This window comes from Streptomyces sp. NRRL F-6676 (assembly GCF_000725625.1).
GTDB lineage: Bacteria > Actinomycetota > Actinomycetes > Streptomycetales > Streptomycetaceae > Streptomyces.
In genome coordinates this window covers 1-56389 of the sequence record NZ_JOHS01000033.1, presented here as the reverse complement: position 1 = coordinate 56389, position 56389 = coordinate 1, and the positions used below count along the sequence as shown (strand labels likewise).

52 protein-coding genes and 3 pseudogenes (1 of these 55 cut by a window edge) are annotated in these 56389 nt (G+C 72.6%); 29 read left to right on the top strand and 26 right to left on the bottom strand.

The window, feature by feature from the left end:
- Window positions 1–275 carry the beginning of a DMT family transporter gene (locus tag IO29_RS20630; RefSeq protein WP_199806920.1) on the bottom strand. The gene continues 691 nt to the left of window position 1, outside the view, so 275 of the gene's 966 nt are visible here — the first part of the coding sequence; the start codon lies at window positions 273–275; its stop codon lies beyond the left edge, outside the window.
- A gap of 74 nt (window positions 276–349) precedes the next feature.
- Here IO29_RS20630 and IO29_RS20625 point away from each other — a divergent pair, with 74 nt between their 5' ends.
- Window positions 350–1276 (top strand): LysR family transcriptional regulator, encoded by a 927-nt coding sequence (locus IO29_RS20625; RefSeq protein WP_030380917.1) that lies wholly within the window; start codon window positions 350–352, stop codon window positions 1274–1276.
- 5 nt (window positions 1277–1281) lie between these two features.
- On the opposite strand, the gene IO29_RS20620 is transcribed toward IO29_RS20625, so the two are convergent.
- Window positions 1282–1749 (bottom strand): pyridoxamine 5'-phosphate oxidase family protein, encoded by a 468-nt coding sequence (locus IO29_RS20620; protein ID WP_030380918.1) that lies wholly within the window; start codon window positions 1747–1749, stop codon window positions 1282–1284.
- A 92-nt stretch (window positions 1750–1841) separates the two neighbouring features.
- Window positions 1842–2339, bottom strand: a complete 498-nt coding sequence (locus tag IO29_RS20615; RefSeq protein ID WP_030380919.1) for a Rieske (2Fe-2S) protein — start codon at window positions 2337–2339, stop codon at window positions 1842–1844.
- 241 nt (window positions 2340–2580) lie between these two features.
- On the opposite strand from IO29_RS20615, the gene IO29_RS20610 reads away from it, so the two are divergent.
- The 6 genes from IO29_RS20610 (at window position 2581) to IO29_RS20585 (ending at window position 6972) form a co-directional block, all read left to right on the top strand.
- Window positions 2581–3360: a HipA family kinase gene (locus tag IO29_RS20610; RefSeq protein WP_030380920.1), complete on the top strand. Its 780-nt coding sequence runs from the start codon at window positions 2581–2583 to the stop codon at window positions 3358–3360.
- Window positions 3357–3740: a DUF3037 domain-containing protein gene (locus tag IO29_RS20605; RefSeq protein ID WP_030380921.1), complete on the top strand. Its 384-nt coding sequence runs from the start codon at window positions 3357–3359 to the stop codon at window positions 3738–3740. Before IO29_RS20610 ends, IO29_RS20605 begins: the two co-directional genes overlap by 4 nt.
- A 176-nt stretch (window positions 3741–3916) precedes the next feature.
- On the top strand, window positions 3917–4678 hold the full coding sequence (gene fabG, locus IO29_RS20600; protein WP_030380922.1) for a 3-oxoacyl-ACP reductase FabG: 762 nt from the start codon (window positions 3917–3919) through the stop codon (window positions 4676–4678).
- A gap of 30 nt (window positions 4679–4708) precedes the next feature.
- Window positions 4709–5467 (top strand): SDR family oxidoreductase, encoded by a 759-nt coding sequence (locus IO29_RS20595; protein WP_030380923.1) that lies wholly within the window; start codon window positions 4709–4711, stop codon window positions 5465–5467.
- 160 nt (window positions 5468–5627) lie between these two features.
- A complete protein-coding gene (locus IO29_RS20590; RefSeq protein WP_030380924.1) occupies window positions 5628–6311 on the top strand; it encodes a uracil-DNA glycosylase in 684 nt (227 codons plus the stop codon).
- Window positions 6312–6501: 190 nt separating this feature from the next.
- Window positions 6502–6972, top strand: coding sequence for a hypothetical protein (locus IO29_RS20585; protein WP_051707948.1), 471 nt, complete (start codon window positions 6502–6504; stop codon window positions 6970–6972).
- 10 nt (window positions 6973–6982) lie between these two features.
- On the opposite strand, the gene IO29_RS20580 is transcribed toward IO29_RS20585, so the two are convergent.
- A complete protein-coding gene (locus IO29_RS20580; RefSeq protein ID WP_030380926.1) occupies window positions 6983–7453 on the bottom strand; it encodes a hypothetical protein in 471 nt (156 codons plus the stop codon).
- Window positions 7454–7573: 120 nt separating this feature from the next.
- Between IO29_RS20580 and IO29_RS20575 the strand changes: the two genes are divergently transcribed.
- Window positions 7574–8485 carry a Gfo/Idh/MocA family protein gene (locus tag IO29_RS20575; RefSeq protein ID WP_030380927.1) on the top strand — a complete coding sequence of 304 codons (912 nt, stop codon included), beginning with the start codon at window positions 7574–7576 and terminating at the stop codon, window positions 8483–8485.
- On the opposite strand, the pseudogene lnt reads toward IO29_RS20575, so the two are convergent.
- Window positions 8403–10032: pseudogene (lnt, locus tag IO29_RS20570) on the bottom strand (apolipoprotein N-acyltransferase). The gene IO29_RS20575 and the pseudogene lnt overlap by 83 nt on opposite strands.
- Window positions 10033–10254: 222 nt before the next feature.
- Window positions 10255–10434 carry a hypothetical protein gene (locus IO29_RS20565; protein ID WP_030380928.1) on the bottom strand — a complete coding sequence of 60 codons (180 nt, stop codon included), beginning with the start codon at window positions 10432–10434 and terminating at the stop codon, window positions 10255–10257.
- Window positions 10435–10492: 58 nt separating this feature from the next.
- On the opposite strand from IO29_RS20565, the gene IO29_RS38585 reads away from it, so the two are divergent.
- A complete protein-coding gene (locus IO29_RS38585; protein ID WP_030380929.1) occupies window positions 10493–10675 on the top strand; it encodes a hypothetical protein in 183 nt (60 codons plus the stop codon).
- Here IO29_RS38585 and IO29_RS20560 read toward each other — a convergent pair.
- From IO29_RS20560 to IO29_RS20540, 5 genes and pseudogenes are all read right to left on the bottom strand, one after another.
- Entirely contained in the window at window positions 10641–11492 is an 852-nt protein-coding gene (locus IO29_RS20560) for a hypothetical protein (protein ID WP_051707942.1), read from the bottom strand. The two genes, IO29_RS38585 and IO29_RS20560, sit on opposite strands and share 35 nt — an antisense overlap.
- 147 nt (window positions 11493–11639) lie before the next feature.
- Window positions 11640–11765, bottom strand: a pseudogene (locus IO29_RS36765) (RidA family protein); the annotation flags it as partial.
- Between the two features lie 604 nt (window positions 11766–12369).
- Window positions 12370–13410: an MBL fold metallo-hydrolase gene (locus IO29_RS20550; protein WP_106969906.1), complete on the bottom strand. Its 1041-nt coding sequence runs from the start codon at window positions 13408–13410 to the stop codon at window positions 12370–12372.
- 815 nt (window positions 13411–14225) lie between these two features.
- On the bottom strand, window positions 14226–15812 hold the full coding sequence (locus IO29_RS20545; RefSeq protein WP_030380933.1) for an N-acyl-D-amino-acid deacylase family protein: 1587 nt from the start codon (window positions 15810–15812) through the stop codon (window positions 14226–14228).
- Window positions 15813–15853: 41 nt separating this feature from the next.
- Complete coding sequence (locus IO29_RS20540) at window positions 15854–17188, bottom strand: MFS transporter (RefSeq protein ID WP_051707943.1); 1335 nt, start codon at window positions 17186–17188, stop codon at window positions 15854–15856.
- A 158-nt stretch (window positions 17189–17346) separates the two neighbouring features.
- Here IO29_RS20540 and IO29_RS20535 point away from each other — a divergent pair, with 158 nt between their 5' ends.
- A complete protein-coding gene (locus IO29_RS20535) occupies window positions 17347–18384 on the top strand; it encodes an Lrp/AsnC family transcriptional regulator (RefSeq protein WP_030380935.1) in 1038 nt (345 codons plus the stop codon).
- 43 nt (window positions 18385–18427) lie between these two features.
- Here IO29_RS20535 and IO29_RS20530 read toward each other — a convergent pair whose 3' ends face one another.
- Window positions 18428–19876: an NAD(P)/FAD-dependent oxidoreductase gene (locus IO29_RS20530; RefSeq protein ID WP_234307574.1), complete on the bottom strand. Its 1449-nt coding sequence runs from the start codon at window positions 19874–19876 to the stop codon at window positions 18428–18430.
- On the opposite strand from IO29_RS20530, the gene IO29_RS20525 reads away from it, so the two are divergent.
- From IO29_RS20525 to IO29_RS20510, 4 genes are all read left to right on the top strand, one after another.
- Window positions 19863–21431 (top strand): PucR family transcriptional regulator, encoded by a 1569-nt coding sequence (locus tag IO29_RS20525; protein WP_030380937.1) that lies wholly within the window; start codon window positions 19863–19865, stop codon window positions 21429–21431. The genes IO29_RS20530 and IO29_RS20525 overlap by 14 nt on opposite strands.
- A 424-nt stretch (window positions 21432–21855) precedes the next feature.
- A complete protein-coding gene (locus IO29_RS20520; RefSeq protein ID WP_324608209.1) occupies window positions 21856–23046 on the top strand; it encodes a CaiB/BaiF CoA transferase family protein in 1191 nt (396 codons plus the stop codon).
- Window positions 23036–23833 (top strand): enoyl-CoA hydratase/isomerase family protein, encoded by a 798-nt coding sequence (locus IO29_RS20515; protein ID WP_030380939.1) that lies wholly within the window; start codon window positions 23036–23038, stop codon window positions 23831–23833. The genes IO29_RS20520 and IO29_RS20515 overlap by 11 nt, the downstream gene beginning before the upstream one ends.
- A gap of 64 nt (window positions 23834–23897) precedes the next feature.
- Window positions 23898–24914 (top strand): LacI family DNA-binding transcriptional regulator, encoded by a 1017-nt coding sequence (locus tag IO29_RS20510; RefSeq protein ID WP_030380940.1) that lies wholly within the window; start codon window positions 23898–23900, stop codon window positions 24912–24914.
- Window positions 24915–25163: 249 nt separating this feature from the next.
- Here the strand turns inward: IO29_RS20510 and IO29_RS20505 are convergent, their stop codons facing one another.
- Together IO29_RS20505 and IO29_RS20500 are read right to left on the bottom strand one after the other, a co-directional pair.
- On the bottom strand, window positions 25164–26039 hold the full coding sequence (locus IO29_RS20505) for an undecaprenyl-diphosphate phosphatase (RefSeq protein WP_030380941.1): 876 nt from the start codon (window positions 26037–26039) through the stop codon (window positions 25164–25166).
- A 307-nt stretch (window positions 26040–26346) separates the two neighbouring features.
- Window positions 26347–27159, bottom strand: a complete 813-nt coding sequence (locus IO29_RS20500) for a TVP38/TMEM64 family protein (RefSeq protein ID WP_030380942.1) — start codon at window positions 27157–27159, stop codon at window positions 26347–26349.
- A 492-nt stretch (window positions 27160–27651) separates the two neighbouring features.
- Between IO29_RS20500 and tuf the strand changes: the two genes are divergently transcribed.
- Together tuf and IO29_RS20490 are read left to right on the top strand one after the other, a co-directional pair.
- Window positions 27652–28833, top strand: a complete 1182-nt coding sequence (gene tuf / locus IO29_RS20495; RefSeq protein ID WP_030380943.1) for an elongation factor Tu — start codon at window positions 27652–27654, stop codon at window positions 28831–28833.
- A 49-nt stretch (window positions 28834–28882) separates the two neighbouring features.
- Window positions 28883–29728 (top strand): spermidine synthase, encoded by an 846-nt coding sequence (locus IO29_RS20490; protein ID WP_030380944.1) that lies wholly within the window; start codon window positions 28883–28885, stop codon window positions 29726–29728.
- A gap of 268 nt (window positions 29729–29996) precedes the next feature.
- On the opposite strand, the gene IO29_RS20485 is transcribed toward IO29_RS20490, so the two are convergent.
- Complete coding sequence (locus IO29_RS20485) at window positions 29997–31355, bottom strand: MFS transporter (RefSeq protein ID WP_051707944.1); 1359 nt, start codon at window positions 31353–31355, stop codon at window positions 29997–29999.
- 134 nt (window positions 31356–31489) lie between these two features.
- A complete protein-coding gene (locus tag IO29_RS20480; protein ID WP_030380946.1) occupies window positions 31490–32572 on the bottom strand; it encodes a DUF8017 domain-containing protein in 1083 nt (360 codons plus the stop codon).
- A gap of 157 nt (window positions 32573–32729) precedes the next feature.
- Here IO29_RS20480 and IO29_RS20475 point away from each other — a divergent pair, with 157 nt between their 5' ends.
- On the top strand, window positions 32730–33167 hold the full coding sequence (locus tag IO29_RS20475) for a DUF4442 domain-containing protein (RefSeq protein ID WP_030380947.1): 438 nt from the start codon (window positions 32730–32732) through the stop codon (window positions 33165–33167).
- 29 nt (window positions 33168–33196) lie between these two features.
- Here the strand turns inward: IO29_RS20475 and IO29_RS20470 are convergent, their stop codons facing one another.
- Window positions 33197–33763, bottom strand: a complete 567-nt coding sequence (locus tag IO29_RS20470; protein WP_030380948.1) for a CHAP domain-containing protein — start codon at window positions 33761–33763, stop codon at window positions 33197–33199.
- Between the two features lie 402 nt (window positions 33764–34165).
- Between IO29_RS20470 and IO29_RS20465 the strand changes: the two genes are divergently transcribed.
- Window positions 34166–34822 (top strand): DedA family protein, encoded by a 657-nt coding sequence (locus IO29_RS20465; protein WP_030380949.1) that lies wholly within the window; start codon window positions 34166–34168, stop codon window positions 34820–34822.
- A 39-nt stretch (window positions 34823–34861) separates the two neighbouring features.
- Here the strand turns inward: IO29_RS20465 and IO29_RS20460 are convergent, their stop codons facing one another.
- On the bottom strand, window positions 34862–35386 hold the full coding sequence (locus IO29_RS20460) for a gamma carbonic anhydrase family protein (protein WP_030380950.1): 525 nt from the start codon (window positions 35384–35386) through the stop codon (window positions 34862–34864).
- A gap of 148 nt (window positions 35387–35534) precedes the next feature.
- On the opposite strand from IO29_RS20460, the gene IO29_RS20455 reads away from it, so the two are divergent.
- The 3 genes from IO29_RS20455 (at window position 35535) to IO29_RS20445 (ending at window position 37604) form a co-directional block, all read left to right on the top strand.
- Window positions 35535–36266 (top strand): acyltransferase, encoded by a 732-nt coding sequence (locus IO29_RS20455; RefSeq protein ID WP_030380951.1) that lies wholly within the window; start codon window positions 35535–35537, stop codon window positions 36264–36266.
- Window positions 36267–36432: 166 nt separating this feature from the next.
- Window positions 36433–37005, top strand: coding sequence for a helix-turn-helix domain-containing protein (locus IO29_RS20450; RefSeq protein WP_030380952.1), 573 nt, complete (start codon window positions 36433–36435; stop codon window positions 37003–37005).
- Between the two features lie 35 nt (window positions 37006–37040).
- Window positions 37041–37604, top strand: coding sequence for a YbaK/EbsC family protein (locus IO29_RS20445; protein WP_030380953.1), 564 nt, complete (start codon window positions 37041–37043; stop codon window positions 37602–37604).
- A gap of 99 nt (window positions 37605–37703) precedes the next feature.
- Here the strand turns inward: IO29_RS20445 and IO29_RS20440 are convergent, their stop codons facing one another.
- Entirely contained in the window at window positions 37704–38264 is a 561-nt protein-coding gene (locus tag IO29_RS20440) for an NADPH-dependent FMN reductase (protein ID WP_030380954.1), read from the bottom strand.
- Window positions 38265–38429: 165 nt separating this feature from the next.
- Here IO29_RS20440 and IO29_RS20435 point away from each other — a divergent pair, with 165 nt between their 5' ends.
- Window positions 38430–39083: a TetR/AcrR family transcriptional regulator gene (locus IO29_RS20435; RefSeq protein WP_030380955.1), complete on the top strand. Its 654-nt coding sequence runs from the start codon at window positions 38430–38432 to the stop codon at window positions 39081–39083.
- Window positions 39084–39342: 259 nt separating this feature from the next.
- The gene (locus IO29_RS20430; RefSeq protein ID WP_051707945.1) at window positions 39343–40455 is read left to right on the top strand and encodes a cation diffusion facilitator family transporter; all 1113 of its coding nucleotides are present in this window, start codon (window positions 39343–39345) and stop codon (window positions 40453–40455) included.
- A 69-nt stretch (window positions 40456–40524) separates the two neighbouring features.
- On the opposite strand, the gene IO29_RS20425 is transcribed toward IO29_RS20430, so the two are convergent.
- Complete coding sequence (locus IO29_RS20425; protein WP_030380957.1) at window positions 40525–40932, bottom strand: CoA-binding protein; 408 nt, start codon at window positions 40930–40932, stop codon at window positions 40525–40527.
- A 191-nt stretch (window positions 40933–41123) separates the two neighbouring features.
- Here IO29_RS20425 and IO29_RS20420 point away from each other — a divergent pair, with 191 nt between their 5' ends.
- The 4 genes from IO29_RS20420 to IO29_RS20405 all read left to right on the top strand — a co-directional run bounded on the left by IO29_RS20420 (window position 41124) and on the right by IO29_RS20405 (window position 46829).
- Entirely contained in the window at window positions 41124–41807 is a 684-nt protein-coding gene (locus IO29_RS20420) for a hypothetical protein (protein WP_030993993.1), read from the top strand.
- Between the two features lie 43 nt (window positions 41808–41850).
- Window positions 41851–42477 (top strand): YigZ family protein, encoded by a 627-nt coding sequence (locus IO29_RS20415; protein ID WP_030380959.1) that lies wholly within the window; start codon window positions 41851–41853, stop codon window positions 42475–42477.
- A gap of 130 nt (window positions 42478–42607) precedes the next feature.
- Window positions 42608–43771 carry an exonuclease SbcCD subunit D gene (locus IO29_RS20410; protein ID WP_030380960.1) on the top strand — a complete coding sequence of 388 codons (1164 nt, stop codon included), beginning with the start codon at window positions 42608–42610 and terminating at the stop codon, window positions 43769–43771.
- 64 nt (window positions 43772–43835) lie between these two features.
- Complete coding sequence (locus tag IO29_RS20405; RefSeq protein ID WP_030380961.1) at window positions 43836–46829, top strand: AAA family ATPase; 2994 nt, start codon at window positions 43836–43838, stop codon at window positions 46827–46829.
- A 173-nt stretch (window positions 46830–47002) separates the two neighbouring features.
- Here IO29_RS20405 and IO29_RS20400 read toward each other — a convergent pair whose 3' ends face one another.
- Both IO29_RS20400 and IO29_RS20395 read right to left on the bottom strand, forming a co-directional pair.
- A complete protein-coding gene (locus IO29_RS20400; RefSeq protein ID WP_030380962.1) occupies window positions 47003–48691 on the bottom strand; it encodes a DUF885 domain-containing protein in 1689 nt (562 codons plus the stop codon).
- A 75-nt stretch (window positions 48692–48766) separates the two neighbouring features.
- The gene (locus tag IO29_RS20395) at window positions 48767–49273 is read right to left on the bottom strand and encodes an Lrp/AsnC family transcriptional regulator (RefSeq protein WP_030380967.1); all 507 of its coding nucleotides are present in this window, start codon (window positions 49271–49273) and stop codon (window positions 48767–48769) included.
- Between the two features lie 60 nt (window positions 49274–49333).
- On the opposite strand from IO29_RS20395, the gene IO29_RS20390 reads away from it, so the two are divergent.
- On the top strand, window positions 49334–50569 hold the full coding sequence (locus IO29_RS20390; protein WP_078618370.1) for a trans-sulfuration enzyme family protein: 1236 nt from the start codon (window positions 49334–49336) through the stop codon (window positions 50567–50569).
- A gap of 357 nt (window positions 50570–50926) precedes the next feature.
- Here the strand turns inward: IO29_RS20390 and IO29_RS20385 are convergent, their stop codons facing one another.
- From IO29_RS20385 to IO29_RS40245, 4 genes and pseudogenes are all read right to left on the bottom strand, one after another.
- The gene (locus IO29_RS20385; protein WP_030380964.1) at window positions 50927–52366 is read right to left on the bottom strand and encodes a GNAT family N-acetyltransferase; all 1440 of its coding nucleotides are present in this window, start codon (window positions 52364–52366) and stop codon (window positions 50927–50929) included.
- Between the two features lie 188 nt (window positions 52367–52554).
- Window positions 52555–54141, bottom strand: a complete 1587-nt coding sequence (locus IO29_RS20380; RefSeq protein ID WP_030380965.1) for an alkaline phosphatase D family protein — start codon at window positions 54139–54141, stop codon at window positions 52555–52557.
- Window positions 54142–54344: 203 nt separating this feature from the next.
- Window positions 54345–55046: an alpha/beta fold hydrolase gene (locus tag IO29_RS20375; protein ID WP_234307577.1), complete on the bottom strand. Its 702-nt coding sequence runs from the start codon at window positions 55044–55046 to the stop codon at window positions 54345–54347.
- A pseudogene (locus IO29_RS40245) lies at window positions 55013–55171 on the bottom strand (alpha/beta fold hydrolase); the annotation flags it as partial. The gene IO29_RS20375 and the pseudogene IO29_RS40245, both read right to left, overlap by 34 nt.
- A 416-nt stretch (window positions 55172–55587) precedes the next feature.
- Here IO29_RS40245 and IO29_RS20370 point away from each other — a divergent pair.
- Window positions 55588–56349: a GntR family transcriptional regulator gene (locus IO29_RS20370; RefSeq protein ID WP_030993991.1), complete on the top strand. Its 762-nt coding sequence runs from the start codon at window positions 55588–55590 to the stop codon at window positions 56347–56349.
- Window positions 56350–56389: the final 40 nt, after the last annotated feature.

The following is a 56389-nucleotide window of genomic DNA, read 5'->3' as shown; positions in this document are numbered from 1 at the left end:
GCCCCGCGCGGCAGCCGCTGCCGCTTCACCGCCATCGCGGCCACCAGCACCGCCGTGCCGAACAGCAGCCTGCCGAACGTCACCTGGAACGGGGCGTAGGCGTGCGTGCCCACCTTGATGAGCAGGAAGCTGAAGCCCCAGATCAGCGACAGCGCGCCGAAGCGCAGCCGCCAGTCGATCGCGGGACGGCCCGCCGGGGCGGGGGCGGGAGCGGAGGCGGCGGGAGGGGCGGACGGAACCGAATCCGGGGTGGGGGACGAGGCGACGGTGCTCATGGCGGCCAGCCTCGCGCAGTCGACCTCGTAGCACAATCGAGAATTGACGCCCGATATCTCGTAGCATCGCTTACATGTTGAACCTGGAGCGCCTGCGCACCCTCGACGCCCTCGCCCGGCACGGCTCCGTCAGCGCCGCCGCCGAAGGGCTGCACGTGACGACCTCGGCCGTCTCGCAGCAGCTCGCCAAGCTGGAGCGCGAGGTCGGCCAGCGGTTGCTCGCCAAGAACGGGCGGGGCGTACGGCTGACCGACGCCGGGCGGCTGCTCGCCGAGCACGCCGCGCGCATCCTCTCCCAGGTCGAGCTGGCCCGCTCCGATCTGGAGGCCCAGCGGGGGCGCGTGGTCGGGGAGTTGCGTCTGGCGGCGTTCCCCACGGCGGCGCGCGGGCTGTTCCCGGCGGCGCTCGCCGGGCTGCGCGTCCGGCACCCCTCGCTCCGGCTGCGCTCCTGCGAGCTGGAACCGGAGGCCGGCGTCGCCGGGGTGGTCCGCGGGGATCTCGACCTCGCGGTCGTCCTGGACTGGTACAACAAGCCGATGCCGCTGCCGGACGGGCTGGTCAAGGCCGCGCTCCTGGACGACCCGGCCGATGTGGCCATGCCGGCCGGGCACCGGCTGGCCGGCCGTGGGGAGGTGGATCTCGCGGAGTTCGCCGACGACGAGTGGATCACCTGGAACGAGGGCGAGTTCTGCCACGAGTGGCTGATGTTCACCCTGCGCTCCAAGGGCGTCGAGCCGATCATCGGCCACCGGGCCGCCGAGACGCACACACAGCTCGGGATGGTCGCCGCCGGGCTCGGCGTGTGCGTCGCCCCGCTGCTCGGCCGGGACCCGATGCCGGAGGGCGTGGTCACCGTGCCGGTGCGGCAGCGGGTGCGGCGCCATGTCTACGTGGTGTGGCGGGCGGACGCCGACCGCCGCCCGTCGATCCGGGCGGCGGTCGCGGCACTGCGGGAGGCGGCGGAGACGGTGGGGGTGTCCCGCGACGGGGAGGGCGCGTGAGGCCGCTACCGCCGGCCCAGTTTGCGGAAGTCCCAGGACACCGTCTTCTCCGGGGTGAGCCGGAGCCAGGCGTGCCGGCCGTCGTGCGGCATCTCCTCCAGACCGAAGTTCTTCCGGGCGAACAGGGTCTCCGGCACGTCCAGTTCGGCGCGCAGTTCGCCGGTGCGCGGGATCTCGCCCACGAACTCCACGGTCCCGGACAGCTCCACACCCCGCAGTTCGTCGTACTCCTCGCCGGTGTCGACGACGACGGCGACCCGCGGGTCCCGGCGCAGCTCCGCCCAGCGCTTGCTGCGCACCACGGAGTACAGCCACATCGAGGCGCCGTCCCACACGAACCAGAGGGTGCTCACGTGCGGGGCGCCGTTCGCGGAGACCGTGGCCACCCGGCAGTTGCGCTGGGTGGTGAGGAACCCGTCCAGCTCCGCCGGCGTCATCATGATCCTGCGCCCCCGGCGCTGGGTGACGGACATGCGTTCCCCTTCCCCGTTCCTCTTCCCCGTACCTCCGGCTCCGTTCCTCCCGGGTACCCGCCCGCTGCCGCCGGGTACCCGCCGCGCACCGGTCAGGCGAGCTTGATCGACTCGCCGTCCACGGTGATCTTCGCGGCGGCCAGCGGCTGGGTCGCCGGGCCCTTCTTCACGCTGCCGTCGCTGGCGGAGAACTGGCTGTTGTGGCACGGGCAGACGATCACGCCGTCGCTGATGCTGCTCACCGCGCAGCCCTGGTGCGTGCACTTGGACGAGAAGGCCTTGAACTCCCCCGCGCTCGGCTGCGTCACGACCACGCCCTGGTCGCCGAAGACCTTGCCGCCGCCCTCGGGGATGTCGGAGGTCTTCGCCAGTTCGGCGCCGCCGGAGCCCGAGCCCGAACCCGACCCGGAGTCCTGCGAGGCGCTGTCGTTGCCGCCCGTGCCGCCGCCGGTGCTCGCACTGGCGGAGGAGGAGTCGTCGTCCCCGCCGCCGCACGCGGTCAGCGCCACGGCGAGTCCCGCCGCGCCGACCGCCGCCACGACCGTACGACGGGCCGGAGCCGGAGCGGGGTGGAGCGATTCGCTGGTCATGCCGACGTTCCCTTCGAAGGTTGCCGCCACTGGTCACCGGCGTCCCCCGCCCGTGCCCACCGGCATGCGTGTCCTGCCGCCGGCTCGCCGCCGGTGACTGCTGGTGCTTCGACCATGGTTACGGCGGACGGGCGCCGCCTGTTCAGGACGCGCCCGATCGACAGGAGATCGACAGCAGGCCGCCGGTATCCGGCCACCGGGGTCGGGAACCGGTCCCGCCCCGCCCCGATAACCTGGGGCGATGCTCAAGGAAGTCACCGCGACCCGCTACATCACGCCCCTGCGGGAGGGCGGTTCGCTGCCCGGACTGATCGAGGCGGACGACCTCGGCACCTACGTGCTGAAGTTCAGCGGCGCCGGGCAGGGCCGCAAGACGCTCGTCGCGGAGGTGGTGTGCGGCACGCTCGCGCGCCGGCTCGGACTGCGCGCGCCCCCGCTGGTCACCGTCGCCCTCGACCCCGTGCTGGGCCTCGGGGAACCCGACGAGCAGGTGCAGGGGCTGCTGCGGGGGAGCGGCGGGCTCAACCTCGGGATGGACTTCCTCAGCGGCGCCCTCGGCTTCGACGCCCTCGCCTTCCCGGTGGACCCCGCGGAGGCCGGGCGGATCGTCTGGTTCGACGCGCTGGTCAACAACGTCGACCGCTCCTGGCGCAACCCCAACCTGCTGATGCGGCGGGGCGAGCTGTGGCTCATCGACCACGGGGCCACCATGATCTGGCAGCACAACTGGCCCACCGCCGAGACCTCCGCCGCGCGGCCCTACGACGCCTCGGACCACGCCCTCGCCCCCTTCGCGCCGGACGTCGCCGCGGCCGCCGCCGAACTGGCCCCGCGGGTGACGGCGGAGCTGCTGGCCGAGGTGACCGCCGAGATCCCCGACGCCTGGCTGACGGACGAACCCGGCTTCGGCACCCCGGACGACGTGCGCCGGGCCTACGCGGCCCCGCTGCTGGCCCGGGCCTCCGACATCCACACCCGCGTCACCGGCCTCGACACCACCGCCCCGCAGGAGAAAAAGTGAACGACCGGGACGTCTACGAGTACGCGCTGCTGCGGGTCGTACCGCGCGTCGAACGCGGTGAGTGCCTCAACGCGGGGGTGCTCGTCTACTGCCGGGCCCGGTCCTTCGTGGCCGCACGCACCCATCTGGACGAGGCTCGGCTGCGCGCACTGGACCCGACGGCGGACGTGCCCGGCGTGCGCGCCGCGCTGCGCGCCGTCGAGGGTGTGTGCGCGGGCGGCGGCGCGGCGGGCCCGGCGGCCGGGGACGACGCCGGGCGGCGCTTCCGCTGGCTGGTCGCGCCCCGGTCGACGATCGTGCGCCCCGGCCCGGTGCACACGGGTCTGACCGCCGATCCGGCGGCCGAGGCGGAGCGATTGCTCGGGCTGCTGGTGAGGTAATGGATCACACGGACCCGGTGTGCCGTTGACACCGGGTGCCAGGGCTTCTAGCGTCACGTCTGTCGAAGGTACTAAGCGGTCGCTCACCGGGCGTGCCGCAGGAGCCGCCACCTTCCGGAAGCCTCCGGGACCCCGGAGGCCGCCCGGTGACTTCCCCAGGACGAGGAGAAGCAGCAATGTCCACCACTGAAGCGCGGGTAGCCGTCGTCACCGGCGCGGCGCGCGGCATCGGCGCCGCCACCGCCGTACGACTGGCCGCCGAGGGCCGGGCCGTCGCGGTGCTCGACCTCGACGAGGCCGCCTGCAAGGACACGGTCGAGAAGATCACCGCCGCCGGCGGGCGGGCGCTCGCGGTCGGCTGCGACGTCTCCGACGAGGCGCAGGTCGCGGCGGCCGTCGAACGTGTCGTCCAGGAACTGGGCGCGCCGACGATCCTCGTCAACAACGCGGGTGTGCTCCGCGACAACCTGCTGTTCAAGATGAGCGTCTCCGACTGGGACACCGTCATGGGCGTGCATCTGCGCGGCGCCTTCCTGATGTCCCGCGCCTGCCAGAAGCACATGGTCGACGCGCACTTCGGGCGGATCGTCAACCTCTCCTCGTCCTCCGCGCTCGGCAACCGCGGCCAGGTCAACTACTCCGCCGCCAAGGCGGGCTTGCAGGGCTTCACCAAGACCCTCGCCAAGGAGCTCGGCAAGTTCGGCGTCACCGCCAACGCCGTCGCCCCCGGTTTCATCGCCACCGAGATGACCAAGGCCACCGCCGACCGCGTCGGCATGGGCTTCGACGACTTCAAGGCCGCCGCCGCCACCCAGATCCCGGTCGCCCGTGTCGGCGAGCCCGAGGACATCGCCAACGCCATCGCGTTCTTCACGGGCGAGGCCGCGGGATTCGTCTCCGGCCAGGTGCTGTACGTGGCCGGCGGGCCGCTCGACTAGGGCGACCGAGGAACCAGGGAAACAGGGAACATGACATCGGTGGAACTCTCCGGCAAGGTCGCCCTCGTCACCGGCGCCAGCCGCGGCATCGGCTACGGCGTCGCCGAGGCGTTCGTCGCCCGCGGCGACCGCGTCTGCATCACCGGCCGCAACGAGGACGCCCTCGCGGAGGCCGTGACGGCGCTCGGCGCCGACCGCGTCATCGGCGTGGCCGGCAAGGCGCACGACGAGGAGCACCAGGCCGTCGCCGTCGCGCGCACCATGGAGGCGTTCGGCCGCGTCGACTACCTCGTCAACAACGCCGGCACCAACCCGGTGTTCGGCGCGATCGCGGACGTCGACCTGAACGTGGTGCGCAAGGTCTTCGAGACCAACGTGCTCTCCGCGCTCGGCTTCGCCCAGCGGATCTGGCACGCCTGGCAGAAGGAGAACGGCGGGGCGATCGTCAACATCGCCTCCGTGGCCGGGCTGTCGGCCTCGCCGTTCATCGGGGCGTACGGCGTCAGCAAGGCCGCGATGATCAACCTGACGCAGCAGCTCGCGCACGAGTTCGCGCCGACGGTGCGGGTCAACGCGATCGCGCCCGCCGTGGTCAAGACGAAGTTCGCGCAGGCCCTGTACGAGGGCCGGGAGGCGGAGGCCGCCGCCTCCTACCCGCTCGGCCGGCTCGGCGTCCCCTCCGACGTCGGCGGGGCCGCGGCGTTCCTCACCTCCGGCCAGTCGGACTGGATCACCGGGCAGACGCTCGTCGTGGACGGCGGCATCTTCCTCAACGCGGGCGTCGGCTGACGGCGGCCGGGCTCCTGGGCGCGGGCGGTTCCGCCTTCCGGCGGGGCCGCCCGCACCCGTGCATACCGGCCCTCGACGGCCGGGGGCGGAGGCCCGTTGTCAGTGGTCGCCGGTAGGTTCTTCAGAACTGGAAGTGACCGTACGACGAAGGACGTTGAACGTGACCGACATCGCCATGCTGCCCGAGTCCTGGCAGGGCGTTCTGGGGGACGAGCTCCAGCAGCCCTACTTCAAGGAGCTGACCGAGTTCGTCGAGGAGGAGCGGGAGAAAGGTCCCGTGTATCCGCCCCGCGAGGAGGTCTTCGCGGCGCTCGACGCCACGCCGTACGAGAAGGTGAAGGTACTGGTCCTGGGCCAGGACCCCTATCACGGCGAGGGCCAGGGCCACGGACTGTGCTTCTCGGTCCGCCCCGGCGTGCGGACGCCGCCGTCGCTGCGGAACATCTACAAGGAGATGCAGGCCGAGCTGGGCACGCCGATCCCCGACAACGGCTATCTGATGCCGTGGGCCGAGCAGGGCGTGCTGCTGCTCAACGCGGTGCTCACGGTCCGCGGGGGCGAGGCGAACTCGCACAAGGGGCGTGGCTGGGAGAAGTTCACGGACGCGGTGATCAAGGCGGTGGCCGGCCGGCCCGACCCGGCGGTCTTCGTGCTCTGGGGGAACTACGCGCAGAAGAAACTGCCGCTGATCGACGAGTCCCGGCACGTGGTGGTCAAGGGCGCGCACCCCTCGCCGCTGTCGGCGAAGAAGTTCTTCGGCTCCCGTCCGTTCACGCAGATCAACGAGGCGGTGGCGGCGCAGGGCCACGAGCCGATCGACTGGACGATCCCGAACCTGGGCTGAGCGCAGGCGGGCCGGGTGCGTGCGGCTGCAAGACGGGGGAGGACAACGGGGCAGATGTGCGCACCGGACCCCGTGTCTGCGAGCTGATCCGGACGACAGGCCCTAGCGTCGGAAAGGTCGGTTTCGGCGGGACCGGAAGGACGTGACGGTGGAGCCACAGGAACGCGCGGAGGCGGCGGCCGACGCCGTGATGGGCCGTATCGGGCAGGCCGTCATGCTGCACCACGGCGGTGACCGGGAGGAGGCGCGCGGGCGGTTCCTGGAGTTGTGGGCGGAGATCGGGGAGGACGGGGACCCGCTCCACCGCTGCACGCTGGCGCACTACATGGCGGACACGCAGGACGAGCCCGCCGACGAACTGGCCTGGGACCTGCGGGCGTTGTCGGCCGCCGAGGAACTCACCGACAGCCGGCCCGCCACGGACGACGGCCGGCACGTGGTGCGAGGCTTCCTCCCCTCCCTGCACCTCAACCTCGCGGCGGACTACGCGAGGCTGGGCCGTCGCGAGGACGCCCGCGGGCATCTCCACCGCGCCCGCGGCACGGCGGACGCGCTCGGGGACGATGCGTACGGGGAGGGGGTACGGGCGGCGATGGACCGGCTGGAGCGGGAGCTGTCGACGGGGGGCCGGCCACCGGTGGGGCCGCCGAGGCGGCCCTGAGACCGGGTGGTCAGTGGCCGTACGTGTTGTCGCAGATCTTGGACTGGGGGCTGTCGGCGGGCCAGCCGCCGTAGCTGCGGCCCAGGTCGCAGATGCCCGCGTTGTCGGGGGGAGGGTTCGGGGCGGCGGGTGGTGGGGCGGCCCGGTGTTCGGTGCGGGGTTGTCGGGGGTGCGGGGCGGCCGGCGGTCGCCGGGGTGCGGGGGCCCGGGCCGCCGGCGGGGCCGGGGGGTGCGACGGGCGTACGGGGGCGTCCGGGTCGTCGGCCGACGGTGCGCGGGGGCCGGTGCGTTCCAGGGCCTCGTCCGCCGGGGCCTGGACGGGCCGGGGCCCGGCGCTGCCGTCCGGGCGCGGTGCGGTCGTACGGGACGGTGACGGCGAGGGCGGCGGCCCCGGAGCGACGGGCCGCTGGACCGTCGTACAGCCGGCGAGGGCGGACGCGGTCACCGTGACCAGGAGCGCTGCGGTGGTGGTTCGATGCACCCGGGCAACTCTGGCGGTCCGGGCGGGGTCGGCGACAGCGGACGGGGGCGAAATGCCCCGCACGGGTGATCGCCGTATGCTTCCCCGGAACCCGCGTCGAACACTTTGAGGAGACCACCGGTGAAGGTCGGCTGCATCGGACTCGGCGACATCGCGCAGAAGGCCTACCTACCGGTGCTCGCCACGCTGCCCGGTGTCGAACCGCACCTGCACACGCGCACGCCCGCCACGCTCACCCGCGTCGCCGACGCCCTGCACCTCCCCGCCGGACAGCGCCACACCGAACTGCGGACCCTGCTGGACCAGGGGCTCGACGCGGCGTTCGTGCACGCGTCCACCGCCGCCCACCCCGAACTCGTCGCACGGCTCCTGGAGGCGGGTGTGCCGACGTACGTCGACAAGCCCCTCGCCTACGAACTGGCCGACTCCGAGCGGCTGGTGACGCTCGCGGAGGAACGGAACACCGGCCTCGTGGTCGGGTTCAACCGGCGGTACGCGCCCGGGTACGTCCAGTGCGCCGACCACCCCCGCGAGCTGATCCTGATGCAGAAGAACCGCGTCGGACTGCCCGAGGACCCGCGCACGATGATCCTCGACGACTTCATCCATGTCGTCGACACCCTGCGGTTCCTGGTGCCCGGTCAGGTGGACGACGTCACCGTGCGGGCGCGCACCGAGGGCGGGCTGCTGCACCATGTCGTGCTCCAGCTCGCCGGGGAGGGTTTCACGGCGCTCGGCGTGATGAACAGGCTGAGCGGTTCGGCCGAGGAGATCCTCGAGGTGTCCGGGCAGGACAGCAAGCGGCAGGTGGTCAACCTCGCCGAGACGATCGACCACAAGGGCCAGCCCACCGTGCGCCGACGCGGCGACTGGGTGCCGGTGGCCCGGCAGCGCGGCATCGAGCAGGCGGTGCTGGCCTTCCTCGACGCCGTGCGCGCCGGGAAGGTGCTCAGCGCCCGGGACGCGCTGGCCACTCACGAACTGTGCGAACGGGTGGTGACCGCGGTGCGGGAGCGGTCCGCCACGTCCTGAACGCCGGCGTGCGCCCGGTAGGCGCGCACCCCCTCCGTGACGCACAGCGCGGCCAGGACCAGCAGCGCCGCGTGGACCGGCCAGTCACCGTGGCGCACGTACGGGGTCGTGCCGTGCGCGAGCGGCACCTCGTACACCGCCGAGGCGCCGGCGTCGTCCGTGCCGAGCCGGGAGCCGAGGCGCTCGCCGCCGGGGCCGTAGACCGCGGAGACGCCGGTCAGCGTGGCGTGCACCATCGGACGGCCGGTCTCGGCGGCGCGCAGCGCGGCCAGCGAGGCGTGCTGCGCGGGCGCCCAGCTGTGCTGGAAGCTCGACGTCGAGGACTGGGCGAGCAGCAGGTCGGCGCCGTCGGCCGCGAGGTGCCGGCTCATGTCCGGGAAGGCCGTCTCGAAGCAGACCAGCGGGCCGACGCGCAGCCCGTGCCCGACGTCCATCACCACCTGCTCGTCACCGCGCCTGCGGTCCTCCCCGGCCGCCTTGCCGACGGAGGTGGCCCAGCCCAGCAGGGAACGCGCCGGTATGTACTCCCCGAACGGCACCAGGCGCATCTTGTCGTACCGGTCGCCGGTGGGGCCGTCGGGGCCGACGAGGAGGGCGCTCTTGTAGATGCCGGGGCGGTCGGCGCGGCGGGCGTCGACGTTGACGAGGACGTCGGCGTCCAGGCGGCGGGACAGGGCGGCGATCCGGTGCGCGAGGTCGGGGCGGTCGTCGAGGTCGACGCCGACGCTGCTCTCGCCCCAGACGACCAGGTCCACGTCCTGGCCGGCCAGCCGGCGGGTGAGCGACTCCTCGCGGTCGAAGCGGCGCTCCGGGCTGTCGTCGCCGGAGACGATCCCCGACTGGACGACGGCGACGCGGACGTGCCCGTCGACGGCGGGGCGGGGCGCCCACACCCAGGCGGCCGAGGTCGCGAGCGCGACGGCGCCCAGGCCGGCGACGGGCACGACGACGGCGCCGACCGGGCGTCGCCATGTGCGCGTGGCGAGCAGTGAGGTCACCGCCACGTTGACGGCCACCACCAGGAGGCTGAGCAGCCAGACTCCGCCGACGGAGGCGAGCCGCAGCGCCGGCCCGACCTGCCACTGGGTGGCGCCGAGCAGCCCCCACGGGCCGCCCAACCCCTGCCAGGAGCGGACGAGTTCGGGCAGCAGCCAGCCGGAGGGGACGACGAGCAGGGCGGCGGCGAGGCGGAGCGCGGGCGGCGGGCCGCCCGGTTCTCCCGCACGGGGGGCGAGGAAGCGGTGGACCAGCCAGCCCCACGGGGCCCACAGGGCGCCCAGCAGGGCGGCCAGGACGAACAGGAAGACGTTCAGGCTCGGCAGCAACCAGTGGTGGACGGCGACCATGAAGCCGAAGCCGCCGGCCCAGCCGTCGTACGCCGCCCGGCGCGCGGTCGGCGCGGAGCGGATCAGCACCATCCAGGGGACGAGGGCGACGTACGCGAACCACCAGAGGGAGGGGGCGGGAAAGGCGAACATCGGCAGCGCGCCGGTGAGCGCGGCGGCGAGGCCCCGCCGCGCGGTACGCCGTTCGGGCAGCAACCTCACGTGATCCCCTCCCCGGCGTGCGTCCGCGTGTGCTTTCAGTGTGCGCGGTGGGGGAGATCTCAAACGGGGCGGATGGGCAGGCGGCGCCCGGAAGGGGTGCTGTTCGGGGGCGCGGGGAACCGCGCGAAACGGGGCGAAGCCCCGTGCCGGGGACGAAGGGGCGGGAGCCCCTGGGGGAGGGGAAGGGCAGGGGCGGCGGGGGCGAGGAAACCCCAGGGGGCCCTACGCCGCCTCGATCACGTCCTGGCGGATCGCCGACGCCCACTGGATCACCAGCGCCTCGTACTCCGCGCGCTCCTGGGCCGTCAGAGACCCGCCCGCACGCATCCACAGCGCACGGATCCGCTCGTTTAAGTCGGCGGCGGACCGTACGGAACCAGGGGGCACGGATTCGGGGGACATGTGGACAAGCGTAGGGGCAAGGTCTGACAGCCCGCTACCGCTCGGCTACGCACCCGCTATGGAATGGGTCACGGCGGGCGCCGAACACTCCTCGTTCCGCCCTCCTCAGCCCGCCGACCCCGCCGCGTGCGGACTCAGCACCCCCGTCGCCACCAGCCCGATGCTCGCCGCACCCCACGCGATCCGGTACCAGACGGACGGCATGCTCACAGGTCGCAACGGCCGGCTGCCATGGCGGTGATCGCACACTCGGCCGCGTGGCGAGCCGCGAACGGGGTGGGAAAGGTCCCGCAGCCGTGTGTGACGCGCTCGGACGTCCCCGGCCGCAGCTGCCACCTCCAGGTGAACTGAACGGGGGCGACGTCGGGATGGCTCCAGATCGGCATCTCCCGGGGCGGCAGAGCCTCCGCCCGGTCGACCAGGAGGTGGCGCTCCACTCCGCCGACGCAAACCTCTGCCGATTCCCGCCCCTGTTCTGCGCCGCTCCTCCACCGCAGCGGGGTGGGTGTGGACTCGGAGGCGTCGATCAGGGCGTCGGCCAGGTCCGCCAGGCAGAGGTACAGGGCAGCGCGGACCGCCTGCGTGTGGAGGCGGCCCCAGTGCTGTGGGGGGCGTTCGGCGATGTCGTCGACGAGGGACTGGGCGCCGAGTTCGCACAGCGTTTCCTCGAGGTCCGGACCAGTGAAGCCGAGCACAGTGGCGGCGCCCTTGGCTGCCTCCTCCCAGGTGAGCGCGGCGAGCTGGGCGAGCTGGGCGAGATCACCGATGCCGAGGTCGTCCACCAGTTGCTCCATGTACTGTGCCGCGACCTCTGACGGGCCCGGCACTTCGACGTCGAGGACGCCGGAGCGCACGTTGGCGGCAGCGCTGATGTCGCCCGGTTGCAGTGCCCCCGGCGCTGTCGTGGCGACCACTTCGAGGACTCGCAGGTAGAGAGCCCGTACAGGGTGCGCTCCCCGGGGAGGCGCCGGCCGGCCCGAGAGCTCGCACACCGCGTCCACGAGGTCGGCCCCGGTGACACGGAGCGCGCGGCACGCCTGCGGCAACCGATCAGTCATGCCTTTCCGTTCTCCGAAGACGTCCGTCGAGTGCCACCGGGTCAGCGACGGCGCTCGCGGGCGGCGTATGTCATGACGCGGCCGATCGGCTGCGGCAACCCGGGACGGGCTGTCGCAGCCGATCGGCCGCGCTGCGACGGGCCCTGGTCAGCCATCGATGGCGGCCAGAGCGTCGATCTCCACCAGCATGCCGGGCGGAAGCGCCATGTAGACGGTGGTACGGGCCGGGAACGGCTCGCTCACCGCCTCGGCGTATGCCTGGTTCATCTCGGCCGCCTCCCGGCGAGTACGACCGCTCCGTGAGCGACCCCCCACCACGATGCTGCGGTACCGGGCACGGGCCGCGGTATACGTCACGTGACTGCACCTGGCCACGACGGACCGTCGGCCGCTGGACGGAGTCGCACCTCATCGATGACCCGTGCCCACCGGCCCATGCCCCGGCCCGTGCCGTCCGGGAGAGAAGTGGCGGCCGACAAGGCTTCGGGGCCGCTCGATCCGGCGGGCAACACGGTCGGTCGCCGTCTGCGCGCGGTGGGCACAGGGGACGGCCGCAGCCGCGGACGTCCCGTGAAGTGGTGTGGCCGGTCGTGGCCCGGTGCTGTGCGGACGACGGCCCGGGGCGTGGCCGGGTTCCCGGGCGAGCGGGTCCAAGGCTCGTGCGAGTACGGTCGAGGTCGCGTCGAGGTGATCGATGTGCAGCAGCAGACGCTGCTCCGGGCGACGCACAGCTCTCCGTCATCCTTCCGCCTGTGGACGGTCGTGCCCGCGGTTGACGGCGCGTATCCCGGGAGACTTCGCAGGTGACGGCCTGGTTCCGCGGCGCGACACGGAGGGTGCGCCGGGCTCGCGATGCCGGACGGTCCTTCCGGCCGGTTCAGCTGCGGCTGAAGCCCGCCCACTCCTTGATCTTGAAGTAGCTGCCGTTGCGCTCCACCTCGGCGGCGCCGTGGCCGGGAAGGTGGGCGGGCAGGACGAGGGCCTTGTTGTCGGCGGCCCACTCCAGTTCGCGGCGCCGGGTGGCGAGCGCCTTCTTCTCGTCCTCCTCGAAGCAGCTGTTGAATTCGGGGTGTTCGAGCTGGAGCGGGGTGTGCAGCAGGTCGCCGGTGAACAGCGCCTTTTCCTTACCCGATTCCAGCCGGAGGACGGAGGAGCCGGGAGTGTGCCCGGGGGCGAGGTGCAGCTTCAAGCTGCCGTCCAGGGTGTGCGAGTCCTCCCACAGCTTCACCAGGCCGGCGTTGTGGACCGGAAGTACGCTGTCCTCCCAGACGTTCTGATTGCCCTGCCAGTACTTCGGCCGCACCGGGCTCTGGGGGTTCCAGAAGTCGAAGTCGACCTTGGGGATCACGTACGTGGCGTTGGGGAAGGTCGGCACCCAGTCGCGGTCCTCGCGCCGGGTGTTCCAGCCGACGTGGTCGTTGTGGAGGTGAGTGTTCACGACGACGTCGACGTCCTCGGGGCGCACCCCGGCGCGGGCGAGGCGGCGCAGGAAGTCGGTGTCCATGTACTGCCACTGCTTGGCGTAGGGGCGGAATTTGTCGTTTCCGGCGCCCGTGTCGATCAGGATCGTCTTGCCCTCACTACGCAAGACCCATGTTTGCAGGGCGGAGCCGACCATGTCGGTGCTGGGGTTCCAGAAGTCCGGGCTCAGCCAGTTCTCGTTCTCCTGCCACAGCTCCGGCGCGCTGTCCGGGAAGAACTGGCGCGACGTCAGGCCCACCGGACCGCTGAACTCGACGACACGGGTGATGGTGACCCTGCCCAGTTCGATCGTCTGGACCCGCGTCCGGCGTTCGGCGGCTGACGCGGGGAGCCGGCTGCCGAACAGGCTGCCGGCACCGACGGCCGCGCCGATGCCCGCGGTCATTCCGACGAAGCCGCGCCGGCTCAGGGAACGTGAACGATTTTCGCTGTCCATTTTTCGCACTCCGATGAAGTACACACAAGATGTCCTGGCGCGCCGGCCATTGGAGGCGGCCAGGACTGTGACAAGGCCGCATTCACGTCATCACGGCCGGTTTGACCATGGTGCTTCAAGGAGCAGTCAACGGGTATCAGTCACGTGACTGAGATGGGAAACACCCGTATCAGTCACATGACTGCATCGGTGCCGTTCGCCCACAGGCGGAGAGCGCGTGCGCCTGCCGGTTCTGCCCCGCGGCGACCTCGACGCCCGGCCGGGAGCCCGTAGGGCATGGGCAGGGCGCGGTACTGTGGCGAACCGGCGGGCGACGGGCGGAATATGTCGGGCGATGCGTGTGTCGTCGCCGGCTCAACACGACCCAAGCCCGGTGACGCCGGACCTGCGGGCACTGTCACGGTCGGGCGCGCTATTGTCTGGGAATTCTCGATTCCCTGGAAAATGCGGGAAGGGCTCGCGGGGACCGCTCGCCGCAGAATTCTGGAGCGAGTCCGAGACGCACCTTGTCGACGACGCACAGTGGATCGATCGCGGAACACTGGAGATTCTCTCCTTCGTGGCGCGACGCATGGACAGCGAACCCGTCACCCCGTTGGTGGGAGTCCGCACCGCGGCCGCGCTGCCCGGGTTCGACAAGGGATACGAGCGCCTCGAAGTCGGCCCACTGGCGACGAGGCGGCGAACCGGCTGCTCGACCAGCAGCTGCCGCAGGCCACCGCACGTAGGGCAGCAGCTCCTCCGACGGGAGGTATGGCCGGTCCCCACAGCTCCCAGAGGTCTCATGCGCGGACCGGCCAGGGCGGTCCGGTGGCTCATGCCGGGGTGAGACGCCTTCCCGCTCGCTCCCCGCTGAATTCGCCGTCCTCCACCACGATCCGCCCGTTGACCATGACGGTGCGTATGCCCCCCGCCCGCCGATCCGGTGCTTCATAGGTCGCGTGGTCCTTGACCGTCCCGGCGTCGAAGAGGACGAGATCGGCCGCACAGCCCTCCGCGATGCGTCCTCGGTCGGGGATGCCGAAGGCGGTGGCGGGCAAGTACGTCATCTTCCGGATCGCTTCGGGCAGCGACAGCAGACCGGTGTCACGGACGTATGTGGCCAGGATCTTCGGGAACGTGCCGAACATCCGGGGGTGGGGCTTGCCACCGTTTCCCGGTGGCATGCCGTCGGACCCGATCATCGAGCTGGGATGGGCGATCGCCGCGGCGATGTCCTTCTCGTCCATGGCGAACACCGTCATGGAGACCTGGAGCTCCTCTTGCAGCAGCACGCCGACCAGGGCGTCGAACGAGGCGATTCCCTTCTGCGCGGCGATGTGCGCGAGGGTCATGCCGTCGTACTGATGGGTTGCGGAGGAGGCCACGACGATGCGGTCCCACCCCGCCGCGGCCACCCAGTTCTCCCAACTGCCGTCATGCCGCTCCAGCTCGGCCCTGGCGCGAGTCAGAGCGTCCTCGGAACGGAGCCGGGCGAGGAAGGCCTGGTTGCCGCCGTCCTGGAACCACGGGGGGAGGCAGGCGGTGAGCATCGTGCCGGCGGCTTCGTAGGGATACACGTCCTGATGCGCGACGAGGCCGCGTGCCCGGGCCGCGTCGAGAGCCTTGAGCGCGTCGCTCACGGTTCCCCAGGCCTGCTTTCCCGTCGCCTTGAGATGGGAGACCTGTAGGCGGCACCCGGCGCGTTCGGCGATGTGCACCGCCTCGGCGACACTCCGCAACAACTGCGGTCCCTCGCCCCGCATGTGAGTGGCGTAGACACGGCCGGGCGGCAGCACCTCGGCGAGTGCGACGAGTTCCTCGACCTCGGAGAACACTCCGGGCGGGTAGATGAGTCCCGTGGAGAGCCCGAACACTCCGGCCTCCAGGGCCCGGCGCAGCTGCGACCGCATCGCCTCCAGCTCCTGGGGGCGGGGTGCGCGGGCCTCCAGTCCCATGGCAGCGATGCGCAGGGCGTTGTGGCCGATGAGATGGGCGACATTGACGACGTGGCCGGCCTCGTCAGCCCGGGAGAAGAACTCCTCGATGGACGACCAGTCGAACGGCAGTGGGGGGAAGATGCGGCGGGTGAAGGAGCGAAAGGCGTCCCGATGGGCATCGTGCACCGGAGCCAGGCTGAATCCGCAGTTGCCGACGACCTCTGTGGTGACCCCCTGGGTCACCTTGGACACATCGGCAGTATGCAGGAACGGGGCGTTGTCGGCGTGTGAGTGGACGTCGATGAACCCCGGGCTCAGGACGAGTCCCTCGGCGTCGATGACACGGTCCGCCGTCCCCGCCCCGGGACGTGGATCGCTCACGCGGGTGATCCGGGAGTCGGCGACATGGACGTCGGCGGTGTAGGCCGGGGCACCGGAACCGTCGACGACGGTGGCCTTGCGGAAGAGCGTGGAAGCAGGCATGGGAATCACTCCGATACGGCTGGTGGGGAAGGAGGACGCGATCACGTGCCGGCAGGCACCTCGCGTTCGATGTCCGTCTCCACGCGCGCGGGGGTCGGTTTGGTCGCGAGCAGCAGCGCTGTGCCAGCGGCGACAAGCGCGCTCATCGTCAGCAGCCCCCACTCGGTACTCCCGGTGCGTTCTTTCACGAATCCCATGATCATGGGGCTGAAGAAGCCGCCGAGGAGCCCGATCGAGTTGATGAACGCGATACCTCCGGCTGCGGCCGTCCCCTTGAGGAACGAGGGCGGGATCGACCAGAAGACGGTGTACGCCACCCAGAGGCAGACGATTGCCACGCTGATCGACAGGAAGGACACCACGAAGTGGCTCGCGGTCACAGCGGCACATGCCAGTGCGAAGACGGCGATCCCGGCCGGGATCGCGCTGTGCAGCCGGCGCTCGCCGGTGCGGTCGGAACGGCGGCCGACGATCAGCATGAACACGATGGCGAACAGGTACGGGACCGCGGAGAGGGCACCGACACGGGAAAGGCCGTGGACACCGTTCTCCGTGAGGATGGTCGGAAGCCAGAAGCTCACGGCATAGATGCCGCTGATGAGGCAGAAGTAGCTGAGGGCCAGGCTGTAGGTCCGCGGAGCCGTGAGTGCCGCGCCGAGCCGGTGCTTGCCGCCCTGCTGGCGCTTGCCGATGTCGACCGTGATGATGTCCTTCTCCTCGGCCGTGAGCCACCCGGCGTCGGACGGACGGTCTACGAGCGTCTTCCAGACCACGACTCCGAGCAGGACACAGGGCAGGCCCTCGATGATGAACACCCACTGCCATCCGGCAAGTTCGGCGGCGCCGTCGAGGGTCGACATGATCCAAGTGGACAGCGGGCCACCGACCATCGATCCGATGGGCCCGGGAAGCATGACGTACGACATGACCGCCGCCATCCGGGCCGGCGGGAACCACAGGGTGAGGTAGTAGATGATCCCCGGTGCGAAACCGGCCTCGAAGACACCGAGCAGGAAGCGGATGGCGTAGAAGCTGGTGGCGTCATGGACGAACACCATGGCCGCCGAGGTGATCCCCCAAAGGATCATGATGCGCACGACCGTCTTGCGCGTCCCCACCCTGGCCAGCCACAGATTGCTCGGCACCTCGAAGATGACGTATCCGAGGAAGAAGATGCCGGCTGCCACTCCGTACACATGCTCGCTGATGCCGATGTCCTGCTGCATCTGGAGCTTGGCGAAGCCGATGTTGACCCGGTCCAGATAGGCGAAGGTGTAGCACACGACCAGCAGCGGAATGATCCGCCGTGCCGCTTTCGCGTACAGAGCATCGCGCCGGGCGTCGTGCTCCACCGCGAGCGGGGACAGGGCTCTCATGGAAGCCTCCGGGATGTGTGAGTGAACTTGCGCGGGCATGAACACCGCGTTAAAGATGACGGCGGCGTGGACGGCGATGCCGTTCAGGGTGCTCCCGCATCACGTTCGGCCCGCCAAGATGAAGGAAAATTGCGTCGAGCACGCGGGTGGGACGGATTATGACGAGTTCTGTCGGCCGGGGCGGAGTCCCGATCCTGGACGAGACCGACCTCGCCCTCACCGATGCGCTGCAACTGAACCCACGCGTGAGCTGGACCACCCTGTCCGAGGTGCTCGACCTGTCCCCGGTCACCCTGGCCCGCAGATGGCAGGCGCTCGTCCGGGCACGCACCGCATGGACGTGCATCACCCTGGAAGGCCCCACTTTCCGGGGAGCGATCGTCGAGGTGGCCTGCAAACCCGGCACGGCCGTGGACGTGGCCGCCGCCTTCACCCCGCTGCCGCACATCGCCACCGTGGGCATCACGGTCGGCGAGTACGACCTGTTCGCCCTGGTGGTCGCCCCAACGGTCGATGCCATCTCCGCGGTGCTGCTGGACGGGCTGCCGATCACCCCCGACGTCACCCGGGTGAGCAGCCATGTCTACACGGGCATGCTGGGCGGGGGGCGTTGGAGGCACGGAGTGCTCAATCGCGCGCAACGCGAGCAGGTCCGTAGCGACCTGGGGCCGCCTCCCAAGGAACTGCGTCCCCTCAGCGCCGACGACAGAGCGCTGTACCTCGCCCTGGGAAGGGACGGGCGCCGCAGTTACACCGAGGTCGCACAAGACCTGGGGACTTCGCCGCAGGTGGTCAAGCGCCGCCTCGACCGGTTGCAGCGACGGGGCGAAATCGCCTTCCGCTGCGATGTGGCGCGGCCCCTGGCCGGATGGCACGCCATGGCGATGCTGTGGCTGACGGCACCCGACGCCGAAGTCGGCGGCATCGGACGGGCGATCGGGGAGTGGCGGGAGACGCGCTTCTGCGCGCCCGTGGTCAGTCGCACCAATCTGTGTCTGATCGTCAGCCTGCGTTCGGTGGAGCACCTGGACGAGATCGTGCTCAGACTGGCCGCGGAACATCCGCAGGTCACCATCGCCGAACGTCGTCTGGTGCTCCGTCAGGTGAAGGTGCACGGACGCCTGGTGGACGAGCACGGCAGGTCCACCGAGGTGATCCCGGTGGACCCGTGGGGCATGCTGCCCGGCGCGGCCTGAGTGGCGACGGGCCTGCGCACCGGCTACGGGCCGCCGTCCCGCGTCAGCGCAACGGATCGAAGGGGCCCAGTTCCGCCGGCCGACGGCCGGTGACCACCTGCTCCGCGAGCAGGCGACCGGTCGCCGGTCCGAGAGTCATGCCCCACATGCCGTGCCCGCCGGCGGCGAACACACGTGGCGAGCGAGTGGCGCCGATGAGCGGCAGGCCGTCGGGGGTACAGGGCCGCGAACCCACCCATTCGTCCTTGCGCATCTCGAGGTCCGCTCCGTCCAGCAGCGGCCGGGCGGCTTCCACGAGGGCGTTGATCCGGCGGGCGTCCAAAGGCGCCTCAGGAGACCGGAACTCCATCATGCCCGCCACCCGCAGGCGCTGACCTTCCAGCGGCGTGCAGGCCACACGCTGAGCGGGGAAGTACACCGGTGCCGAGGGCACCCGTTCCATGGGGACGCTGAAGCTGTAACCCCGCCCGGCCTGGATGAGGGAGCGCACGCCGAACCGATGGCCGAGGCGACGCAACCAGACACCGTTGGCGAGGACGACGGAGTCGACGTGATCCACTCTGCCGTCCGTCGTGCGGACTCGAACTCCTCGGCCGTCGTCCGACACGTCGGTGACCTCCGCACCGATCCGGACCTCGCCGCCACGGGCACGGACCGCGGCGGCGAGGGCGCGCACATAGGCCCCCGGGTCGACATAGCGCTGCCCGTGCAGCCGCAGCGCCGCGCCGACCTTCCCGGACAGCGCCGGTTCGACCTCCCGAGCCTCGTCACCACTGAGCACATCGAACTCGATGCTCTGTCCCGAGGACCGTATGTGCTCCAGTTCGTCCAGCAACACCTCGCGCTCCTGTGCGCTGCCGTACGCGGCGAGGAACGAGCCCGCGGGGACGGTTTCGGCAGCGACGCCGCCCTCCGACAGGGCGTCAAAGCTCGACAGCGCCAGCCGGTTGATCGGCACCAGCGACCACATCGCACGTTTCCACCTGGCGGTGGTGCTGTGGCGTGCGAAACCCGCCAGGAACCGCAGCAGCCGGAAATCGCTGCTCAAGGGGACATAGACGGGCGAGGAAGGGCTCAGTACGGCCCGCAGGCCATAGCGCAGAACGGCGGGTTCGGGCAGGGGCGTGGCGAGTCCGGGGGTGATCCATCCTGCGTTGCCCCATGAGGATCCGGCGGCCACGTCAGCGCGTTCGAGCACGGTGACGGTGGCGCCGAGTTCCTGGAGGAACCAGGCAGTGGAGAGGCCGACCATGCCTGCGCCGACGACGGCGACTCGGTCAGGACCGGGGGAGGAGGACCGCATTGCGCTTCCTTCCGTTTCGACGGCAACGGTGTCGATCCTGGGTGGGCGGGCCGCCGCTGTCTTCGTCGTGATCCGCTCATGGCCGCCGTGGTGCTTGTGCCACGGGCACAAAGGGGTGATGCAGAATGCGCAGCATGCGTAGTGAAGCCGTCGTCCTCCGGACCAGGGTCCGGCCGTGATCACTCTCACCGATCTCGTCACCTCGCTCGGTGCCGGACTGTTGCGCATGGTCGTCGCGGGGCCGGGTGCCGAGATCCGCGATGTCGTGCTGGCGGAGCCCGGTGAGGGCGCGGGACAGCCGGGCGATCTCGTCCTGGGCGTGGGCGTCACACACCCGCATGCGGCTGCGGAGCTCGCGGAACGAGCTGCCGCGGCTGGAGCGGAAGGACTCGTGCTGAAGGCCGCCGTGATCAGGACTTCGGGGATCGGCGACATCGCCGAGCGTCTCGGCCTGGCCCTCGTGGAGCTGCAACCGCACGTGTCATGGACGGGCGCTGTCTGGCTGCTGCGCAGTGTCATCGACCGCGGGGCGGGAACGGACACGGATGCCGCGGGTGTGCGCGGCACCCTCTTCGCCCTCGCGGATGCGGCAGCGGACATCGTCGATGCCCCCGTGACCGTGGAGGACGCCCACTCGCGCGTCCTCGCCTACTCCGCACGCCAGGAGATCACGGACTCCGTGCGGGTCTCGACGATCGTGGGTCGACGGGTGCCTGCCGAGGTGACCGCGCACTTCAGGGCCCGCGGCGTCTACCGCCGGCTCGCCAGTTCCAGCGAGCCGGTGCTGACCCCTCCAGGGCCGGACGGCCTGCTGCCACGGCTGATCATTCCCGTTCGTGCCGCGGGCGAATGGCTCGGCTCGATCTGGGCCGTGGCCGAGAAGCCGGTGCCTCCGGAACGTATTCGCGAACTCGAAGGAGTGGGGTCCGCTCTTGCCCTGCACCTGCTGCACCTGCGCGCGGACGCCGGTTTGGGGCGCCGGATACGGGAAGGTCGCCTCTCCGCCGTGCTGCGCCATGGGGAGCGGGAGGCGGCGTTCGCGCTGCCGCCGGGCCCGTGGCGCGTCATCGTTCTGGGCACCCCGGACGGGGTGCGGGACGTGGGCGCGCACGCCCTCGTCTGGGAATCCGTCGCCCGTCGAGCCGGCTGGGAGCAGCCGCTCACGGTGGAGTTCGACGGCCTTCTGTACTGCCTGGTGAGCGACGGCGGCAACGGTCCTGCCACGACACCTCGCCCGGGTTCCGTGCGCTGGCTGCGGAACATCCTCGGCGAGTTTTCCCCGCACGACCGAAGCGCGTACGCCGTCATGGGCGGCCTGGCGCACGCGCCCGAGGAGATTCCCCGTTCGCGTGGCGAGGCCGCCGAGCTCAGCCGGTTGGTCACGGCGGGCCGACTGCCGACCGTCGCGTCCGGTGGACTCATCCGGGTGGAGGACGTCTGGGACGTCGTCGTGGTGGAACGGGCCCAGGCGGCGACGCGAATCGAAGCGGGCCTGCTCGGCGGCCCGCTCGCAGCCCTCTCGGCCCATGACAGGGAGCACGGGACCGCGCACCTGGCGACGCTCACCGCGTGGCTGGACTTCCACGGCGATCCCAGAAGTGCCGCTCACGCCCTGCGCATCCATCCCAACACGTTGCGTTACCGCATGCGGCGCCTGGGGGAAGTGGCTTCGGTGGATCTTTCCTCGCCGCGCGTACGACTGGCTCTCCGGCTCCAGCTCGGGGCCATGGGGGCCGCGTACTGAGGCACCCTGTGCCGGCGGCCGGCAGGCGGCTCGACGCGCACGGGCGGACTCGGCGTCGGTAACGCGTGGGGAAACACTCCGGCCCGCGCGGGACATCCGCAGGGACGGCACCATTGAACAATCGATTGTGCAGGTGGGTGCGGCGTGTCGGTCATAGAGGTGGAGGCCAGGGCGCGACACGACGAAAGTGCCTGCGGACAATCGATTGCGCACACTCTTGCGGAGGCCAAAGCGTGCCGTCTAGTGTGAAACGAAGTCGCCACGGCTCGTCCTTGGCTTCGACCTGATTCCGCGTCGACTGACAGGGCGCTTCAGGAAGACAAGTCCTGGGGGCCGCACCCCGGGACTCCCGGATGCCCGCGCCCGAAGAGCCGTCGGGTCGGCATTCCCGCGCCGGTCGGAGTCGGACGCTGCATCACCTCAGATGGGACAACACATGCTTTCGGGTCTCCGCGTCGTGAGCTTCACTCATTTCCTCCAGGGCCCCTCGACGAGCCAGATACTGGCCGACCTCGGGGCCGAGGTCATCAAGGTCGAACCACCGAGCGGTGCCTTCGAGCGGACCTGGTCGGGCCCCGACGCATACCTGGGTGACACCAGCGTCTTCTTCCTTCTCGGGAACAGGAACACCAAGAGCATCGCGGTCGACCTCAAGGCGCCGGAGTCGCGCGAGGCGCTCGACAGACTGCTGGCCACCGCAGACGTGGTGGTCGAGAACTTCCGGCCCGGCGCGATGGACCGTCTGGGGTTCGGATACGAGCGGCTGAAGTCCCTGAACCCGCGGCTGGTCTACTGCTCCCTCTCGGGCTATGGCCCCGACGGGCCCTACCGCGACCGGCCCGGCCAGGACGTCCTCATTCAGGCACTCTCGGGGCTGGCCGCAGCCACGGGAACCGCCGACGGGCCTCCCACGCCGGTGGGTGCGTCGCTCGTCGATCAACACGGCGCCGTCCTCGGAGCCATGGGCATCCTGGCCGCCTTGCAGGGGCGCGAACGTACGGGCGAGGGCTGCAAGGTCGAGAGCAACCTGCTGAACGCGGCACTCGACCTTCAGATCGAACCGCTCGCCTACCATCTGAACGGTTTCCAGGGAGAGCGCAGCGCCTCCGGCGTCTCGTCCATGTACTACAAGGCTCCCTACGGCGTCTTCGCGACGGCGGACAGCCACCTCTGCCTCTCCCTCACCAGCCTCCCCGCCCTGCACACGCTCTTCGACGATCCATGGTTCGACGACATCGCAGAAGACGACTCCTACGCCCGCCGGGAGCAGGTCAACGCGCGAGTCGCCAAGCACATGCGTCGACGGACGACCGCGGACTGGACCGCCCGGCTGACCGCCCACAAGATCTGGTTCTCACAGGTCAACACCTACGCCGACGTCGTCACGGATCCGCAGGTGGTCCACAACCGTTCGATCGTCAGCTTCGAACACCCTGACGCGGGCACGGTCCGCGTGCTGGGCCACCCGGTCACCTATGACGGAAAGCGTCCTGGTGTCCATGCCGTACCGCCCGCGCTCGGAGCCGATACCGCGACGGTCCTGGAGTCGCTGGGCTACACCGCGCAGGAAGTCGATGTCCTCGTGCGGAAGGGGGCGCTGCACCGTGCCGACTGAGCGGACAAGCAGGCCCAGGGCCGAGGAGCTGCCCGTCCTGACCGAGATCCGTGACCAGACGCTGGCCATCCGGTTGAACCGGCCCCACAAGTACAACGCGTTCAACTCCGAGATGATCCAGCTGGTCACCTCGTCACTGCTCGACGCCGACGCCAATCCGGCCATACGCGCCGTGATCATCACCGGCAGCGGCCCCGCCTTCGCCGCCGGCGCCGACATCGGCGAGTATGCGAGGGCTGACAGCGAGGAGTTCCAGGCGTTCACCACACGTGCCAATACCATGTGCGACACGATCGCCGGTCTCCGGCTCCCCGTCATCGCCGCCGTTCACGGCCTGGCTCTGGGAGGAGGCTTCGAGGTCGTACTGAGTTGCGACCTGGTGGTGGCCGACAGCACAGCCTCGTTCGGCCTGCCGGAGATCTCGCTGGGCCTGATGCCCGGATGGGGAGGCACCCAGCGGCTGACCCGGCACGTGGGAATCAACCGCGCCAAGGAAATGATCATGACGGGTGCGCGGATCTCCAGCGAACGGGCCCACGCACTCGGCATTGTCACCCATGTCAGCGATGACGGCACCGCTCTCCTGCGCGCGCAGCACATCGCGGACGAGTTCGCGCGGGGACCGGTCCACGCGATCACGGCGATCAAGGCCGCCGTGGGGCACACCGCCACCGCCGGGTTCACGATTGAACAACAGCACCTGCACGCCCTGTTGAACACGGCCGACGCGCGGGAGGGCATTCGGGCCTTCGTCGAGAAGCGTCCGGCGAAGTTCGGTGCACGCTGACGTCTTCTCGGCCATGTCTCGACCACCGGTTTCGGGTTCAGCCTCCTTGTAGGATGCCCTGACCATGGCAGGACTGAAAGATGTCGCGGCGGCCGCCGGCGTATCCATATCGGTGGCCTCCCGCGTGCTGACCGCGGACGCCAAGGCCCGGATCCATCCCGACACGCGTCAGCGGGTCCTGGCTGTCGCGGCGGAGATCGGGTACGTCCCGAGTCACCGTGCCCGCGCCCTGCGCATGTCCAGGGCCGGGGCCCTGGCGTTGATCGTTCCCGATGTCAACAACGCCGTCTTCGCGCCTATGCTGGCCGGCGTGGACGAGGTCGCGACATCGCGGTCCGTGAGCGTGCTGCTGGGACAGCTCAATGGCCCGCGGGCGGGAAAGCATGAGTTGGATGCGCTCGTAGGGAAGGGCCGGGTCGACGGGGTGGTCCTCCAGCGGCGGGAGGACTTCACCGACCGCATGCTGGCGGCGACCCTGGACATCGACGTACCCGTCGTACTGTTCAACTCCCGGCTGAAGGGCCGCACCGGTTCGGTGGTTCTCGACGACGTCGAAGCCGCGAGGATCGCCACCCAGCATCTGCTCGACCTCGGGCACGAGCACCTCGGATTCGTCGGCGGAACCGTTCGGCATGACGCCGCGGCGCGCAGGCTCAAGGGATTCTGGGCCGCCATGCGCGCTGCCGGGCGCTCCGTCGCCAAGTCCGCCGTCGTCGCCGCGGGATGGGAGGCCGACGCGGGCATGACTGCTGCGAAGCGACTGCTGGGTACGTCCCCATCTCCCACCGGCCTGGTGGTGGCCAGTGTCAACGCCGCTTTGGGCGTTGTTTCCTGCGCGAGCCGCGCCGGAATACGCGTTCCGGAGGAGCTCTCGGTGGTGGCTGTCCAAGACACCTGGATGGCCGAGGTGTACTGCCCGCCAGTGACAGTCGTACGCATGCCGCTGCAAGAAGCGGGAGCCGCCGCCACGTCCATGCTGCTCGACCACATCGACGGAGCTCCCCTGACTGACCTGGTGCTCCGCACACCGGTTCCGGAACTCGTGGTCCGCGGTACGACAGGGCGGCCCTCGACGACGTGAGCCGGCCTCGCAGCACATGCCTCGGCGCCGAGTTCCATGGTGACATCGGGGTCCGGGCCGCCACGGTGGATCAGGCCGTCGGTCGGCCGGCGAAGGCCAGGGCGCAGCGGCCGTCGACGGGACGCTGGGCCAGGTCGTGGCGGGCCGGGTGTACCCGGTCGGACAGGCCGGTGGCCCGTGCCCCGGGTGGTTCGGTGCTGCGATCAGGCGCTGGGAAACGCGAGAGAGCACTATCCGTGCGGCCCTCGTTCAGCCGCCGGATTCGCCCGCGTGTGGGCTTAGCACGCCGGCCCCGACCAGCACGAACAGCAGGAGGCCGAGGGCGATCCGGTACCAGACGAACGGCATGAACGACTTCGAGCTGATGAATTTCATGAACCACGAGATGACCACATATCCGGACCCGAACGCGATCACCGTCGCGAAGAGGGTCGGCCCCCAGGACACGTGCCCGCTCTCCGCCGCGTCCTTCAGTTCGAACACCCCGGACGCCAGGACGGCCGGAACCGCCAGCAGGAAGGAGTACCGTGCCGCGGCCTCCCGCCTGTAGCCGAGGAACAGGCCGCCGCTGATCGTCGCCCCGGAGCGCGAGACGCCCGGGATCAGGGCCATCGCCTGGCAGATGCCGTAGATCAGGCCGTCCTTGGTGTTCAGGTTCTCCAGCGTCTTGCGCTGCTTGGGCGCGCGGTGGCGGCCGCCCTTCTCGTCGCGAGCGGCGAGCCGGTCGGCGACGCCCAGGACCACGCCCATGGCGATGAGCATCGTCGCGGTGACACGCAGGTCACGGAACGGGCCCTCGATCTGGTCCTTGAGCGTCACGCCGAGCACGCCGATCGGGATGGAGCCGACGATCACCAGCCAGCCCATGCGGGCGTCGGGGTGGTGCCGCCACTCCTTGTTCACCAGTGAACGCGACCATGCGGAGAGGATGTTGGCGATGTCCTTGCGGAAGTAGATCAGTACCGCGGACTCCGTGCCGATCTGGGTGATGGCCGTGAAGGCCGCGCCCGGGTCCTTCCAGCCGGCGAAGGCGGCGGTCAGCCGGAGGTGGGCGCTGGAGGACACCGGGAGGAATTCGGTCAGCCCCTGGACGAGTCCGAGGACGAGGGATTCAAACCAAGACATGGAGGCAGGAGGTCCAAGCGCTGATCGTGGAGAGGGGTGAGGTGGGGTCTGGTGAACGGGGGGAGCTGTGTGGGCACGCCGGATCCTGTGTGGTGATCAGGTGTGTCGGGTGGCAGCGTAGCGTTCCCAAGTGACGGGTCCGGCACAGGGGTTTCGCCCCCGCCGCCCCTACCCTTCCCGTCCCTTCAAGGGGCTCCGCCCCTTGGACCCCGGGCGCCTGAGAGCTCGGGTGGGTGGGGTATGTGGGGCGGGTGCGGTTGAGTGGGGGCTTCTCGCGCAGTTCCTCGCGCCCCTTCGGGGGCGCCCCCTACGGGGCGCGCAGGTGGTGGCGTTTGCGCCAGGCGATGGTCGTGGCGGCGAGGGCGGGGACGGCGATGATGGCGAGGGCGATGAGGAAGGCGGGGGAGGTGGGGCTGGAGGCGCGGGCGCCGGCGACGACGTACGCGGCGGTGTTGGGGATCGAACCGAGCGCCGTCGCGATCAGGAACGGCGCCGAACGCATCCGGGAGACGGCGGCGCAGTAGTTCGCCGCCCAGAACGGCACCCCGGGGAAGAGCCGGGCCGCCATCATCGAACGGAAGCCGTGCCGGCTGAGCTGTCCGTCCGCCGCCTTCAGCCAGCGGCCGCGCACCAGCGGTCGCAGCGCGTCCTGCCCCAGCAGCCGGCCCAGGCCGAAGGCGAGCCCGGCGCCCAGCACCGTGCCCGTCAGGGCGCTGCCCGTGCCGAACTGCGAACCGAACAGCGCGCCCGCGGCCAGGTTGAGCAGCGGGCGCGGCACGAAGGCGACCGTGCACAGTCCGTACGCCACCGCGAACACCGAAGCGGCCGCGGCCCCGCCGAGCTGCGGTGGCCAGCCGTGCGTCAGCAGCCTCTGCGGCTCGAACAGCAGCACGCAGGTGGCGGCCGTCGCGAGCAGCACCACGAGCAGGGCCAGGCGCGCCCAGGGAGAGAGCAGCGCTCTGCCGCAGCGCGCGGCGAGGGAGGGGGAGACGGCTGCGGCGACCGGGGTGCTCACCAGCGACGTGGAGACGGCCGGTGCCGTGTCGGTGGTGGGCTTCGTGGCGGTGGCCCGGGGAGAGGCCGTGGCGGTGCCGCCCGAGCGGGTGGTGGCATCGAGCATGTCGGTGACATTAACCGACGAACGCATGTGATCGCCGTATGGGCCATTTCACGGGGGGTGCGCTGAACGCCCGTCAGTCCCCTGGCCAGGGCCGCGGGAACGTTCCCTCCGGCGGGTCGACGCGGGCCGTGTCGGGGCCGTGTCCGAGATACCGACGGCAGCTGTGCACCGGACGTACATCTCCGCGTCCCCGATCGCGCCCGGGGCGAAAACCATTCGACCCGGAACGGGCGGCGGAGGCATGATCGGGGCATGTTCTGGCACGCCTTCCACCTCGCAGCATCCGCCGCCGCGGATGCCCCGAAGGCTGCCGTTCCCACTCTCCTCGCCGCAGTCGACGGCGCCCGAAGCTGACCCTCCCCGGATCGTCCGGCGGACCCCCCAGGGGGAGGGTCGGCCAGGTTCTCGGGGTCCCCGTCCCGGCCGCGCGCCCCATGCGCCGCGCCCGGGGCCGTTCACGCGTCACCACCCAAGAGACTTCGAGGTACCGCCATGTCCAAGACGGCGTACGTCCGCACCAAACCGCATCTCAACATCGGCACGATGGGCCATGTCGACCACGGCAAGACCACCCTGACCGCCGCCCTCACCAAGGTCCTCGCCGACCGCGGCGCCGGCACGTTCGTGCCGTTCGACCGCATCGACCGCGCCCCCGAGGAGGCCGCGCGCGGCATCACCATCAACATCGCCCACGTCGAGTACGAGACCGACACCCGGCACTACGCGCACGTCGACATGCCCGGCCACGCCGACTACATCAAGAACATGGTCACCGGGGCCGCGCAGCTCGACGGGGCGATTCTCGTCGTCTCCGCGCTCGACGGGATCATGCCGCAGACCGCCGAACACGTGCTGCTCGCGCGGCAGGTGGGCGTCGACCACATCGTCGTCGCGCTCAACAAGGCCGACGCCGTCGGCGACGGCGAGGACACGGTGCTGACCGACCTCGTGGAGCTGGAGGTGCGCGAACTGCTCACCGCGCACGGCTACCCGGGCGAGTCCGTGCCCGTCGTACGGGTCTCCGGGCTGCGCGCGCTGGAGGGCGACCCGCGCTGGACGGCGGCCGTCGAGGCGCTGCTCGACGCGGTCGACACGTATGTGCCGGTCCCCGAGCGGTACCTGGACGCGCCGTTCCTGCTGCCGGTGGAGAACGTGCTCACCATCACCGGGCGCGGCACGGTCGTCACCGGCGCCGTCGAGCGCGGCACGGTGCGCGTCGGCGACCGGGTCGAGGTGCTCGGGGCCGGCGTCGAGACCGTCGTGACCGGGGTCGAGACCTTCGGCCGGCCGATGGAGGAGGCGCAGGCCGGGGACAACGTGGCGCTGCTGCTGCGCGGGGTGGCGCGGGACGCGGTGCGGCGCGGCCACGTCGTCGCGGCGCCCGGCAGCGTCGAGCCCCGCCGCCGGTTCACCGCGCGGGTGTATGTGCTCTCGGCCCGCGAGGGCGGCCGCACGACGGCGGTGACCAGCGGTTACCGGCCGCAGTTCTACATTCGCACGGCGGACGTGGTCGGCGGCGTCGACCTCGGTGCGGCCGGTGTCGCCCGGCCCGGGGAGACGGTCACCATGACCGTCGAGCTGGGCCGGGACGTGCCCCTGGAGTCCGGGCTCGGCTTCGCGATCCGCGAGGGCGGCCGGACGGTCGGGGCGGGGACGGTGACCTCCGTGGAGTGAGCCGGACGGGGGCGTCCTGCGGGGCGCCCCCGTGCCGCACAATGGTCCCGTGAGCGAAGCGATACCCGTGGTGCGGGACGTGGATCACGGGACCGCCCGGCTGATGCCCGACGTCGACCGGGAGCGCGCCTGGCTGCTGACCGTGGACGGGGCGCCGCAGTCGTACGTCGACCTGGACGCGCCCGAGCACCTGGAGTTCGAGTACGCCAGGCGGCTCGGACACGTGCTGGACACGGCCGCCGGGCCGGGGGTGCCGCTGGACGTGCTGCACCTCGGCGGTGGCGCGTTCACGTTGCCGAGGTACGTCGCCGCGACCCGGCCCGGCTCGCGGCAGCAGGTCGTCGAGGCCGACCGGGGGCTGCTTGCCCTCGTCCTCGAACGGTTGCCGCTTCCCGCCGGGGCGGACATCACGCCGCATCGCGCGGATGCCCGGGCCTGGCTGGAGGCGGCGCCGGCCGGCTCGGCGGACGTGGTGATCGCCGATGTGTTCGGTGGGTCCCGGGTGCCCGCGCATCTCACCTCGGTCGAGTACGCGCGGGCCGTGGCGCGGGTGCTGCGGGGCGACGGGGTGTACGTGGCGAATCTGGCGGATGCCACGCCCTTCGCCTTTCTGCGCTCTCAGCTCGCCACGCTCGGGACGGTGTTCGAGGAGCTGGCGTTGATCGCGGAGCCGGGGGTGTTGCGGGGGCGGCGGTTCGGCAACGTGGTGCTGTACGCGGCGCACCGGGCGGCGGATGTCGGGGCGTTGGTGCGGCGTGCTGCGGCGGACGCGTTTCCCGCGCGGGTCGAGCACGGGGATCCCCTGCGGGTGTTCATGGGCTCCGCCCGGCCGGTTCATGACACGGAGGCGGTGGCGTCGCCGGAGCCGCCGGACGGGGCGTTCGGTATCGGCTGAGGCTGTGTGTCGTTGTCGGGGGTGCGGTGGGGAGGCTCGACGCCGGGTTTCTCCTCGTCCCCGCCGCCCCCGCCCGTCCCCTCCCTGGGGGCTGCGCCTGCTGGCCCCCCTCGGGGGGCCTGGTGTCTACGGCCCCGGGCCTCCCTCGGGGGCTGCGCCCCCGGGAGGCGTGAGGGGCTTCGCCCCCTGGCGCGTTCTTGGGGCTCCGCCCCTGCCCCCTGGACCCCCGGGGGCGGGGCGGAGGTGGGGTGCCGTTCGGCAGGAGCCGTCAGTCGGTGCCGGGCTGGGTGCGGGGTTGGGCGTGGTGCGGCTCTTGCTTCGCCGGCCCCGGGGTCGGACCCGGCACGAGGGCCGACGGTGTGCGGCGGCGTAGGTTGCGTACCTCTGGGACGCAGAGGACCGCCGCCGTGACGACGAGGACCAGTGCGGCGCAGGCCCACAGGGCGTTCGCGCGGCCGAGGGAGGACTCGGCGGGGCCTGCCAGGGCCGTCGCGAGCGGGAGCATCGCGATCGAGCCGAACCAGTCGTATGCCGAGACCCGGGACAACTTGTCCTCGGGTATTTCCTGGTGCAAAGCGGTCATCCAGGACACGCCGAACACCTCGACCGAGAGCCCGGTCAGGAACATCACCGTGTACAGGACGCCGACCGGCACCGGCACCGCCAGGGCCGCGGAGGGCGCGGCCAGCGGGAAGACGCACAGGGTGCCGACCAGCAGCAGTCGGCGCGGCCGGAAGCGGGTCATCACGAGTGCCCCGACGACCGTGCCCGCGCCGAACGCGCCGAGGGCGAGCCCCCACGGCCCTGCCCCGCCGAGGCTCTCCTCCGCCACCAACGGACCGTAGACCGCGTCGGCCGCGCCGACCACCGCGTTGGCGATCGAGAACTGTGCGACGACCCCCCACAGCCAGGGCCGTCCGCTGAACTCCCGCCAGCCCTCGCGCAGATCGGCCAGCAGGCCGCCACCCGGCTCGCGCGGCGCGATGTGCCCGACGTCGAGGAAGGAGCGCAGCGAACCCGCCACCGCGAAGGCCGCCGCGTCGATCGCGAGCACCCAGCCGGGCCCGAGCGCGGCGACCAGCGCCCCGCCGAGCGCGGCCCCGCCGACCGCCGCCGACTGCATCGCCATCCGGAACACCGCGAAGGCACGGCCCGCCTGCTCCCCGCGCACCGAGGACATCAGCATGCCCTCAGCGGCCGGGTTGAAGAACGCCTGGCCGGTCGCGCCCAGCCCGGTGAGCAGCATCATCTGCCACAGCCGGGGCTCACCGGCCAGGACGAGCGTCGCGAACGCCGCCTGCGACACACAGTTGAGGGCGTTGGCCGCGACCATCACCCGGTGCCGGGGCAGCCGGTCGGCGACCGCGCCGCCGATCAGCAGGAACAGGACGAGCGGCAGCGTGCGCGCCGCCGCCACGAGCCCGACGTCCCCGGCGTCGCCGCCCGCGTCGAGGACCGCGAAGGCGGCGGCGATCAGGGCCCCGTTGCTGCCCAGGTTGGTGACGACCGCGGCGGCGGCCAGCAGGCCGTAGTTCCGCCCCGCCCACTCGGGACGCCGGGGGCGCCGGCCCCCGAGGGGGCGGTGGGAACGGTCCGGACGGTGGTCGGGGTCGGCGGCAGAGGTCACCGGCCGACTATCGCCGCCATGGGGTCCGGATGCCAAACCGCGGGCCCGTCCACCTCACCGCACTCCATCCGCCGCCGGGGAACGGGCCGGGCGCGGGTGCCCAGGGCGTGCCGGGGGGTCGGGGACCGGGGCGGTCAGGACGCCGTCGGGTCGCCGTGCAGCCGTACCGTGCTGAGGATCTTCATGATCGTGTCCTCGGACACTTCCTCGTCCACGCCGGTGGCACCGTAGAGCGTCCAGGAGACGAAGTCGCCCTTGGAGTTCTTGAAGCCGAAGCTGATCGCCTTGCCGTCGGTCGCGCACTTGCCCTTCGCGGGCGTGTTCTTGGAACGGGCCCAGGTGTAGCTGCCCTTGATCCCGGAGGTTGTCGTGTACGGCTTCGGCTTGTCGTGGGACAGGCTCTTCTCGTCGGGCTGCGTGTAACCGCCGTAGACCCAGTTGGTCGACTGCGCGATCGCGACCTCGTCGGTGTCCTTCGCGCCGTTGGCGCCCTTGACGCCCGTCGCGGCGAGCGAGGTGCTCTCGGTGCGGCCGTCCTTGTCCTCGTCGGTCGTGCACCACTTCTCCTTGAGGACGGCGGGCGCGGACATCACGATGAGCGGTTCGCCCTTCTCGTCCTCGAAACCGGTGATGTAGCTGGGCGACTTGACCTCCCAGTCCGCCGGCACGTCGAAGGCGACTCCCCACTTGGGGTTGATGTCGACCTTCCAGCCCTTGATCGTGGCCTTCTCCTCCTCGCCGCCGCGCGGGTTGTTCTCCGGCGTGGCGGACTTCCCCGGCTCCGCCGACGCGCCGGCGGAGGCCGTCGCCTTGTCCTTGCCGTCCGCGGAGTCGTCCTTGTCGCCGCCGCCCAGCACCACGATCCCGGTCACCGCGGCGGCCACGACCACGGCACACGCCGCGACGATCGCCACGATCTTCGTACGGTTCCCGCCGCCGCCTCCGGTGCCGCCCCCGCCCGGCGTCTGGAACCCGGCGGGCGGCGTGGGAGCCCCCCACTGCGGCTGCCCCGGCTGCCCCGGCTGCCCCGGCTGCCCCGGCTGTGCCGGTTGCGTGTAGGGGTTGGGGGTCTGCGGCGGATATCCCGGCTGTGCGTACGGGTTCGGCTGCTGGTACCCCGGCTGTCCCGGCTGCTGATATCCCGGCTGGGTGTACGGGTTCTGGTTCTGGTCCTGCGGGTTCTGCTCGCCCCCGGGCGGCTGCTGTCCTGGCCACATGGGTAGTCACACTAGTGCTGCCCATGACACGTTTCGGTCACTTCCCTTCGTCAGGCCCGTACCGGACCGGTACCGGCCGCGTACGGAACCCGTGCCGGACGGGGGCTGGCCGCCCGTGGCTACTCGCGGGTAACGTGACGGCATGAGCGCAGACCAGATGTCTGTCGGCGAGATGCTCGCCGCGACCGTGCCGATGGCCAGGACCCTCCGTCTGGAGTTCCTGGAGACCTCCCCCGAGAAGGCCGTGGTGGCCCTCCCGGACCAGAGCGAGTACCACAACCACGTCGGCGGTCCGCACGCCGGAGCCATGTTCACGCTGGGCGAGTCGGCGAGCGGTGCCGTCGTGCTGGCCGCCTTCGGGGACCAGCTCTCGCGCGCCGTGCCGCTCGCCGTCGGCGCCGAGATCGCCTACCGCAAGCTGGCGATGGGCGAGGTCACCGCCACCGCGACGCTCGGCCGGCCCGCGGCCGAGGTCGTCGCGGAGCTCGACGCCGGCCGCCGCCCCGAGTTCCCGGTCTCCGTCGCGCTGCGGCGCGCGGACGGCGCCGTCACCGGTGAGATGACGGTGGTCTGGACCCTGCGCCCCAACGGCTGACCCCCACCACCCTCTTTCGTCCCGGCGGCTCAGAAGCGCAGATAGCGGCTGGGGTTCCCGGCCGGGACGGTGCGGACGTTCAGGGCGCGCGGGCGGTGGCCGTTGGCGGCGCTGCGGAAGTTGTACTCGTAGAGGGTGACCCGCGCGCCGCGGGTCGCGGCGACATACGCCACATGCCCCAGGTGCCCCGCGCCGCCCGCCCCCGGGTCCCACTGCGCGATGTCCCCCGCGCGCGGGGTCCGGACCGTGGCGGCGCCCCGCCAGGAGCGGGCGTCGCCGAGGAAGTCGGGGGAGTGGTGCCGGGGGCGGCCGTCGGCCCGGACCGCCCAGGCGGCGAAGGACGCGCACGAGCGCACGAAGTAGCCGTGCCCGTCGGCCTCCCAGGTCCTTCCGTCGCCCCGCCACGGATAGGCGTGCGGATCGAGCCGGTGCGCGGCGACCGCCACACCGTGCGCCGCCCGCGCGCCGGCCGTCTCGGTCCCTGTCGCGGAGGCCGCCGCGACGCCCCCGGCGGCTCCGGGAACGCACAGCGCCAGCGCGGCACCCACCCCGGCCACCAGGAGACGCGACCACTTCCTCGACGTGTGCCGGCGCATGACAACGTTCCTTCCGACGGAGTACGACCACGAACGGCCGCGTACGACCACGAACGGCCGCGTACGGCCGGGTACGGCACCGGCCCGGCGTGGCGCGCCGGTCCCGGCCGGGGTGATCCCTTCCCCGCCCTCCGGCCCCCAACGGGCCTACGTACGAGGGGACTTGGCGCCGGTCGTTTGACGGACGGAACGGAGGAACGGTGCCATTGGCGCGCGAGGGGGCGTGCGACCGCCCGCCGGGCGCCGCGCGCGCTCCGGGCGGCCGGCCGCGGCGGACGACTCGAACGCCGAACCGGTAGGCTTCCCATGCGCGCTCGTGGAGCGGCAGGGGGAAGCGCGCGCCGGCCCGGCGAATGCGGTGGGGCGCGGCTTCAGGGGACTGGAAACACGGGAGGATCCGGCGTGCACGTCCAGGAATGGCTCGAGACGGTGCCGGCGGTCAGTATCTACGCGCTGGTGGCCCTGGTCATCGGCCTGGAGAGCCTCGGCATTCCGCTGCCGGGCGAGATCGTCCTCGTCTCGGCGGCCCTGCTCTCCTCCCAGAACGGCGAGATCAACCCCGTGATCCTCGGTGCCTGCGCGACCGCCGGCGCCGTCGTGGGCGACTCCATCGGCTACGCGATCGGCCGCAAGGGCGGACGGCCACTGCTCGCCTGGCTGGGGAAGAAGTTCCCCAAGCACTTCGGCGAGGGGCATGTGGCCACGGCGGAACGGTCGTTCGAGAAGTGGGGCATGTGGGCCGTCTTCTTCGGCCGGTTCATCGCCCTGCTGCGCATCTTCGCGGGCCCGCTGGCCGGCGTGCTGCACATGCCCTACTGGAAGTTCCTGATCGCCAACCTGCTGGGCGGGGTGATCTGGGCCGGCGGCACGACCGCGGTCATCTACTACGTGGGCGTGGTCGCCGAGGACTGGCTCAAGCGGTTCTCCTACCTGGGCCTGGTCGCCGCGGCCCTGGTCGGCGTCGCCTCCATGCTGATCGTCAAGCGCCGCGCGGCGAAGGCGACGGCCGGGAAGTCCGAAACGGCGGAGGAGCCGGAACCGGTCCCGGCCACCGACTGACGTGCGCCCCGGCGCCCCCCAAGGGGCGCGTGGCCTCCGTCACCTCACCTCACCGTGGGCCTTCGCCAGGTCCACGTACATCGTCGCGTTGAGCGTCACGACCTCCCGCTCCTCCTCCGTCAACGCCCGCTTGACCTTCGCCGGCACCCCCGCCACCAGCGACCCCGGCGGCACCCGCATCCCCTGCGGGACCAGCGCCTGCGCGGCGACCAGCGAACCCGCGCCGATCACCGCCCCGTTGAGCACCGTGGCGCCCATCCCGATCAGACAGTCGTCCTCTACCGTCGCCCCGTGCACCACCGCGTTGTGCCCCAGGGAGACCCGCTCGCCGATGCTCACCGGAAAGCCCGGATCGGCGTGCAGCGTGCAGTTGTCCTGCACATTGCTCCGCGCGCCGACCGCGATGCCCTCCACGTCGGCCCGCAGCACCGCCCCGTACCAGACGCTCGCACCAGCCCCCAGCGTCACGTCACCGAGCACGACGGACGTCGGCGCGAGGAACACCTCCTCGCCCAGCCGCGGCTCCTTGCCCCCGATGCCCCTGATCAGCGCGCCGTCCGTCATCACCGTCTCCTCGCTCCCGGCCGTCGGCCACCCGTCCGTCGCCCGGCGGCCGTCCCGGCACCGTACGCCATCCCCGGCTCACCCCCTGGGGTGAAGATCACAGCCGTACGGCGTCCTGCGCGCCGCCCGGCTTCAGTACCGTGAGCGGATGCTCAGCAGCAGGAACACGTGGTCGTCCTGGCGGCGCCGCCTCGCCCAGCGCGCCGTGCACGCGGGCTGGGCCTGGGCGCAGCGCACCGGTTCCGTCACCGCGGAGCACCCCGGCCGGTTCCGCTTCGGGGCGCTGGGCGCGGGCACACGGCTGGCCTTCCCGCTGGGCACGGTCTTCGGCGAGCCCTGGATCCACCTCGGGGCCTGCTGCATCGTCGGCGAACAGGTCACCCTGACGGCGGGGCTGATGCCCGACCTGGACCTCGGCCCCGAGCCCATCCTGCGCATCGGCGACGGCGTCGTCCTCGGCCGCGGCAGCCATGTCATCGCCGACACCACGGTGACCATCGGCAGCGACTGCTACTTCGGCCCCTACGTCTACGTGACGTCCACCAACCACTCCTACGACGACCCGCACCAGCCCATCGGCAAGCAGTGGCCGCGCATGGAGCCCGTGTCGATCGGCCCGGGCTGCTGGATCGGCACCGGCGCGATGATCCTGCCGGGCGCCCGGATCGGCCGGAACGTGGTGGTGGCGGCCGGCGCGATCGTACGGGGGGTGGTGCCCGACCACGCGGTGGTCGCGGGGGCGCCCGCCCGGGTGGTGCGGCGCTGGACGGCCGAGGAGGGCTGGCAGCCGCCGCTGCGCACCCCGCCGCCGGTGCCGATCCCCGACGGCATCACCCCGGAACAGCTGCTGGCCCTCTCCGAACTGGAGGCGGAGGCCTGAGCGGCGCACCCCGCCCGACGGGCCCGCCCGGTACACCCTGGTGGACGATAGGGTGCAGTCGGTGTTCCGCCGCCGCGCACCGCGTCGTATTCGGCGGTGGGCGCGGACGGAACGGCCACACGGCCACACGGCGATACGGCGGACAGAACGGAACACGGGGCGGAACGTGTCGGACCTCGACCTGCTGACCCAGTCCCTGGCGCGCAACGTCAGACGCTGGCGCGCCGAGCGGGGGTTCACCCTCGAGACGCTCGCCGCCCGCGCCGGGGTCAGCCGGGGCATGCTCATCCAGATCGAGCAGGCCCGCACCAACCCCAGCCTCGGCACGGTCGTCAAGATCGGCGACGCGCTCGGCGTCAGCATCCCCACCCTCCTCGACTACGAGCAGGGCCCCCGCGTCCGCGTCGTCCCCGCCGACCAGGCCGTCCGGATGTGGCACAGCGAGGCCGGCGGCCACGGCCGGCTGCTCGCGGGTACGGAGGCGCCCGGACCGCTGGAGATGTGGGACTGGCGGCTGATGCCGGGCGAGCACAGCCCCTCGGACCCCCATCCCGCCGGCACGGTCGAGATCCTGCACGTCACCAGGGGGCGGCTGACGCTCACCGTGGACGGCGAGGAACACCGCGTGCCGACGGGCGCGAGCGCGTCGTTCGAGGCGCACCTCGCGCACACCTACGGCAACGACGGCGAGGAGCCGATGGAGATGGTGATGACCGTCTCGGTGCCCCCGGTCCGCTGATCACCGCCTCCCCGCACGGCTGTTACCGTGCCGCCATGCGCGCCCCTCTCGGAGACTTCGACTCCGCCCGCCCCGCCCCCGAGTGCCTCGACACGCTCGTGCGGCCGGTCGCCGACGCCGTACGCCACTGGCGCGGCACCGTCCCCGCCGAGCAGCTGGTGTACGTCGACACCGAGCCGGAGTGGGCCGACACGGCCACCTTCGTCCAGCACTACGGGCAGGAGCTGCTGGAGCGGTCCGCGAACTGCGTCGTCGTCGCGGGGCGACGCGGCGGCGAGACGACGCTCGCCGCGTGCGTCGCCCTCTCCACCACCCGCGTCGACGTCAACGGCGTGGTGCGCAGACAGCTCGGCGTCCGCAAGGCGTCGTTCGCGCCGATGGACACGGCGACGGGGGAGACCGGCATGGAGTACGGCGGCATCACGCCCGTCGGGCTGCCCGGCCAATGGCCGCTCCTCGTGGACGCGGCCGTCGTCGACCTGCCGTACGCCCTGGTCGGCAGCGGCCGCCGGCGCGGCAAGCTGCTGCTGCCCGGAAAGGCGTTCGCGGAGCTGCCGAACGCGGTGGTGCTGGAGGGGCTGGGCGTCGCGGCCGGCTGAGCCGCCGGGAACGGAACACGGCTGTGGGCCGGGACCCCTGACGGTCCCGGCCCACAGCCGTGTGGGTGCCGTACGTGTCCGCCGGCGCCGTGCGCCGGATCAGGCAGCCGCGGTGCCGGACTGGGCGACCAGCTGGTCGATGACCTTGCCCAGGCCCTCGACGACCTCGGCGTCGTCGGCCGGGTGCAGCTCGGCGAAGCGGATCACGGAGGACGGGATGGAGAGCTTGGCCTCCTCCACGACCTTGCCGCCGGCGATGCCGACCGACTTGCGGGTCTCGTCCTGCGCCCACACGCCGCCGTACTGGCCGTAGGCGGTGCCGACCACGGCGACCGGCTTGCCCGCGAGGGCACCGGCGCCCATCGGGCGGGAGGCCCAGTCGATCGCGTTCTTCAGCGCGGCCGGGATGGTGCCGTTGTACTCGGGGGAGAACAGCACGAGGCCGTCCGCCTGGGCGATCGCCGTCCGCAGGGCGGTGGCGGTCTCGGGCGCCGAACCCTCGATGTCGATGTCCTCGTTGTAGAAGGGGATGTCGGCCAGGCCCTCGAAGATGTTCACCTCGACGCCTTCGGGGGCGTGCTTCGCAGCGGCCTCGGCGAGCTGACGGTTGTGCGAACCGGCGCGGAGGCTGCCGACGAGCGCGAGGATGCGAACGGACATGGTGAGGAACTCCCAGGTAGAACGAGCGGGGGGATAAACGGACCGAAGTCCGTTGAATGTTGTACAACCTAAGCGGGCCGAGGCCCGGGTGTCAAACGGACCGTGGTCCATCGGTAGTAACGGACTCCGGTCCGGTTCTCTTCCCGGAGCGCTACTCTTCTTTTCATGACCGAGCCGCTCCCCTCCCCGCGCCCGTCGCGGGACGACCCCGCCGGCCGGGCGGACCTGATCCTCGAACCCGTGGGCGAGGCGCCCCGGCTGCGGGCCGACGCCGTCCGCAACAGCACCCGGCTGCTGGAGGTCGCCGCCGACCTGGTCGCCACGCGCGGTGCCGCGAAGCTCACGATGGAGGCGGTCGCCAGCGGGGCGGGGGTCGGCAAGGGCACGGTGTTCCGGCGGTTCGGCGACCGGGCGGGGCTCATGATCGCCCTGCTCGACAGCCACGAACGCGATCTCCAGGCGGCCTTCCTCACGGGCCCGCCGCCGCTCGGCCCAGGCGCCCCCGCCGCCGAACGGCTGCGCGCCTTCGGCCCGGCGGTGCTGCGCCACGAGCAGGCCCACCGCGACATCTACCTCGCCGCCCATGCCGACACCAGCCGCCAACGCTCCGTGCCGGCCTACCGGCTGCGGCTCGGCCACCTCCGTCTGCTGCTCCGGGAGGCGAGGGTCGGTGGCGATCACGACCTGATCGCGCACTCCCTGCTCGCCTTCCTGGACATCTCCCTCGTCGATCACCTGGTCGCCCGGGAGGGCATGCCCCTGGAGCGCGTCGAGGCCGGCTGGTGCGACCTCGTCGCGCGGCACACGGGAGCCGGCTGAGCGGGCGCCCCCTCCTGGACCGCCTCCGCGCGGTCCTGTCGGCGGGCGGTATCGCCGCAGGTCAGGGCGGTGTTAACGGAGATGACAACGGTCACCGGTGCAGCCTTTGCCGTTCCGTGTCCGGATGCGTTTGACTGCCGTCGGGGCACCCACTGCGGTGCCCGGGCGAGGCGGCCGCCGCCGGCCCGGGCGTGGCAGTCGGAGCACCGCACCCCGACCGGGTGCGACGCGTCCGCGGCAATGGGGGAAGGCATCCGACATGAGCGACCACGACCACCGGCCCGACGAGCAGCAGCACGACGACGTCCGCGCACATGACCACGTCAGTCAGGGCGAGCACGGCGGTGACGCCGGCCACTCCGGTCACGGGAGCCGCGGCGGTCACGACGGCCACAGCGGTCACGCCGGTCACTCGCACGGTGTCTCCGCCGACGCCGACCGCCGCTGGCTGGGCGCCGCGCTCGCGCTGATCACCGTCTTCATGGCCGCCGAGGTCGCCGTCGGTCTCGTCGCCGGGTCGCTGGCGCTGCTCTCGGACGCGGCCCACATGCTCACCGACGCCGCGTCCATCGTGCTCGCGCTCGTCGCCATGCGGCTGGCCGCGCGCCCCGCGCACGGCGGCTTCACCTACGGGCTCAAGCGCGCGGAGATCCTGTCCGCCCAGGTCAACGGCCTCACCCTGCTGCTCCTCGGCGCCTGGCTGGCGTACGAGGCGGTGCGGCGGCTCATCTCCCCGCCGGCGGTCGAGGGCGGACTGATGCTGGTCACGGCGCTCGTCGGCATCGCCGTGAACGTGGCCGCCACCTGGTGCCTGTCCCGGGCCAACCGCGGCTCGCTCAACGTCGAGGGCGCCTACCAGCACATCCTCAACGACCTGTTCGCCTTCATCGGTACCGCCGTCGCCGCGCTCGTCGTCGTGCTGACCGGCTTCGCCCGCGCCGACGCGCTGGCCACGCTCGTCGTCGTCGCCCTCATGGTGAAGGCGGCGTACGGGCTGCTGCGCGACTCCGGGCGCATCTTCCTGGAGGCCGCCCCCGCCGACGTCGACCCGGACGTGCTCGGCGACCGGCTGGCCGGCCGGTCCGGCGTCGTCGAGGTGCACGACCTGCACGTCTGGCAGATCACCTCGGGGCAGTCGGCGCTCTCGGCGCACGTCCTGGTGGAGCCGGGCGGCGAGTGCCACGAAGTGCGGCGCGATCTGGAGGAGGTGCTGCGGGGGGAGTACGCCATCACGCACACCACGCTCCAGGTCGACCACGCCCCCGAGCGGCTGTTGCAGGTGGCGCTCCCCGGGGACGCCGCCCCGGCGCGCGGCCCGCACTGCGAGCGGGCGCACGGACCGGTGCACCGGGAGGGCCCCCACCGCCACTGATCCCCGGACCGGGCCGGACCGGGCACATCGGGGCGGGCACATCGGACCGGCCGCATCAGGCCGGCCGGATCAGACCAGGCGCGGGATCTCGATGGCCGGGCAGCGGTCCATCACCATCTCCAGACCCGCCGCACGGGTGCGCGCGTACGCCTCCTCGTCGATCACGTCGAGCTGGAACCAGACACCCTTGGCGCCGATCGCGACCGCCTGGTCGGCGACCGGGCCCGCCAGCTCGCTGTTGACGAACACGTCCACCACGTCCACCGGGAACGGGATCGCCTCCAGCGAGGGGTATCCCCGCTCGCCGTGGACCGTCTCGGCCTTGGGGTGCACCGGCACGATCCGCTTGCCGAACCGCTGAAGCACCCCGGCCACGCCGTACGCCGCCCGGTTCTGGTTGGTCGACAGACCGACGACCGCCCAGGTGTCGCCCAGCTCCGTGAGGATCCTGCGGATGGTTGCGCTGTCGCCGTACACGTGGGGCTCCTTCGACGTCGGGGCGGTGCGTGACACGGTGTGCGGCACGAGAACACGCCTGTGACGCGCAACGACGGGGAGCACCCCGGATACATCCAGTATCCGGGCACCCCTCCGCCTTGCGATGCACCGCATCTGACGCCGCACGCTGATCCACCAGGGATTACGGGACAGCCCTTAGGCTCGGCCCCGTGCTGCACATCACCGACGCCCGGAGCGGCGAACCCACCGATCTTCCGCGCGGGCTGACCCGCGTCCATGTCCATGCGGCGGGTGCGGACGCCTCCGCCCTGCGGCTGCTGCTCGTGGCGGACGTGCTGGCGCGTGCCCTGGACCTCGACGGCGGCCTCTCCCTCACCGTCGCCCGTCCGGGTCCGGAGCTGCGGGCCCGGGCCGACGCGCTCGGGATCCGGCGCGCCGAGCCCGAGGCCCCGCCCGGAGGCCGCGTCCTGCACGTGCGCGGCGCCGGGCAGCCGGCCCCCGGGGACGGACCGCACCTGGAGGTGGCCCCCGCCGGCGAGCCCTCCGGCACCCCCGACCCCATCGCTCTCCGCCTCGCCCTGCTGACCATCCCCCGGGGGCTCACCGCGGAGCTGGGCACCGGTGCGCTGGCAACGGCGCAGCAGACGCTCGCCCGGTGGCGCCGCTCGGTCGCGGGCTGGGCGGACCACCCCTCCCGGCCCGTCCCCGACGCCGTGCGGCGGCAACTGCGTGCCGCCTGGGAGGACGATCTCGACCTGCCCGCCGCCCTGGAGGTGCTGCGACGCCTGGAGGAGGCCGAGGACGTGCCGCCGGGCGCCCGCTTCGAGTCGTACGCCTACGCCGACCGGCTGCTCGGCCTGGAGCTGACCCGGGAGATCGGCGCCTGGGGCTGACGGACCCCGGGGGAGCGGTACGACCACCGCATAGGCTGCTCGTATGCAGGACGAGTACCGCACGATCGCCCACCCCGGCGTGCACGAGACCGAGGTCAACCGCTCGCGCTTCCTGTGCGCCCTCGCCCCCGCGGCCACCGAGCGGGAGGCGCAGGAGTTCGTCGCCGCCGTCCGCAAGGAGCACGCCGACGCCACGCACAACTGTTTCGCCTACGTCATCGGTGCCGACGCCTCCGTGCAGAAGGCGAGCGACGACGGCGAACCGGGCGGCACCGCGGGCGTCCCGATGCTACAGATGCTGCTGCGCCGCGACCTGCGGTACGCCGTCGCCGTCGTCACCCGGTACTACGGCGGCGTCAAGCTCGGCGCGGGCGGACTGATCCGGGCGTACGGCGGTGCCGTCGGCGAGGCCCTCGACGCGCTCGGCACGGTCACCCGGCGCCGCTTCCGGCTCGCCACCGTCACCGTCGACCACCAGCGCGCCGGCAAGGTGCGACACGAGCTGCTGGCCACCGGGCGCGAGGTGCGCGACGTCCGCTACGGGCAGGCCGTCGCCCTGGAGATCGGGCTGCCGGACGCCGACGTGGACGCCTTCCGCGCCTGGCTCGCCGACCTCACCGCCGGAACCGCCCACTTCGAGCTGGGCGGAGAGGCCTACGGGGCGGCATAGCCGGACAAAGGGCGCAAATCCGGCGGCTGTTGGGGCGGTCGGGGCGTAAGGGTCCCACGAGTCGGGCATATCGGTCCGATACGGGAGTAGCCGCCCGCGTTGTCGTACCCTCCCGTTAGTCTCGGGGATCATGAGGCTTCTGCACACGTCCGACTGGCATCTCGGCCGGGCGTTCCACCGGGTGAACATGCTCGACGCCCAGGCCGGGTTCGTCTCTCACCTGGTCGCGACCGTGCGCGAGCGCGCGGTCGACGCGGTGGTCGTGTCGGGGGACGTGTACGACCGCGCGGTGCCGCCGCTGGCCGCCGTGGAGCTGTTCGACGACGCCCTGCACCGCCTCGCCGACGCCGGTGTGCCCACGGTGATGATCTCCGGCAACCACGACTCGGCCCGCCGGCTCGGTGTCGGCGCCGGGCTCATCGGCCGGGCCGGCATACATCTGCGCACCGATCCCGCCGCCTGCGGCACCCCGGTGATCCTCGCCGACGCCCACGGGGACGTCGCCTTCTACGGCCTGCCCTACCTCGAACCGGCCCTGGTGCGCGAGCAGTTCGGCGTCGAGAAGGCCGGGCACGAACAGGTGCTCGCCGCCGCCATGGACCGGGTCCGCGCCGACCTCGCCGCCCGCCCCGCCGGCACCCGCTCCGTCGTCCTCGCACACGCGTTCGTCACCGGCGGCGAGGCCAGCGACAGCGAACGGGACATCACCGTCGGCGGCGTCGCCTCCGTCCCCGCCGGGGTCTTCGACGGCGTCGACTACGTGGCCCTCGGCCATCTGCACGGCAGCCAGACGCTCACCGCCCGCGTCCGCTACTCCGGCTCCCCGCTGCCGTACTCCTTCTCCGAGTCCGGCCACCGCAAGAGCATGTGGCTCATCGACCTCGGCGCGGACGGAGCGGTCACCGCCGAGCGCGTCGACTGCCCGGTGCCGCGCCCGCTCGCCCGGATCCGCGGCCGCCTGGAGGAACTGCTCGCCGACACGGAACTGGCCCGGCACCAGGAGGCATGGGTGGAGGCCACCCTCACCGACCCGGTCCGCCCCGTCGAGCCCATGGCCCGGCTCACCGAGCGGTTCCCGCACACCCTCAGCCTCGTCTTCGACCCGGACCGCGCCCCCGAGGAACCCGGCGTCAGCTACGCCCGCCGGCTGGCCGGCCGCTCCGACCAGGAGATCGCGGAGGACTTCGTGACCCATGTGCGCGGCGCCGCCCCCGATGACCGCGAACGGCTCGTCCTCCAGGACGCGTTCGACGCCGTACGCGCCGAGGCCACGGTCCGGGAGGTCGCCCCATGACCACCGGGACACACGGGGACACCACGGCACCGGCACCGGCACTGTCACGGGGGAGGGGGAGCCGATGAGGCTGCACCGGCTGGACATCACGGCCTTCGGGCCCTTCGGCACCACCCAGAGCATCGACTTCGACGCCCTCTCGGCCGCCGGGCTCTTCCTGCTGCACGGACCGACCGGCGCCGGCAAGACCTCCGTCCTGGACGCGGTCTGCTACGCGCTCTACGGGGCCGTGCCCGGCGCCCGGCAGAGCGGCCAGGGCCTCACCCTGCGCAGCGACCACGCCCCGCCCGGCACCCGTACCGAGGTCCGGCTCGACCTCACCGTCGCCGGCCGCCGCCTGGAGATCACCCGGCAGCCGCCCTGGGCCCGCCCCAAGAAGCGCGGCACGGGCACGACCACCGACAAGGCACAGTCCTGGCTGCGCGAATACGACACCCGGGCCGCCGCGTGGAAGGACCTCAGCCGCTCCCACCAGGAGATCGGCGAGGAGATCACCCAGCTCCTCGGCATGAGCCGGGAACAGTTCTGCCAGGTGGTGCTGCTGCCCCAGGGCGACTTCGCGCGGTTCCTGCGCGCCGACGCCGAGGCCCGCGGCCGGCTGCTCGGGCGGCTGTTCGACACCCGCCGCTTCGCCGACGTCGAGAAGCGGCTCGCCGAACGCCGGCGCGCCGCCGAGGCCGACGTGCGCGAGGGAGACGCCGCGCTGCTCGCGGACGCCCACCGCATGCAGCAGGCGGCGGGCGACGGTACCCCGCCGCCGGAGCTGACCCCGGGCGACCCGGGGCTCGCCGAGGCGGTGCTGACCTGGGCCGCGCTCGCCCGCACCACCGCCCGCGAACGGCTCACGATCGCGACCTGCGCCCACACCGCCGCCGGGACGGCCGCCGTCGCCACCGCCCGCGCGCTGGAGGAGGCCCGCCGACTGGCCGGACTGCAACGCCGGTTCGCGGAGGCCGAGGAGCGGGCCGTCCGCCTCCGGGAGCACGCCGACGCCGCCGAGCAGGACCGGCTGCGGATGGAACGGTCCCGCAAGGCCGAGGCGGTCGCCCCGGCGCTCGACCTGCGGGAGGCCGCCGAGCGCGAGCACGCGCACGCGGCCCGGGCGGAGACGGCCGCGCGTGCCGTGCTCCCGGAACCCCTCGCCGGGCTGGATGCCTCCGGGCTCGCCGCCGCCTCCCGGCGGGCCGCCGAGGAGCGCGGGGAACTGGAGTCGGCCCGCCGCGCGGAACACCGGCTCACCGAACTCGCCACCGAGCAGACGGCGCTGGACCGCGAGGAGTCGGCCGACGACGCCGAACTCCAGGACGCCGAGAGCTGGCTCGCCGACTGGGAGACGGTCCGCGAGGAACTCCAGGGCCGGATCGACGCCGCGCAGGAGGCCGCGACCAGGGCCGAACAGCTTGCCGTCCAGCGCGAACCGGCCCGCGCCCGGCTCGACGCCGCCCGGCTGCGCGACCGGCTCGCCCGCGACACCGAGGCGGCGGCCGCCCGCGCCCTCGCCTCCCGGGAGCGTGCCGCCGAGGCCCACGAGCACTGGCTCACCCTGAAGGAACAGCGGCTGCGCGGCATCGCCGCCGAACTCGCCGCCGGCCTCGCCGACGGCGAACCCTGCGCGGTCTGCGGCGCCACCGACCACCCCGCGCCCGCCCGCAAGGACGCCGGCCACGTCGACCGGGAGACCGAGGAGCGGGCACTCGCGGAGTACCGGCGGGCGGAGCAGGAGCGCGCCGAGGACGAACGAAGGCACGGCTCCCTGCGCGAGTCGCTGGCCGCCGCCGGAGCCGAGGCCGGCGACACCCCCGTCGACGAACTCGCGCACCGATCGGCCGAGTTGGATAGCCAGTACACGCGAGCCCGGGACGCCGCCTCATCGCTGCACCCCGCTCAGGAGGAGCTGCGCCGGGCCGAACAGGAGCGCGAACGCCGCGATGCCGCCCGGGAGCGGGCCGCCCTGCGCGCCGCCGCCCGGGTCTCCCGCCGGGACGCGCTGGAGCGCGAACGGACCGCGCTGGAGCAGGAGGTGTCCCGCGCCAGTGGGGACGCCGGCAGCGTCGCCGCGCGCGCCGCCCAACTGGAGCGCGAGGGCGCCCGGCTCACTGAGGCGGCCGAGGCGGCCCGTGTGGCGGACGACACCGCGCAGCGGCTGAAGACCGCCGACGCCCGCCTCGCGGACGCCGCGTTCCGGGCCGGCTTCGACAACCCGGCCGAGGCGGCCGCCGCCCTCCTCGACGACGACGCCCACCGCGCGCTGCAACGGCGCCTGGACGTCAGGCAGCAGGAGGAGGCCGCCGTGCGCGCGGTGCTCGCCGAACCGGAGACCGCGGCCGCCGCCCGACGCCCGGCCGCCGACGTCGACTCCGCCGAGCGGGCCGCCGAGCGAGCCGGCCGGCGCCTCCAGCAGGCCGCCTCCGCACGGGACGCGGCGGCCCGGCGGTGCGCCGAGCTCGACCGGCTCTCCGCGCACGCCGCCACCGCGGTGCGCCGGCTGGCCCCGCTGCGCGACGCCTACGACCGGGTGGCCCGCCTCGCCTCCCTCACCGCGGGCACCTCCGCGGACAACGAACGGAGGATGCGGCTGGAGTCGTACGTACTCGCCGCCCGTCTCGAACAGGTGGCCGCCGCCGCGACCGTACGGCTGGGGCGGATGTCGTCCGGGCGGTACACGCTGGTCCACTCCGACGACCGTTCCGGGCGCGGCCGCAGCGGCCTCGGACTGCACGTCGTGGACGCGTGGACCGGCCGCGAACGCGACACCGCCACGCTCTCGGGCGGCGAGACGTTCTTCGCGTCCCTCGCGCTGGCCCTCGGCCTCGCCGACGTCGTCACCGACGAGGCCGGGGGAGTGCGGCTCGACACCCTCTTCATCGACGAGGGCTTCGGCAGCCTCGACGACCAGACCCTCGACGAGGTCCTCGACGTCCTGGACGCCCTGCGCGAACGCGACCGCAGCGTGGGCATCGTCAGTCACGTCCCCGATCTGCGCCGCCGGGTGCACGCGCAGCTGGAGGTGGTCAAGGAGCGGACGGGGTCGAGGGTGCGCCACCGGGGGGTGGGTTGAGCGGTGTCGGCGGCTGCGGGTGCGTCGTGGCTTGTCGCACAGTTCCCCGCGCGCCTGTCAGGGGCGAGGGGCGCGGAGAACCGCGCATCTTCTGGGGGTCCGGGGGCTTGCCCCCGGGTTGGGACGGGAAGGGGCGGCGGGGGCGAGACAACTCCCCCGCCGCACCCTCCGCCTCACAGCCGCGACAACTCGTCCACCAGATCGTCCAGCCCCAGCGACCCCTGGGACAACGCGGCCATGTGCCACGCCTTCGCGTCGAAGGCGTCCCCGCGCCGCTTCCGCGCGGCCTCCCGGCCGAGCAACCACGCCCGCTCACCCAACTTGTACCCGATCGCCTGCCCCGGCATCGACAGATACCGCGTCAGCTCGCTCTCCACGAAGTCCGCCGGCCGGCTGCTGTGCGCCCCGAAGAACTCCTGCGCCAGCTCCGGCGTCCACCGCTCACCCGGATGGAACGGCGAGTCCGCCGGGATCTCCAGCTCCAGGTGCATGCCGATGTCGACGATGACCCGCGCCGCCCGCATCATCTGGGCGTCCAGATATCCCAGCCGCCGCTCGGCGTCGGTGAGGAACCCGAGTTCGTCCATCAGCCGCTCCGCGTACAGCGCCCACCCCTCCATGTTGGCGCTGACCCCGCCGATGGTCGCCTGGTAGCGCGAGAGGTCGTCGGCGACGTGCGCCCACTGGGCGAGCTGGAGGTGATGGCCCGGCACGCCCTCGTGGTACCAGGTGGAGACCAGGTCGTAGACGGGGAACCGGGTCTGCCCCATCGTGGGCAGCCAGGTCCGCCCGGGCCGGGAGAAGTCCGGCGACGGCGCGCTGTAGTAGGGGGCCGCCGCGCTGCCCGGCGGGGCGATGCGGGACTCCACCCGGCGCACCCGCTCGGCGAGTTCGAAGTGCGTGCCGTCCAGCGCCTCGATCGCCTCGTCCATCAGCCCTTGCAGCCAGGTGCGCACCTCCTCGACGCCCTCGATGTGCGTGCCGTGCGCGTCCAGGTGCGCGAGCGCCACCCAGGGGGTCTCGGCGCCGGGCAGGATCTTCTCCGCCTCCTGCCGCATCTCGCCGAGCAGCCGGTGGAACTCCGACCAGCCGTACGCGTACGCCTCGTCGAGGTCCTGGTCGGTGCCGTTGAAGTAGCGCGCCCAGCGCGCGTACCGCTCCCGGCCCACCGTGTCCGGCGCGCCCTCGATGGTGGGCACGTACACGTCCCGCATCCAGTCGCGCAGTGCGACGACGGCCGCGGTCGCCCCGCGGGCCGCCGTGTCCAGCTCCGCGCGCAGCGCCTCGGGGCCGGCGGCGGCGAAGTCCTCGAACCAGCCGCGCCCCGCTCCGGTGTCCGCCCACTCCGTGAGCTGTCCGACGAAGGTCGCGGCCGGGCGCGGGCCCCCGTACAGCTTGCGCTCCAGACCGAGCGCGAGGGACTCCCGGTAGCCGTCGAACGCGGCCGGAACCGCGCGCAGGCGCTCGGCGACGGCCGCCCAGTCCTCCTCGGTCTCGGTCGGCGTCAGCGTGAAGATGTCGCGGATCGAATGGATGGGGGAGTGGATGTTGCTGACCGCGCGCAGGCCCTCGTCGGCCTCGTGCACGGCGAGTTCGGCGGTGAGCCGCTCGCGCAGCAGGCGCGCGCACCGGCGCTCGATGTCACTGTCCGCGCCCGGCAGGCGCTCCGCCTCGTCGAGCCGCGCGAGGGTCTCCCGCGCCAGCTCCGCGAGGGCCTCCTGCCCCGCGGGGGAGGTGTCCGGAAGTCTGCTCGAACTCTCCTTCACACCCAGATAGGTGCCGGTGACGGGGTCGAGGAGGACGAGGGCGTCGACGTAGGCGTCGGCGACCTGACGGGGCAGCTGGCTGTTGGTGTCAGACATGCGGACCATCCTCGTACGGAAGGACCGCCCGCGTCAGCAGGGGGCCGGTGTCTCTCCGTCCGTACTGCCCGGAACTCATCCCCGTGCGGTCGGCCCCGACGGCGCCTCGCGCCTGGGCGGCAGGAGCGGTCCGCACTCCCACTGCTGGAAGATCAGCCGGGTCTCCACCCGGGCCACCTCACGGCGGGCCGTGAACTCGTCCAGGACCAGCCGTTGCAGATCGGCCATGTCCGCGACGGCGACATGCACGAGGTAGTCGTCGGGTCCGGTGAGGTGGAAGACCGTCAGCGCCTCCGGCAGTGCCCGGATCCGTTCGACGAACGGCCCCACCAGCTCCCGCCGGTGCGGCCTGACCTGCACCGACAGCAGGGCCTGGAGCCCGCGCCCCAGCCTGGCCACATCCAGCCGCAGCCGGTGGCCGACGATCACCCCCGAGCGGCGCAGCCGGTTCACCCGGTCCAGACAGGTCGACGGCGCCACCCCGACCTGTGCGGCGAGGTCCCGGTAGGGGGTCCGGGCGTCGTTCTGCAACAGCCGCAGCAGATGGAGGTCCACCGGATCCAGTACGACGGAATCGGACATGCGGCGAACGTAGCACGGAGTCATCCCTCGAAAGTCCGGCCGCTGTTCAGTCTGCCGTGCATGGACTTCGGTACGCGTGACACGTACGACGGCCCGCGGCGGCACGAGCACGCCCTCTCCGCCGTTCCCCTCCCCGCCCGGTCCCCGGACACCGAGGCGGTGCACGCCGGACGGGAGGACCTCGCCGCCCTGGGGCTGCACGCCCCGCCCCTCGACCTGTCCACCACCTATCCCAGCGCCGACAGCCGGGGCGAGGCCGCCCGCATCGACGCCTTCGCCGCGGAGGGCGCGGAGCCGGAGGGGCCGCCGGTGTACGGGCGGCTCGGCAACCCGACCGTCGCCCGGTTCGAACACGCGCTCGCCCGGCTGGAGGGGACCGAGAGCGCGGTCGCCTTCGCCACCGGAATGGCCGCGCTCAGCGCCGTCCTGCTCGCCCGGGGCGCGGCCGGGCTGCGGCACGTCGTCGCCGTACGGCCGCTGTACGGGTGCAGCGACCATCTGCTCACCGCCGGGCTGCTGGGCTCCGAGGTGACCTGGACCGACCCGGCCGGCATCGCGGACGCGCTGCGCCCCGACACCGGGCTCGTGATGATCGAGACCCCGGCCAACCCCACGCTCGCCGAGGCCGACCTGCGGGCCGTCGCCCACGCGTGCGGTTCCGTGCCGCTGCTCGTCGACAACACCTTCGCCACGCCCGTGCTCCAGCGGCCCGCCGGGCAGGGGGCGCGGCTGGTGCTGCACAGCGCGACCAAGTACCTCGGCGGGCACGGCGACGTGATGGGCGGGGTCGTCGCGTGCGACGAGGAGTCCGCCCGGCGGCTGCGGCAGATCCGGTTCGCCACGGGCGGTGTCCTGCATCCGCTGGCCGGTTATCTGCTGCTGCGGGGCCTGTCGACGCTGCCGGTACGGGTGCGGGCGGCGTCCGCCACCGCCGCGGAACTGGCCCGGCGGCTCGCGGCCGACCCGCGCGTGGCCCGCGTCCGCTATCCGCGCATCGGCGGCGCGATGATCGCCTTCGAGGTGCACGGCGACCCGCACGAGGTGATCGCCGGGGTCCGGCTGATCACCCCGGCGGTGAGCCTGGGCAGCGTCGACACGCTGATCCAGCACCCGGCGTCGATCAGCCACCGCATCGTCGACGCGGGGGACCGCCGGGACGCCGGCGTCACCGACCGGCTGCTGCGGCTGTCGGTCGGCCTGGAGGACGTCGAGGATCTGTGGACGGATCTGGACGGCGCGCTGGGGGCCGGCGCGGGGGAGGAACGCATCGCGGCGGGCCGCGAAACCGCGCGGTGACGGCGGTCCGGCCCGGGCGGGCCTGCGGTGAGAGTGGTGCGGGCTCGGGCGGGGCCTGTGGTGACGGGTGCGGCCCCGGGCGGGCCTGTGGTGAGAGTGGTGCGGGCTCGGGCGGGACCTGCGGTGACGGGTGCGGCCTCGGGCGGGACCTGTGGTGACGGGTGCGGCCTCGGGCGGGCCTGTGGTGACGGCGGGGTGGCCCGGGCGGACCTGCGGTGACGGGTGTGGCCCGGGGCGGCCCCGCAGTGACGGCGGTGAGGCCCCGGGCCGCACCCGTGGTGAGAGTGGTGCCGCCCCGGGCCGACCCGGGGTGACGGCGGTGCGGCCTCCGGCCGAGCCGGGGCCGCACCAGCCGGGTCAGTCCCGTACGGCCCCGTCGCCGTGCGCCCCCGCCGTGTCGTGGGCGACCGCCGGGGCCGCCGCCAGGCGGGCGGTGACGACGAGGGTGCCCTCCTCGACCTGGTAGTCGAGGGGCAGCCCCAGCGCCCGCATCGCGGCGACCATGCCCGTGTTGGACGCCTGGGTCACGGCGTACACGTTCTCGCAGCCCGCCTCCACCGCCATCGCGACCAGCCGCCCGAGGAGCAGGCCGCCGACGCCCCGCCGCTGCCAGGCGTCCTCGACCAGCAGCGCGACCTCCGTCTCGTCGCCGTCCCACAGCAGATGGCCGAGCCCGACGATCCGCCCCGACGCGGTGCGGGCCGCCAGCGTGCGGCCGAACCGGGGGCTGAGCAGGTGGTCGAGGTAGCGGTCGGCGTCGCCGACCGGGCCGTGGTACCGCATGCGCAGCGTGTGCGCCGAGCAGCGCTCGTGCATCGCCCGGGCCGCCGGCAGGTCGGAGACGTCGGCCCGGCGCACGGTGAGCGCGTTGCCCTCGGGCAGCGTGAGCACGTCCTGCCCGTCCGGCACCCGGGGGCCGAGCCGCGCGTCCAGTTCGACCAGGGCCCGGGCCCGGGCGAACTCCGTCGGCGTGAACGGCGGAAACGGCCGCTCCACGGTGATCACTCCGCCCTCCGGCGCCCGCAGCCGCATGACGGTCTCCTCCAGGGTGCCCTCCACCGGCGTGTCCTGCACGGCGCGTCCGGCGGCGCCGGCGGGCATGGAGCGGATGGTGCAGCGGCCCAGCAACTGCCGCAGCGCGAGCGGGAGTTCCGCCGCGTCCAGGGCCGTACGGGTGGCCAGGGCGAGTACCCGGGCGGGGGCGTCCACCAGATCGTGGGCGTCGGCGCGCTCGATCCAGGTGCCCCGCCCGCCGGCCGCCGCCACCGACCGGGTGACCTCGGCGGCGGTCAGCCCGGCGGGGCCGCGCAGCAGGAACTCGTCGACGACGCCCTCGGCCAGCGGATGCGTTTGCAGGCTCAGGATGTCGACGCCGTGCCCGGCCAGCGCGGCGCACAGCGCGGCGAGCGCGCCCGGCTCGTCCCGTACCGTCGTCCGCATCCGCCACAGCGCGGCCGCCCCGGTGGCCTCGGCCACCGCGTCGGACCCGGTCGGCCCGGCCCGCTCCGCACCGCCGGGGGCGGGCGGCCGGGCGCCGGTATCGCCACTGGGCGGGGCGTGACCGTGGCGGCGTGACCACCACACGTGGAAGACGGCCGTGGCGACCAGGCCCACGGCGGAGAGGACGAGCAGCATGGGCCCGTCCGGCCCGTGCCCCACCGTGTTGGCGACGGCGTCGGCCACGGCGACCGCCGTGAACAGCGCCGCCAGCTCGACGAGGTCCCGCCGCCAGTGGTGGACGGGACGCCCGTTCCTCGTGCGCGTTGCCTTCGACAGGTTCGACAAGTCCGGTGTCATAGGACCACTGTGGAGGAAACGTGTTGCGTGATCACGAACGCTCTGTGACTGTGCGGTAAAGCGTCGATCTGTCCGCTTTATTGCGCATGTCGTGACCGGAACCGAACGCCGCGCACCGGGGGATGACTCCGGTGCGCGACGTGACGACCGAGACTACGCGAGCCGCCGCCCCGCCGGGCGCCGACGCGTCACTGACCGACCAGACCCGGCTGCAACACCTGCGTGAACAGCACACTGCCGTCCTGCTCACGCAGCCGGACCGTCAACTCCCCGCTGCCGCCGTCGATGTCGACCTCGCCGAAGAACTGGTAGCCCTCCGCCGGTGACACGTTCGACGCGGTGGGCGCCTTCACGAAGACCCGCTCCGGGCCGAACGTGCCGTCCAGGTCGCTCGCCGGGAACGCGCCCGCGTTGAGCGGACCCGAGACGAACTCCCAGAACGGCTCGAAATCGGTGAACGCGGCCCGCGAGGGCTGGTAGTGCTGCGCCGAGGTGTGGTGCACGTCCGCCGTCAGCCACACCGTGCCGGTGATCCGCTGGTGCTTGACGTACCGCAGCAGCTCGGCGATCTGCAACTCCCGCCCGAGCGGCTTGCCGGGGTCGCCCTGCGCGACCGCTTCGTAGTTCGGCCGTCCCTCGGTGGTGTCCGGCACGACCAGGCCGAGCGGCATGTCCGCGGCGATCACCTTCCACACCGCCCTCGACCGCTTCAGCTCCCGCTTTAGCCAGGCCAGTTGCTCGGCCCCCATGATGCCGACCGGGTCGGTGGCCTGGGCGTCCGGGGAGTTGGCGTTGCGGTAGGTGCGCATGTCGAGGACGAACACGTCGAGCAGCGGGCCGTGCCGCATGACCCGGTACACCCGGCCGTTCCGGTCGCCCGGCGACAGCGTGGAGAGCGGGAAGTACTCGCTGAACGCGCGACGGGCGCGGGCGGCGAGCACGTCCAGGCGCTTCTCGGTGTACGCGGTCACCGAGTCGGCGATCACCTCGCCCGGATACCAGTTGTTGCGCACCTCGTGGTCGTCCCACTGGACGATCGAGGGCACCTGCGCGTTGAACCGGCGCAGGTTGTCGTCGAGCAGGTTGTAGCGGAAGTTGCCGCGGTACTCGGCCAGCGTCTCCGCGACCTTGGACTTCTCCTCCGTGGTGATGTTCCGCCAGGTGGAGCCGTCGGGGAGGGTGGCGGTGGCGGAGATCGGCCCGTCGGCGTAGATGTTGTCGCCGCTGCACAGGAAGAAGTCCGGGTCCAGTCTCGCCATCGCGTCGTAGATGCGGTAGCCGCCCAGGTCCGGATTGATGCCCCAGCCCTGGCCCGCGAGGTCGCCCGACCACAGGAACCGCACCCCGCGCCGGCGCCCCGCCGGGGTGGTGCGGAAGGTGCCGGTCACCGGCTCGCCGGTGCGGCGCGGATCGTCCGGGTCGGCGAGCAGCACCCGGTAGTGGATCTGCTCGCCGGCGGGCAGTCCGTGCAGCCGGGTGGTGCCGGTGAGGTCGGTGCCGGGGCCCAGGAGCGGGCCGTGCCAGCGGTGCGCACCGCGGAAGGATTCGGTGGCGGCGGTCTCGACGATCATCCGGGCAGGGCGGTCCGAGCGGACCCAGATCAGCCCGGAGTGCGCGGTGACGTCCCCGGCCTGCACGCCCCAGGAGGCCGCCGGCCGCCCGGACCGGGCGAAGGCCGGCGCCGCGCCGAGCGCGGTGGGCACGGCGGAGGCGGCGGAGACGGCGAGCGCACCGCGCAGCACGCTGCGGCGGGCCGGTGACGGGAGGTGTGGCATGACGGGTCCCTCCTGGGGAGGCTCTCGGGCGACGGGCACGGCCGGCGGGTACGGCTGAGGGGCACGGCCGACGCGTACGACCGGTGGGCACGGCCGAGGCACGGCCGATGGGCACAGCCACAACTACTGGCGCCCCACGGCGCCCGCGCTAACGCCAAGTGAACAACGGAGCGGTGCGTGCGGGCCGACGGCTCGCCGTGCCCTCAGCGGCTGCCGTCCAGCAGGATGCGGGCGACCAGCGCCGGATCGTCGTTCATCGGGACGTGGCCGCAGCCGGGCAGCCGGACCAGCCGGGCGCCGGGGATGATCTGCTTGGCCCGGACGCCCTGGCGGCGGACCAGCAGCCGGTCCTTGGTGCCCCAGGCCACGGTGACGGGCAGGTCGGGGAGGTCGTCCGTGAACTGCACGGTGGCGCCCGCGCGCAGGGTCTCGGTGAACCCCTGCGCGCGGGCCAGGGCGAGTGTCTCGGCGACGACGGCCTCGGGCGAACGGCGGCCGGGGCGGGCGTAGATGGTGCTGGTCAGCACCGTGCGCCCGGCCGCGGACCGCGACAGCCGTTCCACCACCGGCAGCGGCAGCCGCCGCGCCGCCTGCCGCATCGCCGCCAGGATCCCGAAGGCGTACCGCCGTTCGACCGGCGTCCAGAACCCGGCGGGGGACAGCGCGGTGACGGACCGTACGCGCTTCTCGCGGCCCAGCTCCAGGGCGAGCAGACCGCCCAGCGAGTTCCCGGCGACGTGCGGGCGGTCGAGGCCCAGTGCCTCGCAGAGCGCGCCGAGCGCGGTTTCACGGTCGGCAGGTCGTGCCGCAGGCCGTCGGGCAGCGGGTCGGAGGCGCCGAAGCCGGGGAGGTCGACGGCTATGACGTCCCGCTCGGTGGCCAGGATGTCGACGACCGGGTCCCAGGCCTGCCGGTGGTGCCCGATGCCGTGCAGCAGCAGAAGCGGCTCACCGGTGCCCACGCGCGCGTAGGAGAGGGTGAGGGTGCGGGGACCGTGGGGCGAGGGGACGTCGAAGGACACCGTGGCCATGCTGCTGCTCCTTGTCTGTGGGCGGTCGACCTCGTAGACAGCTTGTCAGCAGCGGCTACTGACGGGTAGCCCCTGGTTGGCGTGAACCGCGCGCAACCAACGGCGATGTCCGGTCACTCGTTCGTGGACACCTGGACACGTTGGGTGGCGGCACGGTGGGATGGGCGCGTGCCGGAGGGGGCCGGGCCGGCAATTCGTGGGGTGGGGGGACCTGGCGGGCGTCGACGACGTCTTCCATGCCGGAGGCGCGCACGCCCGGCGGGCCGCGCCGAGCGCGAGTCTCCGGGAATTTCCCGGGTTGCCCGATTGGTCTTGACCAAGGGTGGGGACCGTTTTATGGTCCAGAGAAGTGCAACAACCTTTAATAAACAAGGGCGCCAAAACGCCGCCGGGTCACGGCGAATGCGGAGGACAGGGTGGGGACCACGCAGCTGGAGACGGTGCCGGAGCCGAAGTACTGGCATCTGAAGAACGTGCTCACGGAGGCGCTCGACTCGGAGTTCTCGGTGGGCGAGATCCTGCCCAACGAGCGTGATCTGGCGGCGCGTTTCGGCGTCGCCCGGGCCACGTTGCGGCAGGCGCTCGAGCAGCTCGAACTGGAGGGCAGGCTCCAGCGCCGCCGGGGCGTCGGCACGACGGTCGCGCCGCCGCGCATGGGGGTGGCCGTCGGCTCCGAGGAACAGACCTGGCCGGGCGAGGGGGACGACGCCTGGCAGGCCGTCGACTGCCAGGCCGCCCCGGCGCCGGCCGCGGTGACGGAACTGCTGGAGACCGGGCGCGACGAGGACGTCCACACGGTACGACGCACCCGGGTGTCGCACGGCCAGCCCGTGGCCGCCGAACTGCTGTACGTCCCGGAGGCCTCCGTGCCCGCCCTCTCGGGCATCGACGCCCCCTCCGGCGCGGCCCGCGCGCGTGCGGTGCTGCGCGAGCTGCACCGGCTGGAACTGGAGGGCGAGTACCGCGCGGTGGAGCTCGGCTCCGCGAGCGCGGAGGACGCGAAGGAACTCGACCGGCTCCCCGGCTCGCCGGTCCTGGTCGTCACCACCCGCTTCTACGCGGCCGGCCGCACAGCGGCGGTATCGGTCGCCACGTACCGGGCGGACACCTGCCGCCTGACATTCGGCGACGCGGGCGGCGTGGAGATCGACCCCACGCCGGAACGGCGCGCGTCCTGACGGAGGCGGCTCAGCCCCTGCGGGGCGGCTGGGGGGGGGG

Coding starts and splice junctions, on each gene's coding strand:
- IO29_RS20625 (WP_030380917.1), top strand. CDS start 350: ATGTTGAACCTGGAGCGCCTGCGCACCCTCGACGCCCTCGCCCGGCAC.
- IO29_RS20620 (WP_030380918.1), bottom strand. CDS start 1,749: ATGTCCGTCACCCAGCGCCGGGGGCGCAGGATCATGATGACGCCGGCG.
- IO29_RS20615 (WP_030380919.1), bottom strand. CDS start 2,339: ATGACCAGCGAATCGCTCCACCCCGCTCCGGCTCCGGCCCGTCGTACG.
- IO29_RS20610 (WP_030380920.1), top strand. CDS start 2,581: ATGCTCAAGGAAGTCACCGCGACCCGCTACATCACGCCCCTGCGGGAG.
- fabG (WP_030380922.1), top strand. CDS start 3,917: ATGTCCACCACTGAAGCGCGGGTAGCCGTCGTCACCGGCGCGGCGCGC.
- IO29_RS20595 (WP_030380923.1), top strand. CDS start 4,709: ATGACATCGGTGGAACTCTCCGGCAAGGTCGCCCTCGTCACCGGCGCC.
- IO29_RS20585 (WP_051707948.1), top strand. CDS start 6,502: ATGGGCCGTATCGGGCAGGCCGTCATGCTGCACCACGGCGGTGACCGG.
- IO29_RS20565 (WP_030380928.1), bottom strand. CDS start 10,434: ATGTCCCCCGAATCCGTGCCCCCTGGTTCCGTACGGTCCGCCGCCGAC.
- IO29_RS38585 (WP_030380929.1), top strand. CDS start 10,493: ATGGAATGGGTCACGGCGGGCGCCGAACACTCCTCGTTCCGCCCTCCT.
- IO29_RS20560 (WP_051707942.1), bottom strand. CDS start 11,492: ATGACTGATCGGTTGCCGCAGGCGTGCCGCGCGCTCCGTGTCACCGGG.
- IO29_RS20550 (WP_106969906.1), bottom strand. CDS start 13,410: ATGGACAGCGAAAATCGTTCACGTTCCCTGAGCCGGCGCGGCTTCGTC.
- IO29_RS20545 (WP_030380933.1), bottom strand. CDS start 15,812: ATGCCTGCTTCCACGCTCTTCCGCAAGGCCACCGTCGTCGACGGTTCC.
- IO29_RS20540 (WP_051707943.1), bottom strand. CDS start 17,188: ATGAGAGCCCTGTCCCCGCTCGCGGTGGAGCACGACGCCCGGCGCGAT.
- IO29_RS20535 (WP_030380935.1), top strand. CDS start 17,347: ATGACGAGTTCTGTCGGCCGGGGCGGAGTCCCGATCCTGGACGAGACC.
- IO29_RS20520 (WP_324608209.1), top strand. CDS start 21,856: ATGGGACAACACATGCTTTCGGGTCTCCGCGTCGTGAGCTTCACTCAT.
- IO29_RS20510 (WP_030380940.1), top strand. CDS start 23,898: ATGGCAGGACTGAAAGATGTCGCGGCGGCCGCCGGCGTATCCATATCG.
- IO29_RS20505 (WP_030380941.1), bottom strand. CDS start 26,039: ATGTCTTGGTTTGAATCCCTCGTCCTCGGACTCGTCCAGGGGCTGACC.
- IO29_RS20500 (WP_030380942.1), bottom strand. CDS start 27,159: ATGCTCGATGCCACCACCCGCTCGGGCGGCACCGCCACGGCCTCTCCC.
- tuf (WP_030380943.1), top strand. CDS start 27,652: ATGTCCAAGACGGCGTACGTCCGCACCAAACCGCATCTCAACATCGGC.
- IO29_RS20480 (WP_030380946.1), bottom strand. CDS start 32,572: ATGTGGCCAGGACAGCAGCCGCCCGGGGGCGAGCAGAACCCGCAGGAC.
- IO29_RS20475 (WP_030380947.1), top strand. CDS start 32,730: ATGTCTGTCGGCGAGATGCTCGCCGCGACCGTGCCGATGGCCAGGACC.
- IO29_RS20470 (WP_030380948.1), bottom strand. CDS start 33,763: ATGCGCCGGCACACGTCGAGGAAGTGGTCGCGTCTCCTGGTGGCCGGG.
- IO29_RS20460 (WP_030380950.1), bottom strand. CDS start 35,386: ATGACGGACGGCGCGCTGATCAGGGGCATCGGGGGCAAGGAGCCGCGG.
- IO29_RS20455 (WP_030380951.1), top strand. CDS start 35,535: ATGCTCAGCAGCAGGAACACGTGGTCGTCCTGGCGGCGCCGCCTCGCC.
- IO29_RS20445 (WP_030380953.1), top strand. CDS start 37,041: ATGCGCGCCCCTCTCGGAGACTTCGACTCCGCCCGCCCCGCCCCCGAG.
- IO29_RS20440 (WP_030380954.1), bottom strand. CDS start 38,264: ATGTCCGTTCGCATCCTCGCGCTCGTCGGCAGCCTCCGCGCCGGTTCG.
- IO29_RS20435 (WP_030380955.1), top strand. CDS start 38,430: ATGACCGAGCCGCTCCCCTCCCCGCGCCCGTCGCGGGACGACCCCGCC.
- IO29_RS20430 (WP_051707945.1), top strand. CDS start 39,343: ATGAGCGACCACGACCACCGGCCCGACGAGCAGCAGCACGACGACGTC.
- IO29_RS20415 (WP_030380959.1), top strand. CDS start 41,851: ATGCAGGACGAGTACCGCACGATCGCCCACCCCGGCGTGCACGAGACC.
- IO29_RS20410 (WP_030380960.1), top strand. CDS start 42,608: ATGAGGCTTCTGCACACGTCCGACTGGCATCTCGGCCGGGCGTTCCAC.
- IO29_RS20405 (WP_030380961.1), top strand. CDS start 43,836: ATGAGGCTGCACCGGCTGGACATCACGGCCTTCGGGCCCTTCGGCACC.
- IO29_RS20400 (WP_030380962.1), bottom strand. CDS start 48,691: ATGTCTGACACCAACAGCCAGCTGCCCCGTCAGGTCGCCGACGCCTAC.
- IO29_RS20395 (WP_030380967.1), bottom strand. CDS start 49,273: ATGTCCGATTCCGTCGTACTGGATCCGGTGGACCTCCATCTGCTGCGG.
- IO29_RS20390 (WP_078618370.1), top strand. CDS start 49,334: ATGGACTTCGGTACGCGTGACACGTACGACGGCCCGCGGCGGCACGAG.
- IO29_RS20385 (WP_030380964.1), bottom strand. CDS start 52,366: ATGACACCGGACTTGTCGAACCTGTCGAAGGCAACGCGCACGAGGAAC.
- IO29_RS20380 (WP_030380965.1), bottom strand. CDS start 54,141: ATGCCACACCTCCCGTCACCGGCCCGCCGCAGCGTGCTGCGCGGTGCG.